General features: G+C 50.4%; 54 protein-coding genes (1 of these 54 running past the window's edge). 16 read left to right on the top strand and 38 right to left on the bottom strand.

Going from position 1 to position 57,671, the window contains the following annotated elements; genetic code table 11:
• From ACO0LD_RS10915 to ACO0LD_RS10895, 5 genes are all read right to left on the bottom strand, one after another.
• On the bottom strand, window positions 1-491 hold the start of the coding sequence (locus tag ACO0LD_RS10915; RefSeq protein ID WP_423006584.1) for a methyl-accepting chemotaxis protein. It extends 1,849 nt beyond the left edge of the window; 491 of the gene's 2,340 nt are visible here — the first part of the coding sequence; it begins with the start codon at window positions 489-491; the stop codon falls past the left edge of the window.
• Between the two features lie 58 nt (window positions 492-549).
• The gene (locus ACO0LD_RS10910; protein ID WP_423006582.1) at window positions 550-1,134 is read right to left on the bottom strand and encodes a chemotaxis protein CheW; all 585 of its coding nucleotides are present in this window, start codon (window positions 1,132-1,134) and stop codon (window positions 550-552) included.
• A 57-nt stretch (window positions 1,135-1,191) separates the two neighbouring features.
• A complete protein-coding gene (locus ACO0LD_RS10905) occupies window positions 1,192-1,557 on the bottom strand; it encodes a response regulator transcription factor (RefSeq protein WP_162039914.1) in 366 nt (121 codons plus the stop codon).
• A 39-nt stretch (window positions 1,558-1,596) separates the two neighbouring features.
• A complete protein-coding gene (locus ACO0LD_RS10900) occupies window positions 1,597-1,989 on the bottom strand; it encodes a response regulator (protein WP_110255216.1) in 393 nt (130 codons plus the stop codon).
• A gap of 116 nt (window positions 1,990-2,105) precedes the next feature.
• Window positions 2,106-2,258: a rubredoxin gene (locus tag ACO0LD_RS10895; protein ID WP_110255217.1), complete on the bottom strand. Its 153-nt coding sequence runs from the start codon at window positions 2,256-2,258 to the stop codon at window positions 2,106-2,108.
• A 169-nt stretch (window positions 2,259-2,427) separates the two neighbouring features.
• On the opposite strand from ACO0LD_RS10895, the gene thiD reads away from it, so the two are divergent.
• Complete coding sequence (gene thiD, locus ACO0LD_RS10890; protein WP_423006580.1) at window positions 2,428-3,267, top strand: bifunctional hydroxymethylpyrimidine kinase/phosphomethylpyrimidine kinase; 840 nt, start codon at window positions 2,428-2,430, stop codon at window positions 3,265-3,267.
• 145 nt (window positions 3,268-3,412) lie between these two features.
• Window positions 3,413-4,693: a glutamate-1-semialdehyde 2,1-aminomutase gene (gene hemL, locus ACO0LD_RS10885; protein ID WP_423006578.1), complete on the top strand. Its 1,281-nt coding sequence runs from the start codon at window positions 3,413-3,415 to the stop codon at window positions 4,691-4,693.
• Between the two features lie 190 nt (window positions 4,694-4,883).
• Here hemL and ACO0LD_RS10880 read toward each other — a convergent pair whose 3' ends face one another.
• Both ACO0LD_RS10880 and ACO0LD_RS10875 read right to left on the bottom strand, forming a co-directional pair.
• Window positions 4,884-5,732 carry a hypothetical protein gene (locus tag ACO0LD_RS10880; RefSeq protein ID WP_423006576.1) on the bottom strand — a complete coding sequence of 283 codons (849 nt, stop codon included), beginning with the start codon at window positions 5,730-5,732 and terminating at the stop codon, window positions 4,884-4,886.
• Between the two features lie 52 nt (window positions 5,733-5,784).
• Window positions 5,785-7,062, bottom strand: coding sequence for an amidohydrolase family protein (locus tag ACO0LD_RS10875; RefSeq protein WP_423006574.1), 1,278 nt, complete (start codon window positions 7,060-7,062; stop codon window positions 5,785-5,787).
• 103 nt (window positions 7,063-7,165) lie between these two features.
• Between ACO0LD_RS10875 and ACO0LD_RS10870 the strand changes: the two genes are divergently transcribed.
• Window positions 7,166-8,176, top strand: a complete 1,011-nt coding sequence (locus tag ACO0LD_RS10870; protein WP_423006572.1) for a LacI family DNA-binding transcriptional regulator — start codon at window positions 7,166-7,168, stop codon at window positions 8,174-8,176.
• 10 nt (window positions 8,177-8,186) lie between these two features.
• Here the strand turns inward: ACO0LD_RS10870 and ACO0LD_RS10865 are convergent, their stop codons facing one another.
• The 15 genes from ACO0LD_RS10865 to ACO0LD_RS10795 all read right to left on the bottom strand — a co-directional run bounded on the left by ACO0LD_RS10865 (window position 8,187) and on the right by ACO0LD_RS10795 (window position 27,715).
• Window positions 8,187-8,717 carry a YggT family protein gene (locus tag ACO0LD_RS10865; protein WP_423006570.1) on the bottom strand — a complete coding sequence of 177 codons (531 nt, stop codon included), beginning with the start codon at window positions 8,715-8,717 and terminating at the stop codon, window positions 8,187-8,189.
• 89 nt (window positions 8,718-8,806) lie between these two features.
• Complete coding sequence (locus tag ACO0LD_RS10860) at window positions 8,807-9,748, bottom strand: transcriptional regulator (protein WP_423006568.1); 942 nt, start codon at window positions 9,746-9,748, stop codon at window positions 8,807-8,809.
• A gap of 710 nt (window positions 9,749-10,458) precedes the next feature.
• Complete coding sequence (locus ACO0LD_RS10855) at window positions 10,459-11,688, bottom strand: ribonucleotide-diphosphate reductase subunit beta (protein WP_423006566.1); 1,230 nt, start codon at window positions 11,686-11,688, stop codon at window positions 10,459-10,461.
• Between the two features lie 137 nt (window positions 11,689-11,825).
• Window positions 11,826-14,681, bottom strand: a complete 2,856-nt coding sequence (locus ACO0LD_RS10850) for a ribonucleoside-diphosphate reductase subunit alpha (RefSeq protein WP_423006958.1) — start codon at window positions 14,679-14,681, stop codon at window positions 11,826-11,828.
• Between the two features lie 844 nt (window positions 14,682-15,525).
• A complete protein-coding gene (locus tag ACO0LD_RS10845) occupies window positions 15,526-16,980 on the bottom strand; it encodes a sigma-54-dependent transcriptional regulator (RefSeq protein ID WP_423006565.1) in 1,455 nt (484 codons plus the stop codon).
• Complete coding sequence (locus ACO0LD_RS10840) at window positions 16,977-18,767, bottom strand: two-component system sensor histidine kinase NtrB (protein WP_423006563.1); 1,791 nt, start codon at window positions 18,765-18,767, stop codon at window positions 16,977-16,979. Before ACO0LD_RS10840 ends, ACO0LD_RS10845 begins: the two co-directional genes overlap by 4 nt.
• Window positions 18,764-19,039 (bottom strand): PP0621 family protein, encoded by a 276-nt coding sequence (locus tag ACO0LD_RS10835; protein ID WP_423006561.1) that lies wholly within the window; start codon window positions 19,037-19,039, stop codon window positions 18,764-18,766. The genes ACO0LD_RS10840 and ACO0LD_RS10835 overlap by 4 nt, the downstream gene beginning before the upstream one ends.
• Window positions 19,036-19,845 (bottom strand): cytochrome C assembly family protein, encoded by an 810-nt coding sequence (locus tag ACO0LD_RS10830; protein WP_423006559.1) that lies wholly within the window; start codon window positions 19,843-19,845, stop codon window positions 19,036-19,038. Before ACO0LD_RS10830 ends, ACO0LD_RS10835 begins: the two co-directional genes overlap by 4 nt.
• A gap of 92 nt (window positions 19,846-19,937) precedes the next feature.
• A complete protein-coding gene (locus ACO0LD_RS10825) occupies window positions 19,938-21,296 on the bottom strand; it encodes a sigma-54-dependent transcriptional regulator (protein WP_423006956.1) in 1,359 nt (452 codons plus the stop codon).
• A gap of 44 nt (window positions 21,297-21,340) precedes the next feature.
• Window positions 21,341-23,170, bottom strand: a complete 1,830-nt coding sequence (locus ACO0LD_RS10820) for a sensor histidine kinase (RefSeq protein ID WP_423006557.1) — start codon at window positions 23,168-23,170, stop codon at window positions 21,341-21,343.
• 6 nt (window positions 23,171-23,176) lie between these two features.
• The gene (locus tag ACO0LD_RS10815) at window positions 23,177-23,635 is read right to left on the bottom strand and encodes a cache domain-containing protein (protein WP_423006555.1); all 459 of its coding nucleotides are present in this window, start codon (window positions 23,633-23,635) and stop codon (window positions 23,177-23,179) included.
• 58 nt (window positions 23,636-23,693) lie between these two features.
• Window positions 23,694-24,491, bottom strand: a complete 798-nt coding sequence (locus ACO0LD_RS10810) for an ABC transporter ATP-binding protein (protein WP_423006553.1) — start codon at window positions 24,489-24,491, stop codon at window positions 23,694-23,696.
• A 1-nt stretch (window position 24,492) separates the two neighbouring features.
• The gene (locus ACO0LD_RS10805; protein WP_423006954.1) at window positions 24,493-25,290 is read right to left on the bottom strand and encodes an ABC transporter permease; all 798 of its coding nucleotides are present in this window, start codon (window positions 25,288-25,290) and stop codon (window positions 24,493-24,495) included.
• 114 nt (window positions 25,291-25,404) lie between these two features.
• Complete coding sequence (locus ACO0LD_RS10800; protein ID WP_423006551.1) at window positions 25,405-26,376, bottom strand: ABC transporter substrate-binding protein; 972 nt, start codon at window positions 26,374-26,376, stop codon at window positions 25,405-25,407.
• Between the two features lie 190 nt (window positions 26,377-26,566).
• Window positions 26,567-27,715, bottom strand: coding sequence for an ABC transporter substrate-binding protein (locus ACO0LD_RS10795; protein WP_423006549.1), 1,149 nt, complete (start codon window positions 27,713-27,715; stop codon window positions 26,567-26,569).
• A 424-nt stretch (window positions 27,716-28,139) separates the two neighbouring features.
• Between ACO0LD_RS10795 and ffh the strand changes: the two genes are divergently transcribed.
• The 3 genes from ffh (at window position 28,140) to ACO0LD_RS10780 (ending at window position 31,409) form a co-directional block, all read left to right on the top strand.
• Window positions 28,140-29,507 (top strand): signal recognition particle protein, encoded by a 1,368-nt coding sequence (ffh, locus tag ACO0LD_RS10790; RefSeq protein ID WP_423006547.1) that lies wholly within the window; start codon window positions 28,140-28,142, stop codon window positions 29,505-29,507.
• Between the two features lie 299 nt (window positions 29,508-29,806).
• Window positions 29,807-30,226, top strand: coding sequence for an SWIB/MDM2 domain-containing protein (locus ACO0LD_RS10785; RefSeq protein WP_422949537.1), 420 nt, complete (start codon window positions 29,807-29,809; stop codon window positions 30,224-30,226).
• 391 nt (window positions 30,227-30,617) lie between these two features.
• Window positions 30,618-31,409, top strand: coding sequence for a PDZ domain-containing protein (locus ACO0LD_RS10780; protein WP_423006545.1), 792 nt, complete (start codon window positions 30,618-30,620; stop codon window positions 31,407-31,409).
• 107 nt (window positions 31,410-31,516) lie between these two features.
• Here ACO0LD_RS10780 and ACO0LD_RS10775 read toward each other — a convergent pair whose 3' ends face one another.
• From ACO0LD_RS10775 to ACO0LD_RS10760, 4 genes are all read right to left on the bottom strand, one after another.
• Window positions 31,517-32,185 carry a hypothetical protein gene (locus ACO0LD_RS10775; RefSeq protein ID WP_423006544.1) on the bottom strand — a complete coding sequence of 223 codons (669 nt, stop codon included), beginning with the start codon at window positions 32,183-32,185 and terminating at the stop codon, window positions 31,517-31,519.
• Window positions 32,186-32,200: 15 nt separating this feature from the next.
• Entirely contained in the window at window positions 32,201-32,896 is a 696-nt protein-coding gene (locus tag ACO0LD_RS10770; RefSeq protein WP_423006542.1) for a hypothetical protein, read from the bottom strand.
• A 152-nt stretch (window positions 32,897-33,048) separates the two neighbouring features.
• A complete protein-coding gene (locus tag ACO0LD_RS10765) occupies window positions 33,049-33,675 on the bottom strand; it encodes a lytic transglycosylase domain-containing protein (protein WP_423006540.1) in 627 nt (208 codons plus the stop codon).
• 95 nt (window positions 33,676-33,770) lie between these two features.
• Window positions 33,771-35,507: a proline--tRNA ligase gene (locus ACO0LD_RS10760; RefSeq protein ID WP_423006538.1), complete on the bottom strand. Its 1,737-nt coding sequence runs from the start codon at window positions 35,505-35,507 to the stop codon at window positions 33,771-33,773.
• A gap of 224 nt (window positions 35,508-35,731) precedes the next feature.
• Between ACO0LD_RS10760 and ACO0LD_RS10755 the strand changes: the two genes are divergently transcribed.
• Together ACO0LD_RS10755 and ACO0LD_RS10750 are read left to right on the top strand one after the other, a co-directional pair.
• Window positions 35,732-36,304, top strand: coding sequence for an RNA pyrophosphohydrolase (locus ACO0LD_RS10755; RefSeq protein WP_423006536.1), 573 nt, complete (start codon window positions 35,732-35,734; stop codon window positions 36,302-36,304).
• A 3-nt stretch (window positions 36,305-36,307) separates the two neighbouring features.
• A complete protein-coding gene (locus ACO0LD_RS10750; RefSeq protein ID WP_423006534.1) occupies window positions 36,308-36,820 on the top strand; it encodes a CNP1-like family protein in 513 nt (170 codons plus the stop codon).
• 79 nt (window positions 36,821-36,899) lie between these two features.
• On the opposite strand, the gene proB is transcribed toward ACO0LD_RS10750, so the two are convergent.
• The 4 genes from proB to rplU all read right to left on the bottom strand — a co-directional run bounded on the left by proB (window position 36,900) and on the right by rplU (window position 40,277).
• Window positions 36,900-38,018, bottom strand: coding sequence for a glutamate 5-kinase (proB, locus tag ACO0LD_RS10745; protein ID WP_423006532.1), 1,119 nt, complete (start codon window positions 38,016-38,018; stop codon window positions 36,900-36,902).
• A gap of 266 nt (window positions 38,019-38,284) precedes the next feature.
• Window positions 38,285-39,397 (bottom strand): GTPase ObgE, encoded by a 1,113-nt coding sequence (gene obgE, locus ACO0LD_RS10740; RefSeq protein WP_186946997.1) that lies wholly within the window; start codon window positions 39,395-39,397, stop codon window positions 38,285-38,287.
• A 250-nt stretch (window positions 39,398-39,647) separates the two neighbouring features.
• Window positions 39,648-39,917 carry a 50S ribosomal protein L27 gene (gene rpmA / locus ACO0LD_RS10735; RefSeq protein ID WP_186952092.1) on the bottom strand — a complete coding sequence of 90 codons (270 nt, stop codon included), beginning with the start codon at window positions 39,915-39,917 and terminating at the stop codon, window positions 39,648-39,650.
• A gap of 48 nt (window positions 39,918-39,965) precedes the next feature.
• Window positions 39,966-40,277, bottom strand: a complete 312-nt coding sequence (gene rplU, locus ACO0LD_RS10730; protein ID WP_110255243.1) for a 50S ribosomal protein L21 — start codon at window positions 40,275-40,277, stop codon at window positions 39,966-39,968.
• Between the two features lie 262 nt (window positions 40,278-40,539).
• Here rplU and ispB point away from each other — a divergent pair, with 262 nt between their 5' ends.
• The 7 genes from ispB (at window position 40,540) to ACO0LD_RS10695 (ending at window position 47,382) form a co-directional block, all read left to right on the top strand.
• Entirely contained in the window at window positions 40,540-41,520 is a 981-nt protein-coding gene (gene ispB / locus ACO0LD_RS10725; protein WP_423006529.1) for an octaprenyl diphosphate synthase, read from the top strand.
• A gap of 324 nt (window positions 41,521-41,844) precedes the next feature.
• Window positions 41,845-43,572, top strand: a complete 1,728-nt coding sequence (gene pilB, locus ACO0LD_RS10720) for a type IV-A pilus assembly ATPase PilB (RefSeq protein ID WP_423006527.1) — start codon at window positions 41,845-41,847, stop codon at window positions 43,570-43,572.
• A gap of 15 nt (window positions 43,573-43,587) precedes the next feature.
• Window positions 43,588-44,823 (top strand): type II secretion system F family protein, encoded by a 1,236-nt coding sequence (locus ACO0LD_RS10715; protein ID WP_423006525.1) that lies wholly within the window; start codon window positions 43,588-43,590, stop codon window positions 44,821-44,823.
• On the top strand, window positions 44,820-45,683 hold the full coding sequence (locus ACO0LD_RS10710; protein ID WP_423006523.1) for a prepilin peptidase: 864 nt from the start codon (window positions 44,820-44,822) through the stop codon (window positions 45,681-45,683). The genes ACO0LD_RS10715 and ACO0LD_RS10710 overlap by 4 nt, the downstream gene beginning before the upstream one ends.
• Window positions 45,683-46,309, top strand: coding sequence for a dephospho-CoA kinase (coaE, locus tag ACO0LD_RS10705; RefSeq protein WP_423006521.1), 627 nt, complete (start codon window positions 45,683-45,685; stop codon window positions 46,307-46,309). The genes ACO0LD_RS10710 and coaE overlap by 1 nt, the downstream gene beginning before the upstream one ends.
• A gap of 135 nt (window positions 46,310-46,444) precedes the next feature.
• Window positions 46,445-47,200, top strand: coding sequence for a cell division protein ZapD (gene zapD, locus ACO0LD_RS10700; RefSeq protein ID WP_423006519.1), 756 nt, complete (start codon window positions 46,445-46,447; stop codon window positions 47,198-47,200).
• A gap of 2 nt (window positions 47,201-47,202) precedes the next feature.
• Entirely contained in the window at window positions 47,203-47,382 is a 180-nt protein-coding gene (locus tag ACO0LD_RS10695; RefSeq protein ID WP_162039882.1) for a DNA gyrase inhibitor YacG, read from the top strand.
• Between the two features lie 156 nt (window positions 47,383-47,538).
• Here the strand turns inward: ACO0LD_RS10695 and ACO0LD_RS10690 are convergent, their stop codons facing one another.
• From ACO0LD_RS10690 to ACO0LD_RS10655, 8 genes are all read right to left on the bottom strand, one after another.
• The gene (locus tag ACO0LD_RS10690) at window positions 47,539-49,095 is read right to left on the bottom strand and encodes a sigma-54-dependent transcriptional regulator (protein WP_423006517.1); all 1,557 of its coding nucleotides are present in this window, start codon (window positions 49,093-49,095) and stop codon (window positions 47,539-47,541) included.
• A gap of 79 nt (window positions 49,096-49,174) precedes the next feature.
• A complete protein-coding gene (locus ACO0LD_RS10685) occupies window positions 49,175-49,738 on the bottom strand; it encodes a hypothetical protein (RefSeq protein ID WP_423006515.1) in 564 nt (187 codons plus the stop codon).
• Window positions 49,735-51,027: a D-amino acid dehydrogenase gene (locus tag ACO0LD_RS10680; protein ID WP_423006513.1), complete on the bottom strand. Its 1,293-nt coding sequence runs from the start codon at window positions 51,025-51,027 to the stop codon at window positions 49,735-49,737. The genes ACO0LD_RS10685 and ACO0LD_RS10680 overlap by 4 nt, the downstream gene beginning before the upstream one ends.
• A gap of 111 nt (window positions 51,028-51,138) precedes the next feature.
• Entirely contained in the window at window positions 51,139-52,251 is a 1,113-nt protein-coding gene (alr, locus tag ACO0LD_RS10675; protein ID WP_423006511.1) for an alanine racemase, read from the bottom strand.
• Window positions 52,252-52,764: 513 nt separating this feature from the next.
• A complete protein-coding gene (locus ACO0LD_RS10670) occupies window positions 52,765-53,187 on the bottom strand; it encodes an NUDIX domain-containing protein (RefSeq protein WP_423006509.1) in 423 nt (140 codons plus the stop codon).
• Between the two features lies 1 nt (window position 53,188).
• A complete protein-coding gene (locus tag ACO0LD_RS10665) occupies window positions 53,189-54,067 on the bottom strand; it encodes an ATP-binding protein (RefSeq protein ID WP_423006507.1) in 879 nt (292 codons plus the stop codon).
• A gap of 12 nt (window positions 54,068-54,079) precedes the next feature.
• Window positions 54,080-55,318: a bifunctional glutamate N-acetyltransferase/amino-acid acetyltransferase ArgJ gene (gene argJ / locus ACO0LD_RS10660; RefSeq protein WP_423006505.1), complete on the bottom strand. Its 1,239-nt coding sequence runs from the start codon at window positions 55,316-55,318 to the stop codon at window positions 54,080-54,082.
• 126 nt (window positions 55,319-55,444) lie between these two features.
• Window positions 55,445-56,626, bottom strand: a complete 1,182-nt coding sequence (locus ACO0LD_RS10655; RefSeq protein ID WP_423006503.1) for an acyl-CoA dehydrogenase family protein — start codon at window positions 56,624-56,626, stop codon at window positions 55,445-55,447.
• 128 nt (window positions 56,627-56,754) lie between these two features.
• Here ACO0LD_RS10655 and ACO0LD_RS10650 point away from each other — a divergent pair, with 128 nt between their 5' ends.
• Window positions 56,755-57,540, top strand: a complete 786-nt coding sequence (locus tag ACO0LD_RS10650; protein WP_423006501.1) for an IclR family transcriptional regulator — start codon at window positions 56,755-56,757, stop codon at window positions 57,538-57,540.
• Window positions 57,541-57,671: the final 131 nt, after the last annotated feature.

Below are 57,671 nucleotides of genomic sequence, written 5' to 3'. Positions count from 1 at the left end.
CTGTCTTTGAGCTGTTTAAAAGCTTCAACGTTACCCTGAATCGCATTTGGTGCCGCTTTACCGATACGCTGCGAGTGCATCAGCGCCTCACCGGCGATCTGCGCCTGTGTCGATATCAGTGTCGATTGTTCAGAGTTCAGGTACACCGAGACACCACCCAGTAACAGGAAGAATGCCATGGTACCGAGCAAGAAGTTGGTCTGACGACGAACTGACATGCCACCGATGATAGGCAAGCGCATGCCGCTACCCTTCTCCAGCGCATCGCCGATAAAGGTGGCGTCGCCATACGACTCAACCTTTGAGGGAGCAGCTTCTGCCACCACAGGTGTGGCGGCAGCCGCCTCCTGCTCTGGCGTCAGCATTTTTACATTGCTTGCTTCTTCAATTTCAATCGAATCAGCATTCCCGAACGACCTTGCCGAACCTTCTGCTCCGTCAATTTCCGGATTTTCTTTATCTTTGGACAAGAACGGTAGATTAAATGCCATTACTAAGTCTCCTAAACGATTGAAAAGCTGTCAGTACTGCTACAGTGCACATACTGACTTAAATACCTATTTGCAAAAAATCCTGGTCTTGTACCAATGTGGCCAGACTAAGCTCAAACCAGATGTTGCCATCCTTATCCCTGTACTTTTTACGCAACCAGGCCTTGCTCTCAAACTGGTTGTCGTCAAAAGGGATTTCTTCCATTTCTGAAACCGTACGCAAACCCAAAACCTGGGATACCAGCAAGCCACTGTTGAATGCCATGCCGGGAGCAAAAGCAACAATCCGGCACTGCGTGTCAAGCTTGGTATTATCCATGCCCTGGAAACGCGGCAAATCGACGACACCCGTCAAGTTACCGCGAATATTCGATAAGCCTATGTACCAATCACGTGTCAAAGGCACTCTGGTCAGGGCACCGGCAGTCACGATTTCTCCGGATTCTCGCAAATCCAGGAGATAACGTCCCTGTCCTATCATAATGCCCAACTGGCTAAGTTTCGTATAGCCACCGCGCTGGGCAGCTTGCATGCGTTCAACCAGCTGCGCCTGAAATTCACGCAAACGGGTACGACGCACGCCCTTTTCAGGTTTGACAACGTCCAGATTTGCTGCAGCAGTTTCACGCACAGTCTGATTCATGAGGCAATCCGAAGATATCTTATTGTTGATGCAAGAATTAATACTTGTCTATACGGATTAACCGAGGGCAGAAATCTTCGCCAGCAATTCTGCCGGATCAATAGGCTTCACCAGATAATCACGGGCACCCTGACGCAAACCCCAGATACGATCAGTTTCCTGATTTTTACTGGTGCAGATGATCACGGGAACGTCTTGCGTATCAGGATCTTTGGCGATCGCACGGGTAATCTGGAAACCATTTTGCCCAGGCATGACCACGTCCATCAAGATCAACTGTGGTTTGTCGGCCTTGATTTTTGTCAGGGCTTCTTCACCGTTTTCAGCTGTTGATACTGAAAAACCATTTTTCACCAATACATCGGTCAGGAAATAGCGTTCTGTTGGAGAATCGTCTACTACCAGAATTTTTTGAATGGCCATCTTGTTTTACCTCACATTAACTAACTTAACTATATAAAACTAGGTCGCCGAAGTGTAATTTTTTACAGTTTTCAGCAGACTATCCTTTGTAAAAGGCTTGGTCAGGTACTCATCAGAGCCGACCATCGCACCGCGGGCACGGTCAAATAAACCGTCCTTAGAAGACAACATGATTACCGGTGTATCCCGGAATTTCGCGCTTTTTTTAATCAAAGCGCAAGTTTGATATCCATCCAGCCTAGGCATGAGGATATCGCAAAAAATCAGGTCTGGATGAGAATCGTTAATCTTGGCAAGTGCGTCAAAACCATCTTCCGCCAATACTATTTTGTATCCGGCTTGTCCAAGAAAAATCTCGGCCGAACGGCGTATGGTGCTGCTATCGTCAATCACCATGATTTTCAAGTTCTCGTTGCCTGTCAACGTTGACATAAAATCATCTCTTCCCGGCAGTATTAAGGTTACATATCACTGTAACAAAAAATCGCACATTTGCGCTTTTTTTCCTTGAATAAACATATTAAGCAACATCAAAATCGACAAATCGATCAGATTGCCACCATTTCGAAGTCTTCTTTGCGTGCGCCGCACTCGGGACAGGTCCAGTTCATGGGTACATCTTCCCATTTGGTACCAGCCGGAATCCCGTCTTCAGGTGAACCTTGCTCTTCATCATATACCCAACCGCAAATCAAGCACATCCACGCCTTGAAAACTACCTTTTCCGTTACCGTATCAGTCACGACTAAAACCCTTCAATCAAGTAAAATATTGAAACTGCTGCAAATATTCTGTTTGCAATGTGTTACTAATGGCATTTGCGCGAGTAATTTAAGTCCTCACGAAGTCAGCTATATTAATCTACCCAACGTGCAAAACCAAATTTCTCCACTAATACTTAGCTTTGGCGCATCAGATCCTGTTGCTGCCACCGGTATCCATGCCGATCTGGCATCGTTTGCGGCCATGGGCTGTTATGGCTTACCCGTTATCACCGCCATTTTAACTGGTGATACGTCGCAAATCGATGATTTACATCCACTTGATGGAGATTTAGTCGACGAACAGGCCCGCACCGTGCTGGAAGACATGCCTGTGCTGGCCTTTAAAGTCGGCCAGGCAGGCAGCGTCGAGAATGTCACCGTCATCGCCGAGATCGTTTCAGACTATCCAGAACTGCCGATGGTACTCGATCCCTTCAATGCCGCCCTGACAGAACAGGGGCCAGAAGCCGAAGACCTGGTACTGGCAATCCGTGAATTGCTGATACCTCAAGCCAGCCTGCTGATGATCTCTGCAGTGGAACTGTCGCGTCTGGCAGAAACCTGGAAAGAAGGTGCTGAAGCTGAGACAGAAACAGGGGCCGAGGCCGAAGATCTGGCCGCCGACACCATGACGCTGATCGAATCCGGCTGCGAGTATATATTAGTCACGGGCACTACGGGTGAAACTGGTGAAGTGGTTAACACTTTATATAATGAAACCGGCATTGTCAGGCGCGATACCTGGCAGCGCTTGCCAGGTTCACATGCCGGAGCAGGCTCTACCCTCTCCGCTGCGATTGCCGCCCTGCTGGCGAATGGGCTGGAAATTCCTGAGGCTGTACTTGAAGCCCAGGAATTTACCCATGCCGCTTTAAGCCACGCTCAAAGACTGGGCATGGGCAGGCTAATACCTGACCGTTATTTCTGGGCCAGGGAAGCCAGCTAGATCCTGTGCCAGCGCCATCTAATATAGATGCTGTTTAATAGACACTCTTATTTAGCTCTTATTTAGCTCTTATTTAGCTCTTATTTATATAGCACCTGATTTTAAACACCATCTCATTTGCACCATCACTTACTGAAGCTCCATCATGACCGATAAAAACGACATCCTGTTTGCCCGCGCCCAAAAGACCACGCCAGGTGGTGTGAATTCTCCTGTGCGCGCCTTCCGCTCCGTCGGTGGTACGCCGCGTTTTATCACGCGCGCAGCCGGCCCTTATTTTTGGGATGCAGAAGACAAATGCTATATCGACTACATAGGCTCATGGGGACCTGCTATCGTTGGCCATGCCCATCCCGAAGTTATCAGTGCAGTGCAAGAAGCTGCCGCCCGTGGCCTGAGCTTTGGCGCGCCGACTGAAGGTGAAATCGAGATGGCAGAAGAAATCTGCAAACTCGTGCCCAGCATAGAACAAGTGCGCCTGGTATCAAGCGGCACCGAAGCCACCATGAGCGCCCTGCGCCTGGCACGTGGCGCTACCAAACGCGACAAGATCATCAAGTTTGAAGGTTGCTACCACGGCCATGCAGACTCTTTATTGGTCAAGGCTGGCAGTGGCTTGCTGACGTTTGGCAACCCGACTTCTGCCGGCGTGCCGGAAGACTTCAGCAAACACACACTGGTGCTTGACTATAATAATTGCGAACAACTGGAAGAAGTGTTCAAGTCCATCGGTGACCAGATCGCTTGTGTGATTGTTGAACCGGTGGCTGGCAACATGAACCTGATACGCGCGACGCAAGAGTTCATCAACACCATGCGCAAGCTGTGTACCGCGCATGGCAGTGTCCTGATTTTTGACGAAGTGATGTGCGGCTTTCGCGTAGGCCTGCATGGTGCGCAGGCGCTGTATGGCGTACAGGCCGACCTGACTTGCCTGGGCAAGGTCATCGGTGGTGGTTTGCCGGTCGCTGCCTTTGGTGGTCGCGCTGATTTGATGGGGCACATGGCACCTTTGGGTGGCGTGTACCAGGCCGGCACTTTGTCAGGCAACCCGGTTGCCGTGGCAGCGGGCATGACTACTCTGAAAATTATCCAGCAAGCAGGCTTCTATGAAAACCTGACAGCGCAAACCCGCAAGCTGGCGGATGGCCTGAGTGCCGCCGCCAAAGCAGCCAACATCGCGTTTTGCGCAGATGCCGTCGGTGGCATGTTTGGCCTGTATTTTGCCAACGAAGTACCGGGCACTTATGCCGTCATGATGGCTAGCGACAAGGAAAGATTCAACCGTTTCTTCCACCTGATGCTGGGCCAGGGCGTCTACCTGGCACCATCTGCTTTTGAAGCCGGCTTCGTTTCTGCGCAACATGATGATGCCATCATTGCCGATACGATTGCTGCGGCTGAAAAAGCTTTCGCACAACTCTGATCGTCGGACCATCTGACACTATAAGGGAGCTTGAGAATCAAGCTCCCTTATATAATCCCCCATAGATTAAGCGACTAGTAGAGTTGCGAACATCAATATAGTATGAGGATTTAACTTTACAGATACTTCAAAAGTATCCTTAATTTTTTTGATAACTCAGTACTACACTAAGCTGTCACATCTGTATTAATTACTGTAAATTAAGCCTAACATTCTCTGGCGATGTTCCTGGTGCTTGAATATATGTGGGCAAAGTCTTGGATATGACACAGTCGCTACATCCCGTTTCAATCAAGTTATCATTAGCGAGCATTAAGTTTACTTTTGAGCTTTTTTTCGTAGTAATCCAAACGGCCCACTGATAATTTTCAGATGTTTCACCTATCTGTCTTTTGCTATTTGCAAGAACTGCATATTTGCCGTTCTTGGGGACTGAAATTGTGAATTTTCCATCGGCATCAGTTTTCGTCGTCGTTGTTGACATATTGCCAAAAACATCAGCGTCCGCTAACTTAGCACTGATTTTTGCATTAGCCTGGTGTTCTTTAATTAAATCGTTTAGTTCTTTCCGCATTCTTCTGACTTCAGCAAACTCTGCCTTGTAAGTTGCAGTTAAAGCTGCAAGTCGAGTAAATGCTGATTTACCCTCTGGGGTCTTAGCGCAAGTTGAAAACGATTCGGTCGATTTCTGGGATTGTCCATCAAGTTTACAAACACTGGCTAATTTTTCTCCTTCTGTGAATACGTCGCCTGTCGCTAAATCATCTGAACTTTTTACGCCTGATTTGTAATCCCTTATTTCTCTTTGCTTTCCATCTATGTTTTCGCTAAGAATTCTATTTTTTTCAATTAAAGATTGAGTGAGTGCCGAGAGAGTATCTTTAACTGTTTTTTCTGGAACCACTTCGACAGTTACAAGTGCTAGTTTGACCGCTTGTTGGCCTTTAGTAACAATAAATACTTGACCTTCAATCGAATCCGCTCGTGCAATAGCAGTTGAGACGTAAGTCAAGAACAATATTAGTAATAATTTCTTCATGTTTTGCTTTCTTGATGTATGCATTGAATTTATTTTTTTCGATATAGTATAGTCAATTTTTCGATCTGAAATCCACCTGTCCTGAGCGTCCTGGCAAATTCAAATTCGCATGCGGTACCGGCGTCTGGCTGATAACTTTGCCGCGGCGCAGCACATGGGTGCGGGTAGCGCGCAAGCGTATTGCTTCCACCGGGTCGCTGGCATCGAGTATCACCAGATCGGCATTGCAGCCCACGTCCAGTCCATATCCTTCCAGTCCCAATATGCGCGCTGGTGTTGCCGTCACTGCCTGGAAGCACTGACGCATGGCATCCTGCCCGGTCATCTGCGCCACATGCAGGCCCATTTGCGCGACTTCCAGCATGTCGCCAGAACCCAGGCTATACCAGGGGTCCATCACGCAGTCATGGCCAAAGGCGACTTCTATGCCAGCAGCAAGCATCTCAGGCACGCGGGTCATGCCACGACGCTTGGGATAAGTGTCGTGGCGGCCTTGCAGGGTAATATTAATGAGGGGATTGGCAATAGCTGCCACGCCAGCTTCACGTATCAGCGGCAATAATTTACTGACATAGTAATTGTCCATGGAATGCATGGAGGTCAGATGCGAACCGGCCACCCTGCCCTGCATACCCAGCCTGTGCGTGTGATAAGCCAGGGTTTCTATATGGCGTGACAAGGGATCATCCGATTCATCGCAATGCATGTCCACCCGCAAGCCCTTGTCGGCGGCGAACTCGCACAGCAGCCGCACCGATTCTGCACCATCGGCCATGGTGCGTTCAAAATGCGGGATGCCACCGACCACATCCACGCCCATGCTTATAGAACGCTTGAGATTATCCATGGCGGTGGCGCTGCGCAAGATCCCATCTTGCGGAAAGGCCACCAGTTGCAAATCCAGATAAGGGGCAACGCGGCGCTTCACTTCCAGCAAGGCTTCGACTGCCAGCAAACGATCATCGCAGATATCGACATGTGAACGTACCGCCAGCAAGCCCCGCCCCACCGCCCAGTCGCAATAACGCATGGCCCGCTCGACCAGCGCCTCTTGTGTCAGCATGGGCTTCAGTTCACCCCACAAGGCTATGCCTTCCAGCAAAGTGCCGGACTGATTGACGCGTGGCAAACCATAGCTGAGCACCGCATCCATATGGAAGTGGGCATCGACAAATGGCGGTGTCACCAGATTGCCATTGGCATTGATTTCTTCTGCCGCTTTGACAGGCAGAGCCACATCAACGGCGCTGATGCGGCCATCCCGGATGGCGATATCGATACCCTTGCGTCCATCAGGCAAACTGGCATTGCGAATGACAAGATCGTTCATCAGAAATCTCTCTATATAATTAATACACAATAGTTATTACAGAAAATATACGCCACGAGCCTCATCCTGCGTCATAATCTTGGCACAGAAAGGCAGGAATCTTATGGCAACAATGAAGCAAGTCGCAGAGAAAGCCCGGGTTTCGACAACCACGGTTTCTCACGTCATCAATAATACCCGCGTCGTCAGTGAAGATGCACGCGAACGTGTGCTGGCCGTGATACAGGAATTGCGCTACATCCCCAGCGCTGTTGCCCGCAGCCTCAAGAACGACCGCACCCACACCCTGGGTATGATGATACCGAATAATTCCAATCCCTATTTTGCAGAAATCATACAGGGGATAGAAGATGCTTCATTCAAGCTGGGCTATAACATTATCCTGTGCAATTCCTACGACGATCCAAAGAAGCAGGCCGCCTATATCCGCGTGCTGATGGAAAAACGTATTGATGGCCTGATCCTGGTGTCTTCTGGCTCAGATGAAGAACTGACACAATTGCTGGCAGACGAAGGCATACCCAAAGTCCTGGTGGATCGCGAAGTGTCGGGCGTGGTGGCGGATTTTATAGAAGCTGACCATGAACAGGGTGGCTATGAAGCAACCCGTTATCTGATAGGGCTTGGTCACAAGCGTATTGCCTGCGTTGCCGGACCTGACATCCTGCTACCCAGCGGTGACCGCGTCACTGGTTACCGCCGTGCCTTGCAGGAAGCAGGGCTGGAATTCAACAGCGCATATTTGCTGCATGCTGACTTTACCAGCCAGGGCGGTTTTAACGCTTTCCAGCAATTGCTGGCTTTACCACAAAGGCCTACGGCGATTTTTGCCAGTAATGATTTGATGGCGATAGGTGGCATCAGGGCAGCCAATGAGGCTGGCATCAAGATACCGGAAGCCTTGTCCGTCATTGGTTATGATGATATTGCCCTGGCATCGTTCAGCACCCCGCCATTGACGACGATAGCGCAGCCCAAGCAAGCCATAGGTAACCTGACGGCACAGATACTGGTCAACCGCATCGTTGACCCGGAAGCGCCATTAAGGCGGGAAATGTTGAAGTCGCAACTGGTGATACGGCAATCAACTGCTCACATGAGTTCTAAAGAATAAATTTACTTAGTTACTTAGATGAGATGAAGCTAAGCAAAATCGGTAACAATATCAGTATTATCATGGGCGAAAAGTCCAGGCCACCGATTGGGGGAATCAGCTTTCTCACCGGTGAAAGCAAGGGCTCATTTAATGCCCGGACAAACGGTGCCAAAGGCGCACTGGGATTCACCCAGCTAAATAATACCTCCAGCAAAAGCAAGGCCATGATCTCATAAATTATCCACTGCGCCATGATGATCCCAGCCACGATAAAAACCTGTTCAATCATGAATACGGGAAGTTCCAGCCAAACGATAAAGCCTGCCGCAGCCAGGGCAACCAGCAAAGCGCCTATCAGTGTAGACCAATCATAACCGGCGAAACCGGGAATGATGCGGCGGATAGGATGGACCAGCCAGTCTGTTATTTTAAAAATTGCTTGCGCCAGTGATGTCGGAGGCCGTATGCGTTGTGCCTGCATCCAGAAACGCAGCAACAGAAACCCGGCAAATACACCCGTGACAGCTTTGATAACATAAATCAGATTATTCAATAACACGGCACACCCTTAAAAAAAACCCACTGCATGACGAATCAGACAGTGGGTATTGTGCCTGAATAAAACCAGGCCACCAAGCATATCAAAGATTATGCTGGGCGATTACCAGTTGGGAAAGGCCATGCTGCATTTGGACTTACAACTGTTTTTGCATCAGGTGTCGCTGGTTTTGCTGGAGCGGCCTTTTTTGCGGCTGGCTTAGCCGCGGCTTTTTTTGCGACTGGCTTCGCTGCTGCTGGCTTAGCTGCTGGCTTTGCCGCGGCTGGTTTGGCTGCTGCTTTTGCTGCTGGCTTGGCCGCAGGTTTAGCTGCTGCTTTTTTAGCTGCTGGCTTGGCTGCAGGTTTAGCTGCTGCCTTAGTTGCTTTAGCTGCTGGCTTAGCTGCTTTAGCTGCTGGCTTAGCTGCTGCCTTAGTTGCTTTAGCCGCTGGCTTGGCCGCTGCCTTAGTCGCTTTAGCTGCTGGCTTAGCTGCTGCTTTTTTCGCTACTGGCTTAGCTGCTTTTGCTGGTTTAGCTGCTGCTTTTTTTGCCGCTGGTTTAGCTGCTGCCCTCTTAGCTACTGGTTTAGCTGCCTTAGCTGCTTTTGCTGCTGGTTTAGCTGCAGCTTTTGCCGCTGGCTTGGCCGCTGCTTTTTTCGCTACTGGCTTAGCTGCCTTAGCTGCTGGTTTAGCTGCCTTGGCTGCTGGTTTAGCTGCTGGCTTGGCTGCTGCTTTTTTAGCGGCTGGCTTAGCAGCTTTTGCTGCTGGCTTGGCTGCTGCTTTTTTAGCGGCTGGTTTAGCTGCCTTGGCTGCTGGCTTAGCTGCAGCTTTTGCTGCTGGCTTGGCTGCTGCTTTTTTAGCAGCTGGTTTAGCTGCCTTAGCCGCTGGCTTGGCTGCAGCTTTAGCTGCTGGCTTGGCCGCTGCCTTAGTTGCTTTAGCTGCTGGCTTGGCTGCTGCTTTAGCTGCTGGTTTAGCTACCTTGGCGGCGGCTTTTTTTGCAGCAGGTTTCTTTGCTGCTACTGGTTCGTCCGGGGACGGTTGTGGTGCTGTTGCCATTTTGTTTCTCCTTCGATTGATGGAAAAAATCAGATAAAAATTAAATCCGCTCGATCCATTCAAGCGGATTATTCATCGGCACAAACATGATCGCTGTTTGCGCTAATGAATTCTGCACCGGCCGAACTGCTCCATCCCCTCTATTGATGGGGCACTTCAGCCATCATGGTTTGCTTTAGAACCTGCTTTTGATCTTACTGCGCGGCCCTGATCGGGGCTCATGCGCTGCTCAAAATGCTCATGTACTAGAGTACATTCCGCTTTTTGCGCTGCTCTTCACTCCGCTGACGACCGCTCGCTACAGATCATAAACAGGTTCCACGCCGGCTCCTCGCCTGGCGGCAAACCCAAAAACGCCTGCATTAGCTGCAGACGCCGGTATTCTTTTGTGAAACACAAAGACCAATAGCCACAATACCCAGTGTAGCCAGGTATTGCGGCACTAACAGTTCAAAACAATGTTGTCTATGACTGTCCATTCAGTTTGGTGAGGCCTCTCGCGTTTTACATCCTGTGCAAATCATGAGCAATCCCGGGGGACACTGACAGCTTGCGGCGTTTCCTGATTTGATGAATTCTTGTGGCTGCGTTTTCTATCTGGGGTCTTGCAAGCCCAAATTCAACATCACATTAAAAACTTCAATCAACCTGCTCGCACTACTTGATCAGAAATCCCTGATCCGGATTTTGGTGGTCGCTGTCTTCAGCGCTTATTCCCAGTTGAGGGCTCCACCAGTTTGATACTCAATCACACGTGTCTCGAAAAAGTTGCGCTCTTTTTTCAGGTCTATCATTTCACTCATCCAAGGGAAAGGATTTTCTTCCTGAGGGAACAGCGTTTCGAGACCAATTTGTTGTGCGCGGCGATTTGCAATGAACCGTAAATAACCTTTGAACATTGGCGCATTCAAACCGAGCACTCCACGCGGCATTGTATCCTCTGCGTAACGATATTCCAACTCCACAGCACGCAAAAACAACGATTTAATTTCATCGCGAAATGCTGGCGTCCACAAATGCGGATTTTCCATCTTAATTGTATTGATTAAATCGATCCCAAAATTGCAGTGCATCGATTCATCGCGCAAGATGTATTGATATTGTTCAGCCGCACCCATCATTTTATTTTGACGGCCAAGCGCCAGAATTTGTGTGAAGCCGACATAGAAAAACAGGCCTTCCATCAGGCAGGCAAAAACGATCAGGGACTTGAGCAAAGTCTGATCTGCCTCGGTGGTGCCAGTCTTGAATGCTGGATCGGTTAACACGTCGATGAAAGGAATCAGGAACTGATCCTTGTCGCGGATGGAATCAACTTCATTGTAGGCATTGAAGATCTCTGCTTCATCCAGGCCCAGCGATTCAACGATGTATTGATAAGCGTGAGTATGAATAGCTTCTTCAAATGCCTGACGCAACAAGTACTGGCGGCATTCAGGCGCGGTGATATGTCGATAAGTACCGAGCACGATATTGTTGGCAGCCAGAGAATCTGCGGTCACAAAGAAACCCAGATTACGTTTTACCAAGCGACGCTCATCTTCGGTCAGGCCATTCGGGTCTTTCCAGAGTTCAATATCACGTTGCATATTGATCTCTTGCGGCATCCAGTGATTAGCACAACCTGCCAGATATTTATCCCATGCCCATTTGTATTTGAAGGGGACCAACTGGTTCACGTCAGTAGTGCCGTTGATGATGCGCTTGTCAGCAGCATTCACTCGACGCGCCACTTCACCGGTTGCTGCAGTTGCGGCTGCTGCAGGAGCTGGCGCGGCAACTGGCTTGCTGACCAGCGCAGGATTGAGGGCGACTTCTTGCGTTTGCAAACGTGCTTGCAAATCCAAGCCGCTTACTGGCGCACCTGACGGGGAGCTCATTGGACGCGGTGCCGGAGTTGCCGGGGTTGCAGGCTGAACTTCATCATCCCAAGATAACATTATTATTTCCTTACTTTTTGTAACAGCTTATTTTTTCGGGGAAGAAGCCAGGCTTCTTCCCGCAACGGTCAGGGCTTGCGCATTGTCATGAAACTTGACGACACTTATTCGGCACCTATTCGACACTTAATCGACACTTATTGGCAAGCTTCGCACTCTTCAAAACCGGCATCGCCTGGACGCAACATGCAGGCCGGGCCATCAGTTTCCTGGGCTGCTGCGGTGATGCCAGCAGATGCTGCGCCATAACCACCGCCGTTGCCATCTACCCCTACCGCATTCAATGCGCCGGTTTTGCTGGTGGATTTTTCAGTGTGCGTTGCACCAATAGTACGCAGGTAGTAAGTAGTTTTCAAACCACGCAACCAAGCCAGTTTATAAGTCTCATCCAGTTTTTTGCCGGATGCGCCTGCCATATAGATGTTCAGGGACTGCGCCTGATCTATCCATTTTTGACGACGCGCAGCTGCCTCGACCAGCCAGGATGGGCTGATTTCAAATGCTGTTGCATACAGGGCACGCAGATCTTCCGGGATACGGTCAATGCGGGCCAGGCTGCCGTCAAAGTATTTCAAGTCAGAGATCATGACTTCATCCCACATGCCGCGGTCTTTCAGATCGCGCACCAGGTGTTCATTGATCTCGGTAAATTCACCGGACAAATTCGACTTCACGTACAGGTTCTGGTAAGTCGGTTCTATACAAGCTGCCACACCAATAATGTTAGAAATTGTTGCAGTCGGCGCAATCGCCACGCAATTGGAATTGCGCATGCCAAATTTCTTGATGCGGTCACGCAGTGGGTACCAGTCCATGGTTTCCGAGAAATCTGCTTCCAGATAACCGCCGCGTTCTTCGGCCAGCATCTTCAGGGAATCTTGCGGCAGGATGCCACGGTCCCACAAAGAGCCAGGATAAGAACTGTAACGACCACGTTCTTCAGCCAGTTCTGTCGATGCCCAATAAGCGTAATAGCAGACGGCTTCCATGGAAGTATCAGCGAACTGTACGGCATCCATCGATGCATAAGGGATGCGCATCATGTGCAGGCAATCCTGGAAACCCATGATACCCATACCGACAGGACGGTGACGCAAATTGGAATCGCGTGCCTTCTTCACTGCATAGTAGTTGATGTCGATGACGTTATCCAGCATGCGCATCGCTGTACGCACAGTTTTTTGTAATTTAATGTGATCCAGCTTGCCGTCTTTCATGTGAGCAGGCATGTTGACCGAACCCAGATTACATACTGCGATCTCACTGTCGTTGGTGTTCAGGGTAATTTCTGTACACAAGTTGGAGCTGTGGACCACGCCGACATGCTGCTGTGGTGAGCGAATATTGCAAGGATCTTTGAAGGTGATCCATGGATGACCAGTTTCAAACAGCATGGACAGCATCTTGCGCCACAAATCCAGCGCCGGGATTTTTTTCGACAGCGTCAGTTCGCCATTGGCTGCTTTTGCTTCATAAGCGACATAAGCCTGTTCGAAAGCCTTACCGAATTTATCATGCAAGTCTGGCACATCGGATGGAGAGAACAAGGTCCAGTCACCTTTTTCCATGACACGTTTCATGAACAGGTCAGGAATCCAGTTCGAGGTATTCATGTCATGCGTACGGCGGCGGTCATCGCCGGTGTTCTTGCGCAGGTCGAGGAATTCTTCGATATCCATGTGCCAGGTTTCCAGGTAGGCGCACACTGCGCCTTTGCGTTTACCGCCCTGGTTAACAGCCACTGCCGTATCGTTGACGACTTTCAGGAAAGGTACGACACCCTGGGATTTACCATTGGTGCCTTTGATATGCGCGCCAAGCGAGCGTACTGGTGTCCAGTCGTTACCCAGGCCACCGGCATATTTCGCCAGCAAGGCATTTTCCTTGATGGCTTCGTAGATACCATCGAGGTCATCGGCAACCGTGGTCAGGTAGCATGAAGACAGTTGTGAACGTTGTGTGCCGGAATTGAACAGGGTCGGCGTCGAGCTCATGAAGTCAAAGCTGGACAGCAGATTGTAAAATTCTATGGCGCGGGTTTCGCGATCGATTTCATTCAGGGACAAACCCATGGCAACACGCATGTAGAAAGCCTGAGGCATTTCTATGCGGGTACCGCGCACGTGCAGGAAGTAACGGTCATACAAAGTTTGCAGGCCGATATAACCAAATTGCAGATCGCGGTCAGCGACCAGGGCATTCGCCAGTTTTTTCAAATCAAACTGACCCAGTTTGGCATCCAGCAAATCTGCTTCTATACCTTTCTTGATGAATCTCGGGAAGTAATCGAGATATTCTGCAGCCGCATCTTGTTGCGCCACTTCTTTGCCGAACACTTCTTTACGGACTGTATGCAATAGCAAACGTGCCGTGACCTGGCTGTAGGCCGGTTCTTTTTCCATCAGCGCGCGGGCAGCCAGGATGGCGGATTTATACAATTCTTCTACCGGTACGCCGTCGTACAGGTTTTTCAAAGTCTCAGCCAGGATTGCATCTGGATCAGCCAGCTTGTCCAAACCGAGGCAGGCAGCGGCGATCATCTTGCGCACTTCTGCCACGTCCAATGGACGGGACTGGCCATCAACGATGACGTGCAATTGTGGTGCAACGGCTTCAGCATGGCCAGGCGCATCATTGACGCGGCGGCGCTCTTCCATGCGTTTGGCGCGGTACAAGACATAAGAACGGGCGACATCATGTTCGCCTGAGCGCATCAGCGCCAGCTCAACCTGGTCTTGCACATCTTCTATATGGAAAGTACCACCGGCAGGCTGGCGACGCAGCAAGGCTGCCACCACGCTGGCCGTCAGTTGCTCTACCAGTTCACGAACGCGGGCAGATTCTGCGCCATGCCCACCATTCACTGCCAGAAACGCCTTGGTCATGGCGATGGCGATCTTGGACGGCTCGAAACCAACCACTGAACCATTACGGCGAATGATGCGGTATTCGCTATAACTGCTGTGGTTGTTAGTGGCAGGTGTTGCTGCCATATTCAAAACCGATCCAAGTTCTGGCTTGGACGTAGTAGATGTTTCAATAGAAGAGTGCATTGATCCTCCGGATGCGGTGTTATTTTTTGCCAGCAAAGTTAAAGTGCGACGACTTTGCCGGGCATGGGGTTAAACAGTGAAGCGACTAGGCAGTTAAGCAAGTAAGGTGCGGCAAGGCTTACGGCCGGATGTAGCGAAATTCGCCAAATCCGGTTTATTTTGTTTACATCAGACACAAATTCAATTGCAAAACATGAGGGAAATTGAAGCAAGGCAAGAAAACAAACAAATCCTGAAAACCACTACATCTAGTGCGCTAATTTTTATTTGCCCTAATTCTAGTGCCGCGTCAGGCGATATGCAACCGCTTTTTATTTAATTAATTGAATTATTTTTTCTGTAAATATGTGTACGAGGTGTTGACTTTCGCAAAGCACAGAAATGCGTAAGTCCAGCCGAGAGCGGCCACTAACGTGACAAATCATGCTAGGAGCAAGGTCTGGCAAGTCCATCATGGGTGCATGCAAAAAGGAAATAAGAAAGTGCGAAGAATGCGCTCAGTTAAATCAATGAGATAGATGAGATTGAAGATTGAGGAGATCACCGAGATTGAAATAGCGGGAATAATTACGGTCTCAGGCTAAGACCAGCCCTGCCACAAGCAGGCAAAACCCAGACACTGCCAGCCTGGGTCGCCCTCCAAAGAAAAAGAGGCTAAATAATAGGACTTACGCAAAATCATTACCGCAAGGCGCAGCGACGAAGTCATTACTTTAGTACCGAATCTTGCTAAATGCGGGAGCTGCAACGCAGTCGGGGCGATTTTGCGTAAGTACTAAATAATTTATTCCTGTATTTTCAATTTTTGTATCTGGTAACGCAATTGCCGAAAACTCACACCCAGCAATTCCGCCGCCTGGGTGCGGTTGTTGCGGGTCTGATGCAAAGCACGACGTATCATTTCGCGTTCTACGTTTTCCAGATAATCGGGAAGTGAGCAAGGCAGACTCGGTGCCGAGAATACATCCAGCCCGGCAACAGGTGCCGCAACTGGCGCAACATGTCCGTTATTACTGACGACCTCAGTAGGAACTGGCTGCACCATGGGTAAGTCAATCAGTTTTCTGGTGCCGCGCAAAGCCAGGTCGGTGACCTCAATGCAGCCATCATTGGCAAATGCAACGGCACGCTCCAGTATATTCTCCAGTTCGCGCACATTGCCAGGGAAGTCATAACTGATCAGAGCATCGATTGCCTCGACCGACATATTAATATCATTGCCAGTCAGTTTCTTCAGGATATTGCTGGACAGCTCAACGATATCCTCCAGCCGTTCACGCAAAGGTGGCAAGTGCAATTCGATAACATTCAGGCGGTAATACAAATCTTGCCGGAAGCGACCTTCTTCTACACAGATGGCCAGATTCTGGTGGGTCGCACTGATAATACGTACGTCCACCGCCTCTTCTACCGTAGCCCCCACTTTGCGCACCCGTCTTTCCTGGATGGCACGCAATAACTTGACTTGCATGGGCAAAGGCAGATCGGCCACTTCATCGAGCATCAGGGTGCCACCATTGGCGGCCTGGAAAAACCCTTCCCTGTCATCAGCAGCACCAGTAAATGCGCCTTTTCTGTAGCCAAAAAATTCAGCTTCCATCAAGGTCTCGGGAATTGCACCGCAATTGACGGCGATAAAGGGTTTGTCGGCTCTGGCACTGCTGGTATGTATTTCCCGCGCAGCCAATTCTTTGCCGCTACCAGATTCACCAGTGATGATGACGGGTGCCATGCTGCGTGCCAGGCGACTGACCTGCGCCCTCACCTCTTGCATGCCTTGCGACAGGCCTATCATGAAAGAACTGGCAGGAATGCTCAGCTTTTCTGGTGTTGCCAGTTGTACTTTTTGAACTTCATTGGTTTGCAGAGCTGACCTGACCAACTTGCGCAATTGGTCAAGCGCAACAGGTTTGGAGACATAATCGAAAGCGCCAGCCTTCAAGGCAACCACTGCATTGTCAGCGCTGCCGAAAGCAGTGATCACAGCAATAGGCGTGTTCTTATAGAGAGCATTTACTTCCTGCACCAGTTCCATGCCCGACCCATCAGGCAGGCGCATATCCGTCAACACCAAAGCATAACTGCGCTTGCTCAGATGAGTGCGGGCCAATGCCAGTGTTTCTGCACTGTCTACATCCAGCCCCATTTTGATGAGTGTAATTTCCAGCAATTCGCGCAGATGCGCCTCATCATCCACTACCAGGATACGGGGACAGGTCGCAGCTTCTATCATACTCATGCACTATATCCAGAAAAATTAATTACAAAACGCCCGCTGGGCTCGCTCTTGCCTTCTTCGGTTTCTTCAACGCGATATTCATAATCAAGCAAAGCATGGTTATTCAAACACAGTTCCCTTGCCATGTACAAGCCAAGGCCAGTGCCCATACGTGATGTAGTGTAAAACGGTTCAAACAAATGGGACCTGACTTCGTAAGGAATCGCTGGTCCGTCATCTTGTATATGCAACTCTTGCCGGCCACTACTATTAATATAGGCAAACAGCCTGATACTACCCGCTTGCCCGCTGGCATAGCGTATCGCATTTGACAAAAGATTCAACACCACTTCTCGCAAATGGCTGGGATCAAAATTCACCAGAAAGTTCTTGTCCCTCACGACTGCTATAAAATCAGTTGGCAAATTGCGGGTTTCTACAAAATCCCTGACCATTTCTGTAATCTGGTCCATGACCAGATAAGGCTCCACATCCGACTGTGCCTTGCGTGAGAGCTTCAGAATATCTTCAATCAGCTGATTCAAACGTGACACATTGTCATCAACGATCTTCAGCAAGCGTTGAGCTTGCTTATTTTCCTGGCCGGGATGACTCAGATCTTCATTCAATAGTGAGGCTGCATAAGAAATCGAAGACAAGGGATTACGCACTTCATGAGCGATACTGGCAGTCAGGCGTCCCATGGACGCCAGCTTCAGTTGCTGCGCCTGATTTTCTATATCCGAGACATCTTGCATGAAGATGATGGTATAGCTGCCATTACGCTCTTTGAAACCACCCGTATTAACGCCTTTGATTGCGACAAAGCGTAGCTTCAGATGGGTCACGAAATGCGGGCGTTCGCGTTCAGAACGTTCCCTGGTAGCAGTATCTGCCGCCATCTCCCCCAGTTCAGGCTTGGGGTCGTCGAGATAACATCGTATGGAAACGAAGGAAATTTCTTCTTCTTTACGACGGTCATTCAAACTGGGACGCGCCTGCATATTATTCAACACTTCTACAATCGGGCGCAAAGCGGCAATGCTACCCAACTCTGTGCCTATCATTTCTTTGCTGAGATTGCCTCCCAACATGCGCGCTGCTGCCGGATTGATTTCAAACATACAACCATTTTGGTCCAGCACCAGGATGCCATCGCCCATGTCAGCAATCACCAGTTGATTGATGGCTTGCTGTATAGCGAGTGCGTTGCCGCGCTGTACCGCCAACTGTTCCTGATTGATCAGATTATGCGCCAGCCGGTTGACTACAGACACCACTGCAAAATAGGCGGCGCCATATAAACCCGACTGTGAAAAGGGAGCAGCATCTGCTTGTTGCAGATAATGATAGACACTCTCTCCCAATAAAAACAGGACGACGATGGAAGTAAAAAAGAAAGACCAGAGCAGCGGACTCAGTATCGCCGCACCTGCCAGCGGAAACAAATACAGGATACCCAAGCCGCTCTTGCTGCCACCACTCGCCAGATACATGGTGGAGATGATGATGATGTCCAGCAGTATCTGGGTCGTTAGTTGCCACATGAACCGGCGCGGGTACAGTTGCTTGAGCACCACAAAGCCAATAGCTACCGATAAATAAGCCAGACCTATATCACGCCCGAACAGAGGTTCACTGGTCCAGATATCTTTACCACTGCGCAAACTCAACAAGATCAGCAAACTGGCCGCCACCACAATGCGCGAGGCATTCAGCGTTTGCAATGAACGCCAGAAAGAATGAGATGGCTCCGACGCCTCTGAACGGTATTCAAGCATCAATGGCGTGTCAAAAGGCAGGCTCATGCAAGATCAGCATGTTCTTGACTGCAGTACACTCGCTCGCCGCACTGTACTGCTTCAGATGCCGGCAAATAAATCTGGCAATGCGCGCAGCACACCATGGTCTCGGCAGGTGCTGCATTTCGTGTACCAGAATTTTGCGGACTTGCCGGGCTTTCCGGATGCCCGGGCATGTCAGGACTGCCATTACTGGTACCAGCACTAGGCGGCTGCATTTTCTTTTTCAGGGCCAGGACTATCAGTACCACTAGTCCGAGCCAGAACAGGATTCTCATGACAGGCTCCTGTGCAACAAGACTTCCAGCACGAAGCGGCTACCGACATAAGCCAGTAACAAGGTAACAAAACCTGACAGGGTAAAGCTCAATACGGTTTTACCGCGCCAACCGCGCCAGTAGCGCCCAGCCAGCAAGATGGCAAACAAGAGCCAGGACAAGAGTGACAGTATGGTCTTGTGATCCCATTTGAAGGCCACGCCCAATACCTGTTCTGAAAATATCACACCCGACAAGACAGTCAGTGTCAATAAGACAAAACCAAGCAGCACAAAACGAAACAGTATCTTTTCCATGGTCAGCAAGGCTGGCAGCCTGTCTATCAGGACATTGAGCCATTCCACTTTTTGAGCAGCACGCAATTGATGCAAATGCTTGTCTTGCACTGTCATGACGACGGCATGAAAAGCCGCTATCGTCAGCGTGCTATAGGCCAACATGGCAATCACCACATGCCATGGAAACATGGCAGTCTTGCCAGCCAAAGCAATCAGGCTACCGGGAAAGAAGCTCGGCAACATCGCCATCACGGCAGCATTAGGCATGAGCAAGAGGCGCAAGCCGTCGAGCGCGGCATTGCGGTTTTCCAGCCAGCACACAAAGACCGAGACCCATAGCGCAGCGGACAACATGACAGCAAAGCCTACCCTGAGCGCGTGATCCGGAAAAATGGTCAGCCACAAAGCCGCGCCATGCGTCAGCCAGGCCAGTGCGCCAACCACATTAGACAGTGTCAGCAGCCTTCCCGGAAGGACTATGCTCAATATATATAAAGCGGCGGCAAGAAATGATAGATAGATTTGCATGGCACAAGTTTACACCATGTCGCCTGAAAAGTCGGATTATGCGTGTTCAGCAGTTTCCACAATGCCTGCTATATCCCTACCTGATACCTACCCTAACTCCCTGGCGGATTGACCGGGATCAAAGTTTTTTGATATTTTTTGATCTTGTCGTACAGGGTTTTCTTGGGTATCCCCAGTGATTCCGCTGCTGCGGCAACATTGTTGGCATTTTTTTCCAGGGCAAGCTGGATCAGGCTGGCTTCATACACATCCAGTTTTTCAGGCAAACTGGAGGTAGCAGTTGATTGGGCTTGCCGGGCTTGATCGTCATCCAGAGCAGGCCGCTCAGCAAACTCCGCCACCCCCAGCACCAGTTGATCTGCAAAATTGCGCAGCTCACGCACATTGCCCTGCCAGTCAGCCTGCATCCACAATTGCATTTGTGAGGAAGACAAGACTGGCACCTGTTTTTGATAACGCAGCGCTGCCCTCTGCACAAAATACGAAAGCAATAAAGGGATATCCTCACGCCGCTCATTGAGTCTGGGTAAATGCATGGTGATGACACTGAGGCGATAATACAAATCTTCGCGGAATTGCCCTTGCGCGCTGAGCTTGAGCAAATCCATTTTTGTTGCTGCGATGATGCGGCAATCCAGCGCGATGGATTGATTGCCACCCAGTCTTTCCAGAGTACGTTCTTGCAAGACCCTGAGCAATTTGATTTGCAGGTTCAGAGGCATACTTTCAATTTCATCAAGAAATACTGTGCCACCGTGTGCATACTCCAGCTTGCCTATGCGGCGTTTCTGCGCACTGGTAAAGGCGCCAGCTTCATGACCAAAAATCTCGCTCTCGAATACAGACTCTGGCAAGGCACCGCAATTGATGGCAACGAATTCGCCTTTACAACCACTGGCCAGATGCAATTGCCGTGCTACCACTTCCTTGCCGGAACCGGTCGCGCCATTGATCAATACATCGACCTGGGTAGGGCCTATGCTTTGTATGAATTTCCTGACTTTTTCTATCTGCGGACTTTGGCCTATCAAGTCTGGCGTTGCTGAATGATTTAGCCAGGATAATTTAAGCTTGCGGTTTTCCATGACCAGCCGCCGCTTTTCCTGGGCACGCAGGCAAGCATCGAGCAAGCGTTCTGCCGCGAAAGGTTTTTCCAGGAAATCATAAGCGCCGTGGCGCATGGCTTCCACTGCCATACTGACATCGCCATGACCGGTGATGATAATGACGGGCAGCTCTGCATCAATGCTGCGTACTTTTTCCAGCACGTCCAGACCAGACTTGCCAGGCAAGCGCACATCGGTGACGATAATGCCAGCATAGCCGTCCTTGATATAAGCATCGGCCAGTTCAGCACTGGCGCAGGCCTGCACTTCAAAACCACCGAGTTCCAGCGTCTGGGTCGTTGCCAGGCGCACTGCCTGCTCATCCTCTATTAATATAGCGAGCATTTGATTCATACTGTTTCCTTACACTATGTATACAGTCGTTTGCTTCAGTCTGTCTTAGCCTGATCAGCCAGCGGAATGCAAACTGTGAATTCAGCGCCGCCATCCGGACGGTTATCTGCCAGCAGGCTGCCATTCATGGCCTGCACGATGGAAGAAGAAATCGCCAGCCCCAGACCCAGGCCATGGCCAATTTCCTTGGTGGTAAAAAATGGTTCAAACAAATGACCGGCCACATGCTCAGGGATGCCAGTGCCACTGTCGGCAATACTGATTCTTGCCATACCTTGTTCACGACCAAGTCTGACATCCACTGCCTTGACAGGGCTATTTTCTACCGCATCCAGAGCATTGCGTATCAGGTTGATCAGGACTTGTTCTATCCTGACGGTGTCGCCCAGCACCTTGGCAGCTTCGGCAATATGCACACGCAAGATGACCCCGCGTCTGTCGGTCTCGCTGCGCAACAAGCTGACAGCAGACTGGATAGCCATCTGCACATCAACTTCGGCAATCGCGTTCGGGCTTTTCCTGGCAAAACCCTTGAGCTGTGCAATGATGCTGCCCATGCGTTCACTGGCATGGCTGATATGTTCCAGGTTAGCTAAAGCCTGCTCAGCCTTGCCGCGATTCATGAAGGTGATGGCGTTATCGGCAAAGGCGCGTATTGCTGTCAGTGGCTGGTTCAATTCATGGGTGATGCCGGTGGCCATCTGGCCCAGCATGGCCAATTTGCCGGCCTGCACCATTTCATTCTGGGTTGAGCGCAGCAGGGTTTCAGTCTGCTTGAGTGTCAGGTAGCGGCTTTCAAGTTCTGAGTTCGCCTGCGTCAATTGCCGGGTGCGCTCAGCGATATGCAATTCCAGTTCATCCGCCGCTTTCTTGAGCGCACGTTGTGCCAGCCGCCCCTCTTCCAGTCTGCGGCGGCGTTGGTCAAACACAGCAGCAAAGGCCAGGGCTATGCCCAGTATCAAAGCAACCACCAAGGCAGATTGCAAACCCGCACGCATGACTTTTCCCTGATCGGGGAATAACATTAACTGCCAATTCAGACGTCCTATCGGCCTTTGCAGATATTCGTCATAACCCTTTTTTTCTGCCAGCGGCAATTGCGTAATTGCATCTATATGCTTGCCACCATATTGCAAAGTGGCTTTCAAATCTTGTTGCACTGCTGGCGACAGGTTTTGCAGGCTATGATATTTCCAGGAAGCGCGGTTACTCAAGAACACCACACCATGCCTGTCACTGAGCGCGATAGGTTCTTCACTACTGCCCCAGGCTTGCTCAAACTCGTTGAGGATAATCTTGACGGCGATCACGCCTATCGGAGCCTGGCTGCCACGCTTGCTGCCGGGCGGATAGACTGGTTGGGAAATAAAATAACCGGGAATATTCGTGGTATTGCCTATCGCATAGAAATGGCCAGGCTTGACCTGCTTCAAGGCTTCAGAAAAATAGGGTCTGAAGGCAAAATTTTGCCCCAGATAACTTTGCTCGGTATTCCAGTTACTGGCGGCGATGGTATTGCCTTGCACATCCATGAGGTAGATGGCGGCCACTTTGGCCTGTTCAGCCAACTCTTGCAAACTCAGGTTCAGTGCCTGTGTCAGACCGGCATCTTGCTTGTTCAGTAAGACCTCGGCGGTCGAGGGCAGATAAGAAATAGCGAAAGGCAGGGTTTCATAACGCTCAAGTACAGATTCAATATCGAGGGCAATGATCTGTAACTGCCTGTCACCAGCCTGCCGGCTATTGTCCCTGGCGATGGTGACGGCCACAAAATAGCTGGCGACCACCAGCGCAATGCTCGCCACCGCCACGCAGATAAAGATCAGGCGCCGCCTGCGGACACTGCCAGTGCGCGGCGCTGTCACAAGCGCTTACTTATAAATACCGCAGTTGATAACAATGTCTTCATACTTTTCAAAGTACATGGATTTTTGCTCTATCTGCTTGGAGACAGGATTGACAAATTTATAATCTTGCCAACCCTTGCCCTTGGTTTTGGCAAGCTCCATGCGCTCACGCACAAACAGTTTGCCATCAGCGTCTTTCAAATCCATCAGGTCCTTGCCCTGCATCTTGGCATTCGCACCATGAGCCAGGTTCTTGCCATTCATATCATTGATGGTGACATACAGGTCGCGGTCGCGGAAAGGTCCCTGCAGATTATTGACATCAGCAAAAGTCTTGTCCCTGCCATTCGACTTGATACTGGCAATCACTTTTTGCACCATGGCGACGGCCTCGGGTGCCGTGCCATGGGCACTTTGCGCGTGACTGGACGCGCCCAACAAGAAAACCAATCCCGCTACTACAATTCGTGCGAATTTCAGCATGATGTCTCTCCTTATGATTTTTATGGGCGCGTCCGGACTACTAATTTCTACGTACTGCTCAATCTACTGCTGCCATCTTCAGTTCATCATTATGATGTCTTTGCTGTTCTTCCATGACCAACTGACCCAACTCACGTTTCAAGGCATTGAAGCCGGGATCAGAAGGATCACGCGAACGTGGCAATTCAACGATCAAATCCTTTTTAACGGTACCTGGCCGGTAAGTCATGACAACGATACGGTCAGCCAGATAAATTGCCTCTTCTATACTATGGGTAACGAAGATGATGGTTTTCTTCAGTTCTGACCAGATGCGCAGCAACTCATCCTGCAAGTTGCGACGGGTCAGTGCGTCCAACGCACCGAAGGGTTCATCCATTAACATGATAGGCGAATCCAGCGCCAATACACGGGCAATTGCAACGCGCTGACGCATACCACCAGACAAATCCTTGGGAAAGCGCGCTTTAAAGTCACTCAAACCCAGCATACCCAATAAGCTGGCAACCCGTTGCTGTATCTCTGTCTTGGCCATGCCCTTGATTTCCAGTCCAAAAGCGATGTTCTGCTCTACCGTCATCCAGGGGAAAAGTGCATATTCCTGAAACACCATGCCACGGTCCGGGCCGGGGGCACTGACCTTCTGATCATGCGCGGTGATACTACCGGAAGTCGGCAAAGAAAACCCTGCAACTGCATTGAGCAAGGTCGACTTGCCGCAGCCCGATGGTCCAAGCAGGCAGACAAACTGACCTTCCGGTATTTCCAGATTGATGTCACGCAATGCCACGACTTCTTTGTCAGCCGTCTTGAAGATTTTATTTACGCCTTCAATTTTGATATGAGTAGGGTTCATCTCAGTTCTCCAATCCACGGTGCCAACGCAGCAAATAGTTATTTAATTTGTTCATCGCCAGATCAATTGCCAGGCCCAGCATGCCTATACTGATCATGCCGGCAATAATCTTGTCAGACCAAAAATACTCACGTGCTTCCAGAATACGGAAACCCAGGCCATTATTCACAGCAATCATTTCGGAAACGATGACCACGATAAAAGCAGTACCGATACCAATGCGCACACCCGACAAAATATAAGGCACGGCGGCAGGCAGCATGACCCGTACAAACATAGTGGTTTGGCTAGCCCCCAGATTGCGGGCTGCCCTGATATAAATACCATCCACATGGCGGACACCGGCAATCGTGTTCATGAGTACCGGAAAAAAGGCACCGATCGCAATCAGGAAGATGGCAGGTGGGTTACCAAGACCAAACCAAAGTATCGACAAAGGAATGTAGGCAATGGGCGGTATTGGACGCAATACCTGAAGCAGTGGATTCATCCACGCATACATTCTTTGACTCGACCCCATCGCCAGACCAAGCGGCAAGGCCAGACCCGCACCGACGACAAAGCCGACCAGCACGCGATACATACTACCCATGGTGTCGCGTATCAACTCACCAGAGAATGCCCAGGCCAGCCAACTCGTGGTTGCAGCATCCCTTGCTTCATAGGGAGAAGCATACTCTATCCATTTTTTTACTACTGCCAGCGGTGTCGGTAAAACCTGGGCATTGACCCACCCCATGGTGGTCACCACATGCCAGATTGCGATCAGAATTACGGGCACAATCAGCCCCGCGCCCATTTCACGCCATTTAAATTTCATGATTTTTCCTTCAAGAATTGAGGAGCTGGGTGAGCAGATATTGCTCAAAGAAGCAGACTCACCCTTTGCTCAAGCTAAAGACTTATTTGATGCTTATTTTATGTTCAGGCTCTTCTTGGCTTGTTCCAGAAGATCGGTTTTAACCCAATCCTTGGCAATTGGCGGCTTGGCCATTTTGCCTACACCGTATTTTTGCATCAGATCAGTGGTGATCTGTATATGCTCTGCAGTTACGTCATAGGTATAAGGCGAGTTTTCTATGGCATTAACAAAATCTTCATGGCTGACCTGGCCTTTGAACATGTTTTCGCGCACATATTTTTCTGCCAGTTCCTTGTTGTCGATAAAGGTCTTGGTAGCTTCAACAAAGCAGCGCATGAATTTTTCTGCGACCGGACGACGCTCTTTATAGAACTTCTCGGTCATGACCATGGTGCGAACTGGTTCACCTATAGGTGTATCGTAAGGTTTGATGATTTCATTACCAAAACCCTTGCTGATAGCCTGGGAAGAGTAAGGCTCGGACTGCATGATGGCATCAATATTCTTGCCCAGCAAAGCCTGGTTCAGGTCAGGGAAACCGAGGTAAATGATTTGCACATCCTTACCCGGCTGGTCAGAATAAGTCAGGCCGTGTTGTGACAGTTCCGCTGCCAACAAGATGTCCTGGATACCGCCACGGGTAACACCGACTTTCTTGCCTTTCAAATCCTTGACTGTCTTCATGCCCAGGTCGGTACGTCCAACCAGGCGTGCACCACCTTTGGCAAAACCGGCCACCAGATAAATCGGTGTGCCGCTGGCACGCGCAGAAATCACGGCTTCGGAAGAGACTGCTCCAACATCAAGCTCACCGGCGATAACCGCCTGCATGGCGTCCAGGCCTTTGGCGAACACCCGTTCTTCTACTTTGATACCACATTTAGGTGCGATTTCTTTGATGTAAGAGACCGCGCCATAGTGGGCGAATTTCAGATTACCCAATCTGACCACATCCTGGGCCTGGGCTACGCTGGCAAATAATCCTGAAGTAATGAGAGTGGCAAGCAAAATCTTTTTGAACATCTTTGTCTCCTGAGTTTTGATTTGATTTTTTCCTACACGTACTGATTAGCAGGTATTGTGCCAGCATCAGGATTTTAGTAAACAACTGATTTCATTCAGGTTTCTATTCAGGATTCAGCAGACTTGATGCGAAAAACCGGATTATGCCTGCCGCGCATTCTGTGTTTTCGCACTAACTTGTTGATATGTACTAGCGCAAAAACTTACCGTCCCGGCCTATCATCGTCAAATCGACAAATTCGCTACCACCATGGGCTCGCTCACTATAAGTCACAGTGATGCCGCCCAAATCCACCTTGTGCATGGATTCCAGTGCACGGATCAGGCCTTCGCGCGTGAGACCCTTGCCAGCCCGCTTCAAACCTTCTACTAATAGTTTGGCAGAAACAAAGCCCTCCATCGCTGCATACGAAGGTGCGACACCATTTTCTTTGGCAATGGTCTTGAACTCCTGCCCCAGGGTACTTGATACCAGATGCGGTGCCGGCATGATCTGCGACACCATGATGCCGGTCGCTACCGGCCCCAGCGAGTCAATGAAGGATTGCGAAGCATTATTCGACAAGGTCATGATTTGTATGCTGCTGCCTTTGGTACGCAAGCCACGAATAATTTCTGACACCGTGGTGGCAGAACCTACGATGATCAGCGCCTTGGCTGGCGATTTGACAACTTCATCAATGGCCTTGGGCACGTCTGGCTTCGCCCTGTCATATTTACTGACCAGAGAAGGCTTCAATTTAAAGCTGTCCATCGCGCTGGTAAAACCGGCCAGACCATCACCACCAAAACTATCATCGACATGCACAATAGCAATGTCTTTCAAGCCTATCGTGGAAAACTGTTCCACGGCTTTTTTAACTTCATCCTGATATTTGGCCCTGACATTAAATACATAGCGGTTGACTGGGCTGTGAAATACGGCAGCACCAGTACTCGGGGCAATCAGGGGAACTTTGCTGGAGGCCAGGATAGGCAGGATGGCCTGGGTATGCGGCGTGCCACGAGACTGGAACAAGGCAAAGACATGGTCTTTCTTGATCAGTGTTTCGGCATTGGTGGCGGCGATGGCAGGATCAAACTTGTCATCAATGATGTGCAGTTCTATCTTTCGGCCATACACGCCACCATTCTTATTGATCTGGTTGAAATAAGCCGCAGCGCCAGCATTCATTTCTTTGACTGGCCCGGCTATCTGCCCGGTCAGCCCTACAGTTTGTCCTATCAGTATGCTATTGTCAGTGACACCTTCCTCTGCCAGGCTATAGCCAGACGAAGCAATCAGGGTGCACAGGGTAAGTATGCGTGGCAAGCGCCAAGCACGATGAAGTCGTTTCATGATTGTCTCCAGATTATTGAGCGTCTATTTTTTGAACAGGCGACAAAATCAGACTGACATTGCAGAATGTCCACTCATCTTAATTTTGTAGCAAGCTCTGTGATAGCGCTCTTATTAGCAGACTTCATACCAAGCATGAATGAAGACCCGCACCCCGTTTTTAACCGATTTTTTGAGCAAAATATATCAGTACTATCCCTCATGCGTCCGAAAATCCGCACGGCAATTTGAAATTATTCTGGATTTTCAGAATTTTGCCCACATCTACTCTGTACATTAGGTGAAATGCCGGACTCTGTCACGGGTTCAGGTAAAATGCCTGCTGTTGTTGCCACTGAGTTGCTACTAAGTTGCTACTATCGCCTGTGACAGGCAGCAGTGAGCACCGCCCTATTGATTTTTTCTTAATATCCCCTAAGCCAACATGCTCGATAACCTAACCCAGCGCCTAGCCAAAGTCGTCAAGACCATGCGCGGCGAAGCCCGCCTGACTGAATCCAATACCGCTGAGATGTTGCGTGAAGTGCGCATGGCCTTGCTGGAGGCTGACGTTGCCCTTCCTGCAGTACGTGAACTGATCGCCCGCGTCAAAGAAAAAGCCATGGGTGAGGAAGTGATTTCTTCCCTGACTCCTGGTCAGGCCCTGGTCGGTGTGGTACAGAAAGAGCTGGCCGCCCTGATGGGGGCTGACCTGGGCGAAGAGGCTTCACAACTGAGTTTTAACTGCCAGCCGCCAGCGATCATCCTGATGGCAGGTTTGCAGGGTGCAGGTAAAACCACCACCGTCGGTAAGCTGGCCAAGTATCTGCGTGAACAAAAAAAGAAAAAGGTATTAACCGTTTCTGCCGACGTTTATCGTCCGGCAGCGATAGGTCAGTTGCAAACGGTGACGGCACAGGTTGGTGCAGACTTTTTCCCGTCCTTGCCTACCGACAAACCAGTCGATATCGCGCTGGCTGCGCTTGATTACGCCAAAAAGCATTATCACGATGTGCTGATCATCGATACTGCTGGTCGCCTGGGTATCAATGAAGCGATGATGCAAGAGATTGCAGCCGTCCACGCTGCTGTCAAGCCGATAGAAACCCTGTTCGTGGTCGATGCCATGCTGGGTCAGGATGCCGTCAATACCGCCAAGGCCTTTAATGATGCACTGCCTTTGACGGGCGTGGTGCTGACCAAGCTGGACGGTGATGCACGCGGTGGTGCAGCCCTGTCGGTGCGTTATATAACAGGCAAACCGATCAAGTTTGTTGGCGTTGCTGAAAAACTGGATGGTCTGGAATCTTTCGATGCTACCCGCATGGCCAACCGTATCCTGGGCATGGGTGACATCCTGGCGCTGGTCGAATCGGCCCAAAAAGGCATGGACGTGGCTGCCGCACAGGATCTGGCGCACAAGATCAAGGATGGCGGCAAATTCGACTTGAATGACTTCAAGATGCAAATTTCGCAGATGAAGAATATGGGTGGCCTATCGAACCTGATGGACAAGTTGCCAGCGCAGATGCAACAGGCAGCCAGTGGTGCCAATATGGATCAGGCTGAAAAACAGGTGCGCCGCATGGAAGGCATGATTAATTCCATGACTCCACAAGAAAGATCCAAGCCAGAATTGATCAAGGCTTCGCGCAAACGCCGTATCGCCACAGGTGCTGGCGTGCAGATACAGGAAGTCAACCGCATGCTGGCCCAGTTTGAGCAAATGCAGTCCATGATGAAGAAATTGCGCGGCGGCGGCATGATGAAGATGTTGCGCGGCATGAAGGGAATGATGCCGGGCAAGCGTTGAGTTTTGCCTGACTGCCTTAAATTTAGTTGAGTTTCGCTGAATTTTTCTCAGTATTTCGCTTCGCATTTCCCTCTATGGAAAAATGCCGGATAGCAGCCAAAATGGCGCTAATCCGGCATTTTTTTATGCGGAAATCCAACGACAGGCAAATTCCTGCACTTTTTCAGTAAAAACCCGCAAAAAACACTTGCATCCCTGTAAAAACCGCACCACTATTAGCGATGCGTGAAGTGACGCAATGCAGGAGCTTTTCAAAACGATCAAAGCTCCGTCCACGAAATTTGTGAAGGAGGCTATTTATGGCAACAGCACCAAAAAAACCAGCAGCAAAACCGGCAGCCAAACCAGCGGCTAAACCAGCAGCTAAACCGGCAGCAAAAGCAGCAGCTCCAAAGGCTGCAGCAGCGAAACCTGCAGCAAAAGCAGCAGCTCCTAAAAAAGCCGCAGCAGCCAAGCCAGCAGCAGCACGCAAGCCAAATGCAGCGTTCATGAAACCTATGACTATCTCCCCAGTTCTGGCAGCAGTCATCGGTGCAGCAGCAATTCCTCGTACTGAAGTCACTAAAAAAGTATGGGAATACATCAAGAAACACAAACTGCAAGATGAAGCAAACAAACGCAACATCAACGCGGATGACAAGTTGAAAGCCGTTTTCGATGGCAAGAAACAAGTGTCCATGTTTGAAATGACTAAACTCATTTCCGGTCATCTGTCCTGATTTTTCAGGAAGGGATTGCCGCAGTTGCTTTGGGAAACTCAAAGGGAAGCAGTCAGTCCCCTCCCAAACAAAAATGCCCGCATCGCGCGGGCATTTTTGTTTTTACAGATTCCTGGTGCACGTCAAGGCTGAAAAATCCGTGACATCTACATCTGATCCTTGACTGATCATTGAAGTCTCACCTCTAAATATCCATTGATGCCGTATGGTCAGCGTAAAGATTAATTGATAAAATCTTTTACTCTGCGATGCTTCTTGCGAACAAAAAAAAGATAAACGCCCCAGCCTGAAACACCAGACCAGCTCCGGGGCTGATTTTACAGGCTGCTGTGCTCATTACCCGGCTCGCATGTTGTCGCGACAGATGTCCTCAATAATAATGGAGCTCCTTATGCAGTGTCGCATCCTCATTCTCACCCTTGCTTTTATCCTGTCCGGCTGTGCCAGCGGTTACCAGAAATTCTATAAATCTTATGCAGACGCGAAGACACTGCCGGATGTACAGACGCTGTCACCAAATGATAAACCAAAAATTTTTGCATCAGACGATCTGGCGAGGGATGTCAGAATAGCCCGCTCCAAAGGCTATATCGTGATAGGTCAGTCCTCCTTCAACGGAGAAAGGGAATCTGAGCGCGGCATGATTGAACAGGCGCAGCAAAACGGCGCTGTCATGGTGCTCTTTTCATCCAAGTTTGCCGGTACAAGAACGATTACGACACCGCTTTTCTTGCCCAATAACAAAACCACCTACTCATCAGGTACGGTCAATGGCACCGGGGGCAGCGCCAATTACTCAGGTACCAGCACTACCTACGGTACGACTGTGGTCCCTTTGACGACAGAACAGCAACGCTATAACCAGGCCGCCGTTTATTTCGTCAAATCGACAAGAAAACTGCGTGTGGGTGTGACCACGCTGGACTTGACACCTGAGCTCAGGAAAAACCTGGAACGCAACACCGGGGTTATCATTGACATCGTGCACGAAGAATCGCCTGCTTTCATCGCGAATGTTTTACCGGGCGATGTCATCATCGAAATCAATGGCGCCACAGTCATCAACAGCAAACATGTCCAAGAACTTTTGCAGGTAGCTTCCCCACCTCAGGGCAAGTTCACACTGAAAATCATACGAAATGGAACTGAGCGCCTCATCGATATTAATCTGGTCCCAGTCTAAGTACTTGCAGGCGCATTTCACAAATTGAAAGCATACCTCAGACGTGCAAGCGCCTGGGGTCACTTCTTCTCAGCAGGAATACCAGACTATTCCTCAAGTTTCCCCGCTTACAAATTACCACAGGTCACAGGTACAGTACGCAGCTCATTCCCAATGATCTCACCGGGTTTACGATGCAAGATGCAATAGGTGCCAAATGGGGTAATCACTTTCGAGACTGGCCGCCCGTCACCAAGTATATGTACTTCATGCTTGTAGCTTTCACGCATGACGGTTGATGATGATTGGACCGCAGCGCCAAATTTCTCCATGGCTGCAGGTGCAGCTTTGGCACTGACCTGATCACGGTACTGAAAATCTTTTTTCAGGCCATTGAAAATATCCCGAGTATCACGGTTAACCGACTTGCCAACAACAGACCGGTCAGCTTCAGGACTTGCAGACTCTTTTTCCACTGGCGGCATCGACAGCCGCTGGTCGCTAACAGGCTTTGCCCGATCATCGGCAGCAGAATCTTGCCGCGGGCTTGTCACGGTCCTGCCTGGACGGAATGACTTGGTCACATCCTGCCTGGCTGGTGAAGTATCTGGCAGTTTCACTTGCTCAGGCTGCTTCAAAAAAATCAGGCTGCCGCTATTTGCCTGCGTTAGCTCGTCCTTATGCAGCGCGTTCAACTGCGGCCACAACAGATACAAGCCAGCGTGTAACAGGAGTACACCAAGCAGTATCTGCAACTCATTACGTTGAAGAGAGGGTTGGTAAGGAGCTGCCAGCATGAGCCTGCCCTCGCCTCAATAACTACCGCAACTGACAGTCCGTATGCTGGGTGCCCTGGTGATATCTGCTCCCGGTTTTGCACCGATCACACAATACGTACCACCTGGTGTCGTCACCTTGGTCATGGCGGTGCCATCTGACATGGTGAAGTTCTGATAGCTGGTGCCACGCGGACGCGCAGCGGCGGCGACATTGATACCAAATTGCACCATGGATGATTTTTCTGGCTTGATATCGCTCAGGATGCGGTTTGGCATTTCACGCTCTACCTGTTTGATGACTTTGCTGATGTCGCGCTGGATCACGACGGGGCTATCGCCAATTAATGTCGGTGTGCTGGCTTCTGTATTCGCTGCAGGGACAGGTGCGACAGTGATACCTGTACCTGCATCATTGTTAACCGGCGTAGCGGGGCTGGTTGGCACGACCGGATTGCGGGGTTTATTTGACGCCGGCAATTGACTGGGGGATATCGCTGGTTTGACCACGGGCGCCGTCTGTTCTGGCTTGCGCTGTACAGGTGCTTCCAGCATACGCACCACAAAAGCCAGTGGCGTGCTCACTTCATTTTTATGCCTGACGATGCTGGGCCATAATAAGATTAACAAGAGATGGGCAAACAGTACCGCAAGCAGCAATTGCCAGCGAGAACGCAATAACTTGCGCCAGTCTGTACTGCCAAATTCTTCTTGATAAAAGAGTGCCTGCATGTTTGGTCTTGGTGTAATCCTGAGTATGACCGGGCATTCTGGAATGCCCGGTCATACTTGACCCGTCATTTCTTCAAAGGACTATTTTACAAGACCAGGAGTAGCGTCAATTGCTACCTGAAGAGAAATGCAGATTTTACTCAGCAAATGAATCAACTGGTGAATTCCCAGTTTTTCCAGTTGGACAGCACTGCTTTAGGGTATTCAGGACGGCCACGGCTACCGTTGTAACGCCCCAGGGCCAGGTAAAGATCACCCTTTTCCATATCGATGTACAGGCGCAAAATCGAGCAGCCGTAACGCAGATTGGTTTGCATCTGGAACAGCTTTTTCGCATCGCCGTCGCCAATCACGCGCGACCAGAATGGCATGACCTGCATATAGCCACGCGCACCAACGACAGAAGTCGCATATTTGCGAAAGGCAGACTCTACCTGTATCAAACCCATCACCATGGCGACATCCAGACCCGCGCGCTTTGACTCATACCAGATAGCATCCAGCAATTCCTTGCGGGTCTGCAAATCGGGGATGCGCCGCTTCAGGCGCGATGCCATCTCGCCCTGCCAGTTGATGTATCTGATACGTTCTTCTATCGTGGCAAAGCTAGGTTTGGGTGGGGTGGAATCAGAAACAGCTTTAGCTAGCGCAAGACGCACTGAATCTGCCATGGCTTCTTCTTTTTGGTTACCGGCTTGCGCCGGTAATGCTGAAAAAGCCAAGAGGCAGATCGCCAGATGGAGGATGGATTTTTTCCATCGTCCCCATATAACTTGCATGGCCTGCATAGCTTGCAAATCAAGCTTGCTGCTACCGCTACATCTTCCTTTGCACCAGACGCAAAAGCGCAAGAAAAAATACTTCATCCTGCTACTTATTTACCTGCCATCTTGGCCTGGATAAAGGCCAGCATCTCGGCCACAGGCACATTGCTGGCTTCAGTATCGCGACGGCCCAGATATTCAAGCTTGCCTTCTTTCAGGCCACGGTCACCGATGACGACGCGGTGCGGCACGCCTATCAGTTCCCAGTCAGCAAACATGGCACCAGGGCGCTCGCCGCGGTCATCCAGTATCACGTCAACGCCAACTGCCAGCAAAGCGTCGTACAGTGATTCAGCCTCAGTCCTGACGGCTTCACTGCGGTCCATGCCCATAGGACAGATGACGACTTCAAACGGTGCAATCGAGGTTGGCCAGATGATGCCCTTGTCGTCGAAATTCTGTTCTATCGCTGCGCCCAGGATGCGGGTGACGCCTATACCGTAACAACCCATTTGCAGCAATTGTGGCTTGCCATTCACATCAAGGAAGGTGGCTTTCATGTCGTCGGAATAGCGGGTGCCGAGCTGGAATACATGACCAACTTCAATACCGCGCTGGATGGCCAGTACACCTTTGCCATCTGGTGATGGATCACCAGCGACGACATTACGCAAATCAGCAACTGCTGGCTCAGGCAAATCACGGCCCCAGTTGGCACCAGTGAAATGGAAGTCAGCTTCATTCGCGCCACAGACAAAGTCCGCCATATTGGCGACAGTCCTGTCAGCCACGATATTGACTGGCTTTTGTGTGCCGATAGGGCCGAGGTAGCCTGGTTTGGTGCCAAAATGCTCGACAATTTCAGCCTCGGTAGCAAAGCGGTAGTTGGCCATGCCGGCTATTTTGCCTGCCTTGACTTCATTGAGTTCATGGTCGCCACGCAATAGCAGCAGCCAGATTTGCGCTGCCTTGCCACTGTCTTTTTCAGCATCAACCGCGAGCACGATGGACTTGACCGTGGTTTCCAGCGGGATATTGAGCAATTGTGCGACATCTTCACACTTGGCTTTACCAGGCGTGGCAGTCTTGGTCAGTGCAGCAGCGGCAGCTGGGCGGCTGGTTTGTGTAGGCAAGGCCTCTGCCGCTTCCATATTGGCGGCGTAATCGGAGGTAGGGCAATACACCAGCGCGTCTTCACCAGTGTCGGCAATGACGTGGAATTCATGGGAGCCAGAACCGCCGATAGCACCATTGTCAGCAGCTACCGCACGGAATTCCAGGCCAAAACGCTGGAAGATGCGGGTGTAGGCGTCGTACATGATTTCATAAGACTTTTGCATGCCTTCAACATCACGGTCAAAGGAATAGGCATCTTTCATGGTGAATTCACGGCCACGCATGAGACCAAAACGTGGGCGGCGCTCGTCACGGAACTTGGTCTGGATGTGATAAAAATTCACAGGCAACTGGCGGTAGGAGCGGATTTCTGTACGGACGACGTCAGTAATCGCTTCTTCAGAAGTAGGCTGGATGATGTAATCACGGCCATGGCGGTCTTTCACGCGCATGAGTTCTGGCCCCATTTTGTCCCAGCGGCCAGTTTCTTGCCACAGTTCTGCAGGTTGCACGACGGGCATCAGCATTTCTATCGCACCGGCGCGATCCATTTCTTCACGAACAATATTCTCTACTTTGCGGATGATGCGCAAGCCCATGGGCATGTAGTTGTAGATGCCGGAACCGAGGCGTTTAATCATGCCCGCACGCATCATCAGTTTATGGCTGACGATCTCGGCATCGGCAGGAGCTTCTTTCTGTGTAGAAATAAAAAATCGTGTAGCACGCATGACAGTGATTCTTTTTAAATGGAGGGTTATAATCAACTCAATTTTAAAGGATTAGCTGGCTAATGCGCCCACTCTTTGCACATTTGATGAAGGAAACTGCGATTTGTTCGCCTCCAAGGGGGCTGTCCGTCGAAAAACGCGGTATTTTGCGACGAAACAAACGCTCTCTACGCTATCTATTGCAGGAGCAAGCCGTTTAGCCACAGAAAGTTTTGAGGTTGAACATGCTGGATCGTGAAGGCTTCCGCCCTAACGTTGGCATAATTTTGCTAAACGCCAACAATGAAGTCTGGTGGGGAAAGCGTGTGCGCGAGCACTCCTGGCAATTCCCGCAAGGTGGCATTAAATATGGTGAGTCACCGGAGCAGGCAATGTACCGGGAACTCGAAGAAGAAACCGGCTTACTGCCTGAGCATGTCAAAGTCATAGGACGTACCCGTGACTGGCTGCGCTATGAAGTGCCGGATCATTTTATCAAGCGTGAAATCCGCGGGCATTATCGCGGGCAAAAACAGATCTGGTTTCTGTTGCGCATGATAGGCCGTGATTGCGATGTCAATTTGCGGGCCAGCACCCATCCTGAATTTGATGCATGGCGCTGGCATGACTATTGGGTACCACTGGACGTGGTGATTGAATTCAAGCGCGGCGTCTATCAATTGGCCTTGCAGGAATTGTCGCGTTATGTGCACCGCACCGAGCATCCCAACTCCAATCGCAGCCGTTATTTGCGTAATCAGCAACAAACACCAAAAAATCAGGATTGCAGTAAAACCGAGCCGGAAGAATCCAAATAATTTATGTTGAATAAAAAATTACGTCATATTGCTATCATAGGTCTGGCCTTGCTACCTGTCAGTCTGGCTTTTGCTGCAGATGAAGAGGAAGAGGAAGAGGATAAAGAATGGCGTGAAGTCGCCCTGCAATTACCAGAAGCGCCAAAAGCTGAAAATCTCTTGAACTTCTACAAGAGCCCCAGTCAGTCTTTTGCGATCGATACCAAGTCTCTCATCGTGGCGACGGATGGCACCATACGCTATACCATGGTTGCCACCAGCACTGGCGGTGCCAAGAACATTAGTTATGAAGGCCTGCGTTGTCAGTCATATGAAGTCAAGCTGTATGCCTTTGGCCGCCCTGACGGCACCTGGTCACGCTCACGCCGCAATCAGTGGGATACCATCATCAATACTGGTGCCAACAAGCAGCATGCTACTTTGTTCTCTGAGTATTTTTGCGAAGGCAAAACCATCGCAGGCAAAGCCAGTGTCTTGCTGGACAAGCTGCGCGGCAAGAAAACTTCGTATTACTAATAGCAAGACGTACAAATAACATGGGCGCTGGATCAATTCAGATTCAGCGCCCATTTTTATGCTCAATTTTATATTCAATTTACAACAAAACCAGGTTGTCGCGGTGTATCAGTTCAGATTCTTCCACAAAACCAAGTATGGCCTCAATCTCAGCCGAAGCATGGCGCTTGATGCGGCGGGCATCTGCGCTTGAGTAATTAATCAGTCCTCTGGCTACCGGGCTACCGGCCTCATCACAGCAAGTGACCACGGCACCGCGGCTGAATTCGCCACGCACATCAAGCACACCTATGGGCAGCAATGATTTGCCTTCTCGTGTCAGCTTTTGCACTGCCCCAGCATCCAGGACAACCTGGCCCAGGGTCTGTAAATGATCCATCATCCATTGCTTGCGGGCGGCCACCGGGGCCATTTGTGAGATCAATTGTGTGCCTATGCCTTCACCTTGCGCCAGACGCAGCAAGACATTCTCTTCACGCCCCCAGGCGATAACGGTATGCGCGCCAGAACGTGCGCCACGCTTTGCTGCCAGTATCTTGGTCAGCATGCCACCACTACCCAGGCTGGAGCCAGCACCGCCAGCCATGGCTTCCAGCGCCAGGTCACCTGCCCTGGCTTCATGGACAAAAGTGGCATTCGGATCTTTACGCGGATCAGCGGTGTACAGGCCTTTTTGATCAGTCAGGATAATCAGGGCATCGGCTTCAATCAAATTGGCAACCAGGGCACCCAGGGTGTCGTTATCACCAAACTTGATTTCATCGGTGACCACCGTGTCATTTTCATTGATGATGGGAACGATGCCCAGGCGTAGCAAAGTAAACAGGGTTGAGCGCGCATTCAGGTAACGCTCACGGTCGGCCAGGTCGGCATGCGTCAATAATATTTGTGCCGTGCCTATCTGGTGTTCGCGAAAACTGCTCTCATAAATTTGTGCCAGACCCATTTGCCCCACAGCGGCACAAGCTTGCAATTCATGGATAGCGGTCGGTCGTTTTTCAAAGCCCAGGCGTTGCCTGCCTTCGGCGATGGCACCAGAACTAACCAGCACCACCTCCTTGCCCATGGCACGCAGGCCTGCGATCTGGGCAGCCCATTTGGCGATAGCCTGTTTGTCCAGCCCCTTGCCATCATTGGTGACCAGGGATGAACCTACTTTGATAATCAGACGCTTTGCTTGCTGGATGACAGATTGCATAAATGAATACGGATGTGATTTGGCGACGTTGCGGCACTAAAGCGGCAAACAAATCAAAATTATACTTTATATGGATACTATCGTTGCAATCTAAATTTAATTCATATTTAAAAGGTATATTCTACTTTTTATGAGATTTTCATTATTAAAAAGAAATTATTTCAATATCAAATACTCATTAATATTCAATCCTTAGAAAGTACAAGGCATTTGATGAGTCGTTGATGACAGGCGTAAAAAAACCTGGCTTTCACCAGGTTTTTTTATTAGTCTTCCAGTACTTTAAAACGCGGATCATCCGGATCAATGGACAAGATGCCCTGCGCTTCTTCTTTCATCGTGGTTTCTTGCGAACGCTGTTCATGCGTACGCTTTTCTTCCAGGTATTTATAGATCTCGGTCACCAGCTCTTCACAGCCCTCACGATTCAATGCGGAGATTTCAAAGACCGGGCCTTTCCAGGCAAAACGCTTGATGAAGTCTTTGACTTTTTTCTTGCGTTCATCGTCAGTCAACACGTCGAGCTTGTTGAGGACCAGCCAACGTGGCTTCTCATACAGGCTTTCATCATACTTGCGCAATTCTTTGATGAGGGCCTTGGCTTCTTTGACTGGGTCGACAGCTTCATCAAACGGTGCCAGATCAACAATGTGCAAGAGCAAACCCGTGCGTTGCAAATGCTTGAGGAACTGTATGCCCAGACCAGCGCCATCAGCAGCTCCTTCGATCAGGCCAGGAATGTCGGCGATGACGAAGCTTTTTTCATGGCTGACACGGACCATACCCAAATTAGGATGCAGGGTCGTGAAAGGATAATCAGCGATTTTCGGGCGCGCATTCGATACTGCTGTAATGAAAGTCGATTTACCGGCATTTGGCAAACCCAGCAGGCCAACGTCGGCCAGTACTTTCAATTCCAGGCGCAATTCGCGGCGTTCACCTTCTTTACCATCAGAGCGCTGACGTGGCGCACGGTTGGTAGATGTCTTGAAGTGAATATTACCCCAGCCGCCCTCGCCGCCTTTGACGAGTTCAACTTCCTGACCATGTTCAGTCAGATCAGCAATGACTTCATCGGTATTTCTGTCGCAAATTTGCGTGCCAACCGGCATGCGCAAACGGATATCGTCAGCGCCTTTGCCATAACAGTCTGCACCACGGCCATTTTCACCGTCTTTGGCTTTGTGCAATTTGGAATAGCGATAATCAACCAGAGTGTTGATATTACGGTCAGCTACTGCCCAGATACTGCCGCCACGGCCACCATCACCACCGTCAGGGCCGCCAAATGGGCGGAATTTTTCACGACAAAAGGATGCCACACCATTGCCACCGTCGCCGGCGATTACTTCGATACGGGCTTCATCAATAAATTTCATTTTTACCACCTAAAAAAGCTTGTATAAATTTTTGTAACCTGATGGAACAATAAATTTATACAGGATTTCTTCAAATTAAAAGGGCTAACACCAAACTGCCATGCAGGGTGTGCTTGCGGGGGAGGTGAACTTGCGGAAATATAAACCGCAATGAGTTGGAATGGAGACTGATCCAACTAAAAAGGCCCTACCGATGGCAGAGCCTTTTTATCATACTGGCTTGCGCCCTGCTTTGAATTACTTCAAAGCATTACGCCGCTGCTGCGTCTGCAACAACAATAGCGAACTGGTGACGTGCTGCACCTTTGATCGCAAATTGTACTTTGCCGTTAACCAGAGCGAACAAAGTGTGATCTTTGCCCATACCAACGTTTTCACCAGCGTGTACGCGAGTGCCGCGTTGACGAATGATGATACCGCCGGCATTGATAGCCTGGCCGCCGTAGACTTTAACGCCGAGACGTTTTGATTCTGAGTCACGACCATTGCGCGTGGTGCCGCCGCCTTTTTTGTGTGCCATTTTTAATTAGCTCCTTAAATACAGGTAGATTGATTGCTGATCTACAGATTAGCCGTTGATAGAAACGATTTGCAATTCAGTGTAGTTTTGGCGATGGCCTTGACGTTTCTGATAGTGCTTACGACGACGCATTTTGAAAATGCGCACTTTGTCGTGACGACCGTGATCTATAACCTTAGCCAGCACCGTAGCACCTGCGACCAATGGAGCACCAAATTTAATGGTCTCGCCAGCGCCCAATGCGAGCACTTGATCAATGGTGATTTCGGAGCCAATGTCTGCAGGTATCTGTTCTACTTTAAGTTTTTCACCAGCGACAACTTTGTATTGTTTGCCTCCGGTTTTTATGACCGCGTACATGTGAAACCTCATCAAATAAATATTAGGGATTTTCTCCCCGCCAGACAAAAATGCACCTGGGAAGTCGGGAAAACCCCAAATTGTACATAATCCTGCCAAAAGCGTCAAAGACTATTTGCATATTTTTTCAGCACACCCATGGTAAACAGGCAATTGACTAGTGATAAATGGATGAAGCGCAAGAGAACTGGTGCAATTCAAGCAAATACCAGCACTGCATCGTATAATCTCGGCCATCCCGGATTCTTAAGCAGGTTCTCCCTTGTCTGCCACAAACAACCAAAACCCCATCACTGAACTGATCGCCGTCGATATGGACGAAGTGAATCAGGTAATCCGCAACAAATTGCATTCTGAAGTTGCCCTGGTCAACCAGATAGCCGAATACATCATCAGCGCTGGCGGCAAACGCATACGCCCGGTACTGGTCTTGCTGGTGGCGAATGCCTTCCAGTATAAAGACAAGCATCACCATGAGCTGGCCGCCATTGTCGAGTTCATCCATACCGCTACCCTGCTGCATGATGATGTGGTGGACGAATCATCCATGCGCCGTGGCCGCAAGACAGCCAATGCCCTGTTTGGCAATGCTGCCTCAGTCCTGGTGGGCGACTTTTTGTATTCACGCGCTTTCCAGATGATGGTATCCATCAACAGCATGCAAATCATGCAAATCCTGGCGGACGCGACGAATGTCATCGCCGAAGGCGAAGTCTTGCAATTGCTGAATATGCATGACCCCGACGTGACTGAAGAGCGCTACCTGCAAGTAATACGCTCAAAAACCGCCAAGCTGTTTGAAGCCGCTGCAGAAATAGGGGCCCTCATCGCTGGTGCCAAGCAGACAGAAATTGAAGCTGCCGGTGAGTATGGCCGTTCTTTGGGAACTGCTTTTCAGTTGATTGACGATGTGCTGGATTATTCAGGGAATGCCGACGACATAGGTAAAAACGTCGGCGATGACTTGCGAGAGGGCAAGCCTACCCTGCCTTTGATCTACCTGATGAAAAACGGTACTGCAGAAGAGCGTGAACTGGTACGCGCCTGCATAGAAAATGGCGATGAATCGAAATTTGATGCCATACTGGCTGCGATTACTCAATCCGGCGCCCTGGCATACACGCAAAGTGAAGCTGTGAAAGCAGCTGACCGCGCGGCAGCTGCCATTTCAGCCTGGCCAGATAATCAATATAAACAGGCAATGGTCAAGCTGTGTGCCTTTGCGGTTGGCAGGAATCATTAAATCGCAAAATTAGTGGATTTAACAGATTGTTACAAAATTGGGCAGGGTCACATCACTGCCCAGAATCTACGCCGCCCCACGGAAATAAAAGAGTGGTAAATTCATCGTGGCAATTTACCTGAAAACATTCTATACAGAGTAAAGAAGCTGCAAATCTTTGTCGTCAATAGCAGATAGATTTAAAACTTGATGCAGTTGTTGCAGCGCTGCATTTTTTGCCCATTCCCCAGCCTGCGCGCTAGGGAACGACTTTACAAATAACAGGCTTAGTTGCATTATCCTGAAGCAACTGATTGTATTGGCAAATTTTACTCAAAAGATCCTATGTCCGCAGTCTTACCAAATTCAGCATCCCAGATGCCAAGCTCTGGCCTGGCGAGAGCGTTGACGCAGGCCAATTTACTGACTCCTGCTCAAGTTGACATTGTCAACAAAAAAGCACAGGCAGACAAAAGCGGTTTCATTGATGCGCTGACGCAAAGTGGCACAGTCAGCGCACGCGACCTGGCAACATTTTGCTCAGATGCCTTTGGCTACCCATTGCTGGATTTATCACTGATCAATGAGTCACAGATCCCGGAAAAACTGGTCGATCAAAAACTCATGCAGTCACAGCGCCTGATTGCCATTGCCAAAAAAGGCAATAAAGTCTCGCTGGCGATATCTGATCCGACCAATAACTCTGCCCTTGACCAAGTCAAATTCCAGACTGGCCTGGGTATAGACATTATCATCGTGCAGCACGATGCCTTGGTTAAATTGCTGGAAAAACTGGGCAAGTCTTCTGAGCAAAGCCTGAATGAAATCGGCGGCGATGAATTTGAGCTGGAATTCAAGGAAGATGATCTCGGTGCAGCGGCTGCTGAAGCGCAGGCTACTGAAATTGATGATGCACCAGTTGTCAAATTCCTGCAGAAAATGCTGATTGATGCGATTAATCTTGGCGCATCCGATTTGCATTTTGAGCCTTTTGAAAAATTCTACCGCATACGCTTCCGTGTCGACGGTGAGCTCAGGGAGATTGCCCAGCCGCCACTGGCCATCAAGGACAAGCTGTCTTCGCGTATCAAGGTGATATCCAAACTCGACATCTCGGAAAAACGTATTCCGCAAGATGGTCGTATGAAATTGCAATTGAACGCCAACAAGTCCATCGACTTTCGTGTGAGTACATTGCCTACCCTGTTTGGCGAAAAGATCGTCATGCGTATCCTGGACGGTTCGCAGGCGCAGATGGGTATTGATGCCCTGGGTTACGATCCAGACCACAAGGCCATTTTGATGGAAGCAATCCAGCGGCCTTACGGCATGGTGCTGGTGACCGGGCCTACGGGTTCTGGTAAAACCGTCTCTTTGTACACTTGTCTTAACGTCATTAACAAACCTGGTATCAATATTTCTACTGCCGAAGATCCGGCCGAGATTAACTTGCCTGGCGTAAATCAAGTCAACGTCAACGACAAAGCTGGCCTGACTTTTGCAGTCGCCCTGAAGTCTTTCTTGCGTCAGGATCCTGACGTCATCATGGTGGGTGAGATTCGTGACCTGGAAACTGCCGATATCGCCATCAAGGCTGCGCAAACCGGTCACATGGTGTTCTCTACCCTGCATACCAATGACGCGCCTGCTACCCTGACGCGTCTGATGAACATGGGCGTGGCGCCTTTCAATATTGCTTCATCCGTTATTTTGATTACGGCACAAAGGCTGACACGCCGCCTGTGTACCTGTAAAAAACCAGTAGAAATCCTCGATGAAGTCTTGTTGGCGGCAGGCTTCAAGGATGACGACCTGGATGGCACCTGGAAACCTTATGGTCCGGTGGGCTGTGATCGTTGCAACGGTGGCGGCTATAAGGGTCGGGTCGGCATCTATCAATTGATGCCCATATCCGTAGCTCTGGAACGCCTGATTTTGGCCAGTGCCAGCGCTCTGGAACTGGAAGAGCAGGCGCAAAGAGAAGGTATCAGGAATTTACGGCAATCCGGATTAATGAAAGTCAGACAGGGACTGACCAGCCTCGAAGAAGTCCTCGGATGTACCAACGAATAATAAGAGAAAATTAATATGGCAACCAATCTGGCAAAATCGGCAAAATCAGGCCAACCCAAAGAGCAACTGTACGCCTGGGAAGGCAAGGACAAATTCGGCAAGGTCGTCAGGGGCGAAACACGTGCGGGCGGTGAAGCCATCGTAAATGCCACCTTGCGCAGACAGGGCATCCTTGTTACCAAGTTAAAAAAGAAAAGCTATACCTCAGGCAAGGCCATTACTGACAAGGACATCACCTTGTTCACTCGCCAATTGGCAACCATGATGAAGGCGGGTGTACCGCTGCTACAGTCTTTTGACATTGTATCCAAAGGACATAGCAACCCCTCAGTCTCCAAATTATTGCAAGATATCCGTGGTGACGTAGAAACCGGGACCAGCCTGAACGCAGCCTTCCGCAAGTTTCCACTGTACTTTGACCCCTTGTTCTGCAATCTGGTGGGTGCCGGTGAACAAGCCGGTATTCTGGAAGACTTGCTGACCCGTCTGGCCATCTACAAAGAAAAAACCATGGCCATCAAGGGCAAGATCAAGTCGGCACTGACTTATCCTATTGCTATTTTGGGTATCGCCTTCATAGTCACCGCCGTTATCATGATCTGGGTGGTTCCTGCATTTAAACAGGCATTCAGCAGCTTTGGTGCAGAATTACCAGCACCTACCCTGATCGTCATGAACATTTCGGACAATTTCGTTAAATATTGGTACATCATCTTTGGCGGTCTGTTTGGCGGCATATACTTTTTTATGCAGACATGGCGTCGCTCATTAAAGATGCAACAATTCATGGACAAAGCTTTGTTGCAGGCACCGATTTTTGGTGACGTAATTAAAAAAGCAACCATAGCCCGCTGGACGCGCACGCTGGCCACCATGTTTGCTGCCGGTGTGCCTTTGGTTGAATCCCTGGATTCAGTCGGTGGTGCTGCCGGTAATGCAGTCTACTTGGATGCGACGATCAAAATCCAGACTGAAGTCAGTACGGGTACCAGTTTGACTGTCGCCATGCAAAATGCCAATGTCTTCCCCGCCATGGTCACGCAAATGGTGGCGATTGGTGAAGAATCAGGCGCGCTGGATCAAATGCTGGGTAAAGTAGCCGATTTTTATGAAGATGAAGTGGATGAAGCAGTAGCTGCACTGTCCAGCCTGATGGAACCTATCATCATGGTGATTCTCGGTGTGGTCATTGGTGGCCTGGTGGTCGCCATGTATTTACCAATCTTCAAAATGGGCTCAGTTGCGGGATGATTGAGACGTTTGTATTCGCCGGGCCGCATAACGGCTTGTCCACAATAGCCTTCGGGCTATTGGGACTGTTGATAGGCAGTTTTTTGAACGTGGTGATTTATCGCCTGCCAAAAATGTATTTGCGGGATGTCGATAATTTTGTCGCCGAGCAACGCCAGGAAGAATTGCCACATCCGGATAAATTCAACCTGATGCTACCCCGCTCCGCCTGCCCGCATTGCGGGCACAAGATTACTGGACTGGAAAATATACCCATCATCAGCTACCTCGTCATAGGTGGTAAATGTACAGGCTGCAAGGCCAAAATCTCCATACGCTACCCCCTGATAGAAGCACTGACAGCCCTGCTGACTGCGGGCATGATATGGCACTTTGGTAGTGGCGTAGCAGGCATGGGTGCCGTGGTGTTCGTGTGGCTGCTGATCGCCATGACCTTTATCGATCTTGATCACAAATTGCTGCTTGACGATCTGACACTGGGCCTGATGTGGCTGGGTTTGCTGCTCAATGCCTATGGTGGCTTTGTCACTTTGAAAGATGCCGTACTGGGTGCCGTTATTGGATACCTTTCGCTATGGTCAGTTTACTGGATCTATAAACTTATCCGTGGCAGAGAAGGTTTTGGCTATGGTGACTTTAAATTGCTGGCTGCCTTTGGTGCCTGGATGGGCTGGAGCATGCTCCCTGTCATTATTCTGCTGTCAACCCTGGTTGGCTCAGTCATAGGCATTGCGCAGATCGTCTCGAAAAAATTTGGTTGGGAATCAGAAATACCTTTTGGCCCTTACCTGACTGGTGCAGGTTTGATCGCCCTGATCTGGGGCCGGCAAATTGTCGACTTTTATCTGAGCACCTTGTAATGACCGGTGGTTTTTCATCTGGATTTTCACTGGGTCTGACAGGCGGCATAGGCAGTGGTAAAACCACGATTGCCAATATGCTGGGTGAACTTGGTGCAGCGCTCATCGATACCGATTTGATCGCCCATCAGTTGACAGTGCCAGGCGGCTTGGCCATCCCCGCCATACGCGCACAATTTGGCGACGAATTTATCGCCGCAGATGGTGCCATGGACAGGGCTGCCATACGCCAACTGGTGTTTGCCGACACTGAACAAAAACTGAAACTGGAAGCCATACTACACCCCCTGATACGCACGGAAACCGAGCGTGCGGCAGCAGAAGCCAAGGGAGATTACCGTATTTTCGTCGTCCCCCTGCTGGTTGAATCTGGTAGTTGGAAAAAACGTGTGGACCGTATTCTGGTGGTTGATTGTGATGAAGAAACGCAGATCAGGCGCGTCATGTCGCGCAATCAGTTAAGCAGGGAACAGGTAGTAGCCATCATGCGTAATCAGGCCAGCAGACAGGACAGACTGGCTGCAGCAGATGATGTCATCGTCAATGATGGTGATTTGAAAAATATACGGGAAGAAGTTTTACGTCTGCATAAGCAGTATCTGATTTTTGCAGGTGGCAACAAGTGAACATGCGCAGTGCATGCAACATTTTCCTACAAAAAATATAATGGAAATCTGCACGCGGTGTTTGTAATTTCACACAGTATGGTTCAGAATCATGTGCAGCTTTGATTAGCACCAAATTTTGACAGGGAAACTATTTTGATTGTTTACGAATACCCTTTTAACGAGCGTATTCGCACGTTATTGCGGCTGGAAGACTTATACGAAAAATTTACATTTTTCTTACATCAGTCTGATCCCATGCAGCATCACGTTGCCCTTGCCACCATTTTCGAAATGTTGGAAGTCGCTGGTCGTGCCGACCTCAAATCCGATCTCTTGCAAGAACTCGAAAGACAAAGACACACACTCATCAGTTTCAAATCCAATCCCAATGTACAGGCAGATATGCTCGACAAGGTATTGGACGACGTTGACCGCGCCAGTAGCGGCCTGGTTGGCAGCACAGGCAAGACCGGCCAGAACGTGCGTGACAATGAATGGCTGATGAGCATACGTGGTCGCACCATCATCCCAGGCGGAGCTTGCGAATTTGACCTGCCCAGCTACCATGCCTGGCAAAAAAATTCGGCAGAAAAACGCTTTGCCGACATCAGCGCCTGGTTTGCCCCTATCGCCCCGCTGTTTGACGCTATCAATGTGGTCTTGCGCCTGTTGCGCGAATCTGGCTCTACATCCAAAGTCATTGCCCAGGCTGGCAGTTACCAGCAGATGCTGCAAGGCAAGGTTTACCAGTTATTGCGCGTCAATGTTCTGCAAGAACTTGGTGCCATACCTGAAATCTCTGCGAATAAATATATGTTGTGGATACGTTTTATGTCCCAGGATGGCGACATGAAGCCCAAGGCCTATGAAAACGATATCCCATTTGACCTGACTCTCTGTAATTTCTGAACATGGCTACTTTTGTTGATTGTCCCACCTGCAAAACCAAGGTGGAATGGAAAGAAGCGAACCGCTGGCGTCCTTTTTGCTCTGAACGCTGCAAGCAAATTGACCTGGGTGCCTGGGCTGAAGAGAAATACACCATCCCTGCGGTAAATTTACCTGAAGACCCTGAAGAGCTGGCTGAATAAGCCACGTCACTGACTTAGAACTTGTTTACGAGCTGTAGCGAGCCTGAGTCAGCGGGGTCAGAGGGTCAACGTAATATAGCACGCAGCGCAAAAAGCGGAATGTACTCTAGTACATGAGCCTTGATCACGCACGCGCTTAAAATCGCAAACACGTTCTTAGCGTTTTTGTGGGATACCGTATTTACGTAGTTTGGTGGCGATCATGGAATGCGAAGTTGCCAGACGCGTCGCCAGCTTACGGCTGGACGGATATTGCGGATACAGGTTTTCCAGCAAACTGCGCTCAAAGGCGTTGACCGACAACTCCCAGCTCTCGGTGGCATCGCTCTTCACCACATCTGCAGTGATGCTGCCCTCGGCCCAATCGAGGTCAGCTGCATCCAATACCCGCTGGTCGGACATGGTAATGGCACGGAACACCACGTTCTGTAATTGTCTGACATTACCAGGCCAATGGTTGGACACCAGCGCCGCACAGGCAGATGAATTCAAACGGCATACGGGTTTTTGCGCCTGGGTGCAGGCGCGTTCTATGAAATGCCTGGCCAGTGGCAGGATATCGTCAGGACGCTCACGCAAGGCTGGCATTTCCAGGTGCAAGACATTCAGGCGGTAAAACAGGTCTTCACGGAAACTGCCCTCCTGCACCATCTTGCGCAAGTTCCTGTGGGTCGCGCTGATGATGCGCACATTCACCTTGACCTCTTTATCACTGCCTATGCGACGGAACTTGCCATCATTCAGGAAGCGCAGGAGCTTGGCCTGCAGGTACAACGACATCTCGCCTATTTCATCGAGAAAGACCGTACCACCGTCCGCCATTTCAAACAGGCCAGGCTTGCCGCCACGCTGGGCACCGGTGAAGGCACCAGACATATAACCAAATAATTCGCTCTCGGCCAGGCTTTCTGGCAAGGCCGCGCAATTCAGTTCCAGGAAAGCGGCACTGCAGCGACCACTGACGCCGTGGCAGGCCTGGGCCAGCAATTCCTTGCCGGTGCCGGTTTCGCCCGTGATCAGCAAAGGGGCATCAACCACGGCTACCCGTGCGGCCTTGGTTTTCAGACTACGTATTTGCTCAGATTCACCGATGATGAAATGAAAGCCGCTGCCTTCCGAATGCTGCAGGGCATGCAGGCGACCACCTATGCGGGTAGGTGCGTGAAAGGTGAGCACGGCACCTACTGAACGGCCATGGGTAATATCTACGCCTTGTGGCTCTGATACCGGCGTCACGTCCATGAAATAAGGTTCACCGTTGAGGCTGACTTCACGACTGGGCAGGCGAAAAGCGCAATTGACCAGTTCTTCTTGTATGCCGGCATCATCCAGCACCTGGTTCAGGCTGCGCTGGCACAGGCTGGTTTCACTCATGCGGGTTGCCGTGGCAGCCGCGACATTGGCAATCACGATATGACCGCTGGCATCGATCGCCAGCACCGGGTCTTCCATAACGGCCATCATGGTGTCGAGATTGAGACGCCTGCGTATGCCGGGCAAGACATCCAGCACCTTGATTTCACCTACCCCACGTACAGACTGGCAATCAGCCTGCAATGAGGGGAGCATAAATTCCAGCAATTCAGGACTATCAATATAGATATTCGGCGGGTCGACTTCGACGGCCACCACATTGAGCCCGCGACGCGCCAATACCGCCAGTATTTCGTGGGCAATACCTACTCTGTCCTTGAACTGGATATTGATGCGCATGCGTTGCTTTGTGATGAAACGATGAAAATCTGATTAATACAGTTTAATAAGAGGTTTAATACGCGGGTTAATGCGCGGTTTAATACGGCTCTGGGATATAACCACGTGGACGGGCATGCTGGCGACGGAAGGCGCTATTGGAAGCCAGGCCACGCAAGCGACCCAGGTCAAATTGTTCCAGTTGCTGCAAGACTGCGCGATTGAGCGTCATTTTAACTTGCATCATCAGCAAATCTACGCTTTGCTGGCTGGAAGTACGAGTATTACGTCTTTCCTGTGGCACTTCTGCCTCGTCTTCCTGGACTGACTTCTCGATTTCCTTGGCGGCAGCACGTTCTTCTGCATTCACGAAGCTACGGTAAACATCCGCCAGGGTAATGATGCCATTGCAGTCACGACAGTGCCAGGCGTCTTTTTCCTTGCTGTCACGGCTGACCAGGGCATCCTTGCTCAGCACTGCCAGTATCGAGCGTATCAGGCGCGGGGTTTTGCCTGTGGCTTGAGCCAGCGTGGTGATGTTCGCAGTACGCGGCATCACCATCATGATTTGTGCCAATAATTCTATGGCGGTATAAAACCGCGCATTCAGGTTGGCATCAGAAAAAACCTGGGTTGATGACAGTAATTCTTCAATTGGATTCATGCCAACTCCTTGTGGATAAAAATAGGACTATTGACGCTGCCGTAACGGTCCATGAATAAACCTTCAGTAGAAATAGCCGGGCGCTTGCCAGAAACCACGTCAGCAATAAACTGACCAGAACCGCAAGCCATGGTCCAGCCCAACGTGCCGTGGCCAGTGTTCAGGTACAGGTTGCGATAAGGTGTAGGGCCAATGACAGGGGTACCATCCGGCGTCATGGGACGCAGGCCAGTCCAGAATTCGGCTTTGCTGACGTCACCGCCACCAGGGAACAAGTCTGTTACGGAATGTTCCAGGGTGGCGCGACGGTCTGCGCGCAGGTCGAGGTTATAGCCAGTGATTTCGGCCGTACCACCGACACGTATACGGTCGCCCAGACGGGTAATTGCGACTTTATAGGTCTCATCCATGACCGTCGATTCCGGCGCTTTTTGTGCGTCGGTAATGGGGACGGTAATCGAATAGCCCTTGATAGGGTAAACAGGAATCTTGATGCCCAATTCTTTCAAGAGAATCGGGGAGTAACTGCCCAGAGCCAATACGAAACAGTCTGCCTTGATCTCACCTTCCGAGGTGATGACAGAACTGATGGTATCGCCGCTCTTGACCAGTCTTTGTATAGTGACGCCGTACTTGAACTGGACACCCAGCTCTTGCGCGAATTTGGACAGGCTTTGGGTGAACTTGAAGCAGTCGCCGGTTTCATCACCCGGCAGGCGCAAGGCACCGACAAATTTATCCTGCACGTTGACCAGTGCAGGCTCCACTTTCAGGCAACCGGCCTTGTCCAGTTTTTCATAGGGCACATCGTAACGCTTGAGGATGGCGATATCGGCCTCTGCGCCATCCAGTTGTTGCTGGTTGCGGAACAACTGCAAGGTACCCTGGGTACGTTCGTCATAGCTGATACCAGTATCGCTGCGCAATTGTTGCAAGACATCGCGGCTGTATTCAGCCATGCGCAACATGCGGCCTTTATTGATTTCATAGCGCTTGCTGGTGCAGTTCATCAGCATCTGCGTGACCCAGCGCCACATGCTTGGGTCAAAGCTGGGCCGGATTGCCAGCGGGCTATGCTGCATCATCAGCCATTTGATGGCCTTCATCGGCACACCGGGACCTGCCCATGGGGCAGAATAACCTGGAGAAACTTCACCGGCATTGGCATAACTGGTTTCCAGGCCTGCTGCTGGCTGACGTTCAATAACGGTAACTTCATGGCCCGCTTTGGCGAGGTAATACGCTGACGCAGTTCCGATAACACCTGCACCCAATATAACTATTTTCATTTTATTTCTCCCGGCTCAATGCTGGCTGACTGCTGGATTAATCTGTTTGTCTGTTGTGTTCTTTGTTTGTTCTGGCTACTTACTCAGGCAAGCGGCCATACATGCGGAGGCTTAATTGCTATAAGTACGCTCATAGCGACCTCCCAGACTGGTCAGGATTTCATAGCCTATGGTGTTGGCACGTGCGGCCACCTGATCCACTGTATTGTCAGCAGAGATCAGGTCCACCATGGAACCGGGTTGCAGATGTTCTGCGGCGACAGCAGTGACATCCAGGGTGATGGTGTCCATCGAGACATTACCCACCATGGGCACGGCCTGGCCCGCAATATGGGCTATGCCACGATTGCTCAGGCTGCGCATCCAGCCATCTGCATAACCAACACCTACGGTGGCTATGCGGGTGGTCTGGCTGCTGCGCCAGGTTGATCCATAGCCGACACCAGTGCCAGCCGGAATTTCACGGGTTTGTATGATGCGGCCTTGCAGGTGGGCAACGGCATGCATGGGGTTGGCTTGCCCGGCTACCGGGGCAACACCATACAAGGCTGCGCCAGGACGGGCCATATTGAAATGAAAGTCTTTACCCAGGAAGATGCCAGAAGAATTGGCCAGGCTGGCTGGTAAACCCTGGCAAGCCGGGATTTGTGTGCGCAAGGCATTAAAGGCTTGCAACTGCTGCTGATTGACCGGATTAACCTGGTCTTCTGCACTAACGAGATGGCTCATGATGTATTGCAGGTCTATGCCATCGCTGAGGCTGGCATCGGCCTGCCATTGCTGTACCTCGGCTGCTGACAGGCCCATTCTTGCCATGCCGGTATCTACTTGCACGATGGCTGGCAGGTGACGCTGTTCTTTTTGCGCCAATGCACGCCAGGCCAGCATTTGTGGCAGGCTGTTCAATACTGGTGTGCAGTTATATTCCAATAATTCCACCTCATGCCCAACGGGTGAGCCATGCATAACATAGATGGCTGCATCCGCAGGCAAATGTTCACGAATAATGATCGCCTCTTGCAAATGGGCGACAAAAAAATCCCGGCAATCTTCTGCATACAGCGCCTGCACGACTTGCACCGCACCCACACCATATGCATCCGCCTTGACTGCGGCACCACATTTCGCCGCGCCCAATAAACCACGCAACAGACGATAGTTATAACGTATTGCCTGTAAGTCAATACGAAGTACTGCACCTGCTATTCCAGCAACTTGCTTCATATTTCACCACTCCATCGCATTAAAGGAAACTGCGACTAGTCATAGCAATCGTCGTGCCACAAAATTTTATTGATAAAATTCAAGGACTTAGAAAATTTATTTTGGAATCACCCAAAATTCTGTATTGAATTTAATACAGCTACTGCTTTTCCCCTACTTTGCGCGCTAGAGAACACCCTCTATTACGTACTAAAATCTGCACACTGTACTATTTTAAATACACTGTATTGTTTTCAATACGACTCGCTATTAAAATAAAGCACAGATAATCTCAGCCCAAAAAGTATCCGACAATAAGTGATACTACGGATTGATTGTCATAAAAAGACAGTTTGATGACAAGGGAAAGGAAGTGCCTGATATCAAGTATAGACAGGCGGCAATAAAGCGAAGGGAAATCGAATTGAAAAAGGGACAGAGCCAACAAGCTGATGTTTGCTCTGATGTTCTTCAGGGTGGCGGGAGATAAGTGGGATCAGCAAGCCAGAGCACTGGCTTCAGGATTTAAGCGGCTTAAGCTGCAGTGACCGGACCGGCCTCGTCCTTGCGCAGCAAATCCAGCCATTCCAGCAGGGGTATGGTAGCAGGCAATAAAGGCGTGAGCCCTACACTACCCTGCCAGGCAAAGGCTTGCCCTTCCAGGCTTTGAGGTTCGCCCTGCCATTCACGGCTGATATAGAAATGCAGCCTGACATGGGCGTGCGGGTAGATGTGTTCAACGCCGCACCAGGGTTCAGCAGTCAGCACTTGTATGCCCAGCTCTTCGACAAATTCGCGCTTGAGTGCATCTAATATGGATTCATCTGCTTCTACTTTGCCGCCTGGGAATTCCCAATAACCCTCATAGGGTTTGCCAGCCGGACGTTGTCCCAGCAAGACATCGCCATTGGCTTTCATCAGGATGCCGACGGCGACATCGACAGGTTTTGCTGTCATTTCAAGACTCCGCCAGTTTGCCAGCGTAGTCGCGGGCAAATTGCCAGGCCACGCGGCCAGAACGCGACCCGCGTTGCAAAGCCCAGCGCAGGGCATCGCCACGTGCTTCTTCTACCTGCGCAGCATTGCAACCCATGCTGCCCAGCCAATAAGCGACGATGTCGAGGTAATCATCCTGTTTGAAAGGATAGAAAGAAACCCAGACACCAAAGCGTTCAGACAAGGAGATTTTTTCTTCTACCGTTTCACCCGGATGCAAGTCACCATCATCACTATATTTATAGCTGGCATTGTCTGACATTTTCTCAGGTAAGAGATGGCGGCGGTTTGAGGTTGCATAGATCAACACATTGTCGGACTGTGCAGAAATACTGCCATCCAGCGCTACCTTCAAAGCCTTGTAACCTGCCTCGCCCTCTTCAAAGGACAGGTCATCACAAAAGACAATGAAACGCTCAGGGCGCTCGGCGATCAGGTCGACAATATCCGGCAAATCAGCCAGGTCAGCTTTATCGACTTCGATGAGGCGCAAACCCTGGTCAGAAAACTGGTTCAGGCAAGCCTTGATCAGCGATGATTTACCTGTACCACGGGCACCAGTCAACAAGACATTATTGGCTGGTTTGCCGTGGACAAATTGCCTGGTGTTTTGTTCTATCTGGGCTTTTTGTGCGGCGACATTGCGCAAGTCATCCAGCGCTATGGTCGAGGCATGACGCACGACTTGCAAATAACCCTGACCGCCACGCCCACCACGCACTCTCCAACGATAGGCAAAGCCCAGGTTCCAGTCAGGTGCTGGTGTGCTGGCTGGCAATATGTTTTCCAGCCTGCTCAGCAAATGCTCGGCACGCATCAAAAATTGATCAAGCTGCGTCATTGTCTATCCAGATCAGGAGCGGTAGTCGGCGTTGATGGAGACATAGTCATGCGACAGGTCGCACGTCCACACCGTCGCTGCCGTATCCCCACGTGCCAGTTTGACGCGTATGGTGATTTCGCTCTGCTTCATGATGCGCTGACCATCTTCTTCACGGTAATCGGGATTACGGCCACCATTTTTGGCGACCCAGACATCATCCAGGTACAGGTTCAGCTTGCCCACATCCAGGTCATTCACACCGGCATAGCCAATAGCTGCCAGGATGCGGCCCAGGTTAGGATCAGAGGCAAAGAAAGCGGTTTTGACCAATGGAGAATGGGCGATGGAGTAAGCGATCTTGCGGCATTCTTCTACATCACGGCCTTCTTCCACTGCAATGGTCATGAACTTGGTCGCGCCTTCGCCATCACGGATAATCATGTGGGCGAGTTTTTGCGACAACGCAGTCACGGCTTCAGCCAGTGCGGCGTATTCAGGTGTCTCTACATCATTGACTTCAACTTCACCCGCGCCCGTGGCGATGAGCATGAAGGAGTCATTGGTGGAAGTGTCACCATCTATCGTGATGCAATTGAAAGACTTGTCAGCCGCCTGCTTGACCATATGATCAAGCACATTTTGCGCAACCTTGGCATCTATCGCCAGATAGCCCAGCATGGTCGCCATATTTGGCTTGATCATGCCCGCACCTTTGCTGATGCCTGTCATGGTCACGGTTTTGCCGTTGATTTCAACTGTCGCCGATGCCGCCTTGGGCTGGGTATCGGTAGTCATGATGGCGGTAGCGGCATTGAACCAGTTATCGGCTGTCAGGTTTGCTATGGCTGCTGGCAAACCGGCGACCAGTCTGTCAACTGGCAATTGTTCCAGGATTACGCCAGTAGAAAATGGCAGGATTTGGGAAGCCTCGCAACCCAGCAATTCTGCCAGGGCAGCGCAAGTTGCATTTGCTGCAGCCAGGCCAGCATCGCCAGTACCAGCATTCGCATTACCAGTGTTCACCACCAACGCGCGGATAGGGCTGGATGCCATGTGCAGGCCTTCCAGATGGGCCTTGCAGACCTGCACGGGGGCCGCGCAAAAGCGGTTGGTTGTAAATACCCCGGAGACGGTTGCCGTAGGGGCCAGTTCCATGATCAGTACGTCTTTACGGTTAGGCTTGCGTATGCCAGCCTCGGCATAACCGAGGCGTATGCCGGCTACTGGTTTCAAATCTGCAGCCACAGGGATGGGGGAATTAACGGCCATGGTTTTTCCTTGCGTTGAAATCAAGCCGACATTGTAGGGCATTTTGTTGCACTGCGAAGCATGTTTGCGCTGAGGAAATTTCATGCGCAACAGCCAAGTCCGTCACATTAATGTCACAGACTGCAGTCAGAGCCCCATGATCATTTGTGCAATGATATTTTTTTGTATTTCATTTGAACCACCATAGATGGAGAGCTTGCGCATGTTCAGGTAATTGATGGCGAGTGGGCTGGCCAGCTCGCTGGTGTCCTGGCGGTCACGCAAGGGCAAGGCCTGCTCACCTACTGCCTGCACCAGCAATTCGGTGATTGCCTGCTGGATTTCTGTGCCCTTGATCTTCAGTATCGATGCTTCCGGCCCTGGCGCATGGCTTTGCTCCTCCGCTGACAAGACGCGCAAATTGGTCATTTCCAGCGCCATCAAATCGATCTCTACCTGCGCCAGGCGCATGGCAAAGGCAGCATCTTCCATGAGCAGTTTGCCATTTTTTAATTCACGTGCGGCCACTCTCTTCAGTCTGGCCAGCTCACGCTTGGCTATGCCTATTCCCGCGATATTGGTGCGCTCATGTCCCAATAAAAACTTGGCATAAGTCCAGCCCTTGTTTTCTTCACCCACCAGGTTAGCGGCTGGTACTTTGACGTCATCGAACCAGACTTCATTGATTTCATGCGCACCGTCCATGGTGATGATGGGTCTGACAGTGACGCCAGGGGATTTCATGTCTATGAGTAAAAATGAAATACCGCGCTGAGCCTTGGCTGCACGGTCAGTGCGTACCAGGCAAAATATCCAGTCGGCATAGTGCGCCAGCGTAGTCCAGGTTTTTTGGCCGTTCACCAGATAGTATTCACGCTCACCATCTTGTATGAGATCAGCCGTCGCCTTGACTGATGCCAGGTCAGAACCTGAACCGGGTTCGGAATAACCCTGGCACCACCATTCCTCTGCCGCCAGTATACTGGGCAAGAATCTTTGCTGTTGTTCAGGTGATCCAAATTCCATCAAGACCGGAGCGACCATCTTGATACCAAATGGCGGTAAACGCGGCGCACCTGCAGCCGCGCATTCTTCTTCAAAAATATAACGCTGCACGGCAGACCAGCCGGTACCGCCGAATTTCACCGGCCAGGAACTGCCACCCCAGCCATGGGCATGCAGGATTTTTTGCCAATGCTGATAGTCAGCTTTTTCAAGTGGTATGCCATGATGGACTTTATGGCTGATATCCTGAGGCAGTGACCGCTGCAAAAATTCTGTAACTTCCTGACGGAAGCCCAGTTCAGCAGCATTGAAGTTCAAGTCCATAAGCATCCTTGTTTGGCATCGCGGGGCTGTGTTATTCTGCATTGCAGAATTAAATTCCAAAATAGCGCATCTGCTTTTACTTTAGGCTGCGCTTAAACCGACGTCAAGCACAAGGCTTGCAGCAATCTATGGATAGCAAAGAGACACCCAAGATCAAGGACGACCGCCATTTTGTGACTGCGCTGGCGCGCGGACTGGAGGTACTCGCCAGCTTTCGCCCTGGCGACAAAGCACTGGGCAATCAGGAAATCGCCTTACGCTGCCAGCTCCCAAAATCCACGGTTTCGCGCCTGACCTATACCCTGACCAAGCTGGGCTATTTGCATTACATCGCCAGCCAGGGGCGGTATCGCCTGGGTTCCGCCACCCTGGCACTGGGCAGTGCCATGATCGCCAGGCTGGACGTGCGGCAACTGGCGCGGCCACTCATGCAAGAACTGGCTGATTTTTCCAAGGGCATGGTGTCGCTGGGTATGCGTGACCGCCTCAGCATGATTTACATAGAAAATTGCCGCAGTCAAAATGCCCTCACCCTTAGTCTGGATGTGGGTTCGCGCATACCTCTGGCCAGTACAGCGATGGGCAGGGCTTTGCTGGCGAGCATGTCAACAACAGAGCGCCAGACGGTATTCGATGAGATCGAGGCAAACCAGCCTGACCTATGGCCGGAACTGTATGCAGGCATTGAGGCCAGCCTGAAGGAAGCCAGGGAGACTGGATGTTGCAGCTCCTTTGGTGAATGGCAAAGCGACGTGAATGCCATCGCGCTTGCCTTCTCACCGGGCGCAGGGCAAGCCACTGTTGCCATTAATTGCGGTGGGCCAGCCTTCTTGTTAAGCAAGGAATTTTTGCTCAACGAAGTCAGACCCAGACTATTGCAACTGGTGCGTGAATTGCACTGCACATTAGGATAAATAATGTCCAGTCCTAAAATAGGTTGACAGTTAGAATTGTAAAAAAGACGCCCGATGCACCGCATTGGGCGTCTTGTATTGGAGGGCTAAATGAGGCCTCTCGTTGTTGTAAATATCGATAGATTGCCTGA

It is taken from the genome of Undibacterium sp. Ji83W, assembly GCF_049340385.1.
Lineage (GTDB): Bacteria > Pseudomonadota > Gammaproteobacteria > Burkholderiales > Burkholderiaceae_D > Undibacterium.
This window is presented reverse-complemented; position numbering and strand designations above follow the sequence as displayed.

What these genes read in the sequence shown, in the direction of transcription:
- ACO0LD_RS10845 (WP_423006565.1), bottom strand. Translation starts at nt 16,980, where the DNA reads ATGAGTATGATAGAAGCTGCGACCTGTCCCCGTATCCTGGTAGTGGAT.
- ACO0LD_RS10840 (WP_423006563.1), bottom strand. Translation starts at nt 18,767, where the DNA reads ATGAGCCTGCCTTTTGACACGCCATTGATGCTTGAATACCGTTCAGAG.
- ACO0LD_RS10780 (WP_423006545.1), top strand. Translation starts at nt 30,618, where the DNA reads ATGCAGTGTCGCATCCTCATTCTCACCCTTGCTTTTATCCTGTCCGGC.
- obgE (WP_186946997.1), bottom strand. Translation starts at nt 39,397, where the DNA reads ATGAAATTTATTGATGAAGCCCGTATCGAAGTAATCGCCGGCGACGGT.
- ACO0LD_RS10750 (WP_423006534.1), top strand. Translation starts at nt 36,308, where the DNA reads ATGTTGAATAAAAAATTACGTCATATTGCTATCATAGGTCTGGCCTTG.
- ACO0LD_RS10830 (WP_423006559.1), bottom strand. Translation starts at nt 19,845, where the DNA reads ATGCAAATCTATCTATCATTTCTTGCCGCCGCTTTATATATATTGAGC.
- pilB (WP_423006527.1), top strand. Translation starts at nt 41,845, where the DNA reads ATGTCCGCAGTCTTACCAAATTCAGCATCCCAGATGCCAAGCTCTGGC.
- ACO0LD_RS10755 (WP_423006536.1), top strand. Translation starts at nt 35,732, where the DNA reads ATGCTGGATCGTGAAGGCTTCCGCCCTAACGTTGGCATAATTTTGCTA.
- ACO0LD_RS10760 (WP_423006538.1), bottom strand. Translation starts at nt 35,507, where the DNA reads ATGCGTGCTACACGATTTTTTATTTCTACACAGAAAGAAGCTCCTGCC.
- ACO0LD_RS10665 (WP_423006507.1), bottom strand. Translation starts at nt 54,067, where the DNA reads ATGACGCAGCTTGATCAATTTTTGATGCGTGCCGAGCATTTGCTGAGC.
- ACO0LD_RS10810 (WP_423006553.1), bottom strand. Translation starts at nt 24,491, where the DNA reads ATGAACCCTACTCATATCAAAATTGAAGGCGTAAATAAAATCTTCAAG.
- proB (WP_423006532.1), bottom strand. Translation starts at nt 38,018, where the DNA reads ATGCAATCTGTCATCCAGCAAGCAAAGCGTCTGATTATCAAAGTAGGT.
- argJ (WP_423006505.1), bottom strand. Translation starts at nt 55,318, where the DNA reads ATGGCCGTTAATTCCCCCATCCCTGTGGCTGCAGATTTGAAACCAGTA.
- ACO0LD_RS10650 (WP_423006501.1), top strand. Translation starts at nt 56,755, where the DNA reads ATGGATAGCAAAGAGACACCCAAGATCAAGGACGACCGCCATTTTGTG.
- ACO0LD_RS10910 (WP_423006582.1), bottom strand. Translation starts at nt 1,134, where the DNA reads ATGAATCAGACTGTGCGTGAAACTGCTGCAGCAAATCTGGACGTTGTC.
- ACO0LD_RS10870 (WP_423006572.1), top strand. Translation starts at nt 7,166, where the DNA reads ATGGCAACAATGAAGCAAGTCGCAGAGAAAGCCCGGGTTTCGACAACC.
- ACO0LD_RS10795 (WP_423006549.1), bottom strand. Translation starts at nt 27,715, where the DNA reads ATGAAACGACTTCATCGTGCTTGGCGCTTGCCACGCATACTTACCCTG.
- ACO0LD_RS10765 (WP_423006540.1), bottom strand. Translation starts at nt 33,675, where the DNA reads ATGCAAGTTATATGGGGACGATGGAAAAAATCCATCCTCCATCTGGCG.
- ffh (WP_423006547.1), top strand. Translation starts at nt 28,140, where the DNA reads ATGCTCGATAACCTAACCCAGCGCCTAGCCAAAGTCGTCAAGACCATG.
- ACO0LD_RS10850 (WP_423006958.1), bottom strand. Translation starts at nt 14,681, where the DNA reads ATGGCAGCAACACCTGCCACTAACAACCACAGCAGTTATAGCGAATAC.
- ACO0LD_RS10690 (WP_423006517.1), bottom strand. Translation starts at nt 49,095, where the DNA reads ATGCGCATCAATATCCAGTTCAAGGACAGAGTAGGTATTGCCCACGAA.
- rpmA (WP_186952092.1), bottom strand. Translation starts at nt 39,917, where the DNA reads ATGGCACACAAAAAAGGCGGCGGCACCACGCGCAATGGTCGTGACTCA.
- ACO0LD_RS10880 (WP_423006576.1), bottom strand. Translation starts at nt 5,732, where the DNA reads ATGAAGAAATTATTACTAATATTGTTCTTGACTTACGTCTCAACTGCT.
- ACO0LD_RS10800 (WP_423006551.1), bottom strand. Translation starts at nt 26,376, where the DNA reads ATGTTCAAAAAGATTTTGCTTGCCACTCTCATTACTTCAGGATTATTT.
- ACO0LD_RS10670 (WP_423006509.1), bottom strand. Translation starts at nt 53,187, where the DNA reads ATGACAGCAAAACCTGTCGATGTCGCCGTCGGCATCCTGATGAAAGCC.
- ACO0LD_RS10710 (WP_423006523.1), top strand. Translation starts at nt 44,820, where the DNA reads ATGATTGAGACGTTTGTATTCGCCGGGCCGCATAACGGCTTGTCCACA.
- ACO0LD_RS10695 (WP_162039882.1), top strand. Translation starts at nt 47,203, where the DNA reads ATGGCTACTTTTGTTGATTGTCCCACCTGCAAAACCAAGGTGGAATGG.
- ACO0LD_RS10680 (WP_423006513.1), bottom strand. Translation starts at nt 51,027, where the DNA reads ATGAAAATAGTTATATTGGGTGCAGGTGTTATCGGAACTGCGTCAGCG.
- ACO0LD_RS10855 (WP_423006566.1), bottom strand. Translation starts at nt 11,688, where the DNA reads ATGTTATCTTGGGATGATGAAGTTCAGCCTGCAACCCCGGCAACTCCG.
- ACO0LD_RS10835 (WP_423006561.1), bottom strand. Translation starts at nt 19,039, where the DNA reads ATGAGAATCCTGTTCTGGCTCGGACTAGTGGTACTGATAGTCCTGGCC.
- ACO0LD_RS10825 (WP_423006956.1), bottom strand. Translation starts at nt 21,296, where the DNA reads ATGCTCGCTATATTAATAGAGGATGAGCAGGCAGTGCGCCTGGCAACG.
- ACO0LD_RS10905 (WP_162039914.1), bottom strand. Translation starts at nt 1,557, where the DNA reads ATGGCCATTCAAAAAATTCTGGTAGTAGACGATTCTCCAACAGAACGC.
- ACO0LD_RS10815 (WP_423006555.1), bottom strand. Translation starts at nt 23,635, where the DNA reads ATGCTGAAATTCGCACGAATTGTAGTAGCGGGATTGGTTTTCTTGTTG.
- hemL (WP_423006578.1), top strand. Translation starts at nt 3,413, where the DNA reads ATGACCGATAAAAACGACATCCTGTTTGCCCGCGCCCAAAAGACCACG.
- ACO0LD_RS10875 (WP_423006574.1), bottom strand. Translation starts at nt 7,062, where the DNA reads ATGAACGATCTTGTCATTCGCAATGCCAGTTTGCCTGATGGACGCAAG.
- rplU (WP_110255243.1), bottom strand. Translation starts at nt 40,277, where the DNA reads ATGTACGCGGTCATAAAAACCGGAGGCAAACAATACAAAGTTGTCGCT.
- ACO0LD_RS10655 (WP_423006503.1), bottom strand. Translation starts at nt 56,626, where the DNA reads ATGGACTTGAACTTCAATGCTGCTGAACTGGGCTTCCGTCAGGAAGTT.
- ACO0LD_RS10715 (WP_423006525.1), top strand. Translation starts at nt 43,588, where the DNA reads ATGGCAACCAATCTGGCAAAATCGGCAAAATCAGGCCAACCCAAAGAG.
- ACO0LD_RS10900 (WP_110255216.1), bottom strand. Translation starts at nt 1,989, where the DNA reads ATGTCAACGTTGACAGGCAACGAGAACTTGAAAATCATGGTGATTGAC.
- coaE (WP_423006521.1), top strand. Translation starts at nt 45,683, where the DNA reads ATGACCGGTGGTTTTTCATCTGGATTTTCACTGGGTCTGACAGGCGGC.
- ACO0LD_RS10770 (WP_423006542.1), bottom strand. Translation starts at nt 32,896, where the DNA reads ATGCAGGCACTCTTTTATCAAGAAGAATTTGGCAGTACAGACTGGCGC.
- ACO0LD_RS10805 (WP_423006954.1), bottom strand. Translation starts at nt 25,290, where the DNA reads ATGGGCGCGGGGCTGATTGTGCCCGTAATTCTGATCGCAATCTGGCAT.
- ACO0LD_RS10860 (WP_423006568.1), bottom strand. Translation starts at nt 9,748, where the DNA reads ATGGCAACAGCACCACAACCGTCCCCGGACGAACCAGTAGCAGCAAAG.
- ACO0LD_RS10895 (WP_110255217.1), bottom strand. Translation starts at nt 2,258, where the DNA reads ATGTGCTTGATTTGCGGTTGGGTATATGATGAAGAGCAAGGTTCACCT.
- ACO0LD_RS10685 (WP_423006515.1), bottom strand. Translation starts at nt 49,738, where the DNA reads ATGAATCCAATTGAAGAATTACTGTCATCAACCCAGGTTTTTTCTGAT.
- ACO0LD_RS10785 (WP_422949537.1), top strand. Translation starts at nt 29,807, where the DNA reads ATGGCAACAGCACCAAAAAAACCAGCAGCAAAACCGGCAGCCAAACCA.
- ACO0LD_RS10775 (WP_423006544.1), bottom strand. Translation starts at nt 32,185, where the DNA reads ATGCTGGCAGCTCCTTACCAACCCTCTCTTCAACGTAATGAGTTGCAG.
- alr (WP_423006511.1), bottom strand. Translation starts at nt 52,251, where the DNA reads ATGAAGCAAGTTGCTGGAATAGCAGGTGCAGTACTTCGTATTGACTTA.